Below are 56,985 nucleotides of genomic sequence, written 5' to 3'. Positions count from 1 at the left end.
CGTTGCCGCGCAACTGGAAAGCCTGACCGGGCGCGAGGTCGCCATCACCGGCCCGGCAAGTCTTTCCATGTTTCCCGCCATCATGGTGCGTATCGGCGGCGTCAGCATTGCCAATGCCGAGGGGATGGAGTCAGAGGCGTTCGTTGCCATGGACGAGCTCAACGCCAGTGTGCGGGTCATGCCGCTGTTGCGCGGCCAAGTCGAGATCGAGCGCTTCGTGCTGGTGCGGCCGCGTTTCAATTTCATCGTCAACGCGACCGGCCGGCCGAACTGGCGGCTGAGCAGCACCGCGCCGAAGACCGAGGAGATCGACGCCGCCGGCGCATTTTCACCCGCCGCCCGCTCGATACCGATCGGCACGTTCCTGGTCCTTGATGGCCAGATCAAGTACCGCAATCAGCGCTCCGGAGCGGCGATCGACACGAGCAGCATCAATGCGACGGTGTCCTGGCCGTCGCTGGCGAGCCCGATGACCGCCGCCGGCAACCTCGTCTGGCGCGGCGAGGTGCTGAACTTCAAGACCAGTTCCGACGACCCCATTGGTTTGGCCTCCGGCGGCACGACCCGGGCCGCGGTCATGGTCGACTCGAGCCGGTTCACGGTCGACGTCAAGGGGCAGTTCAGCACCAGCGTCGACTTCGCCATCGACGGTCAGATCAATCTGAGCGTGCCCTCGGTGCACGCCCTGGCGCGCTGGTTCGACACGGAGCTTCCCGAAAGCAGCGGGTTGAACAAACTGTCATTGGTGTCGAAAGTCCTCCTCGGCGGCACCAAGCTTGCCTTCTCCGAGGTCGCCTTGGTGCTCGACGGCAATAGCGCCGAAGGTGCCATCGTCGTCAAGCTCGAAGGCGAGCGCCCGCAGCTTCAGGCAACCCTGGCGACGCCGACGCTCAACCTCAACCCCTATCTGCCGGCGACGGCCGCGCCAAGCAAGGGTGAGGTGCCGAAGGCGCGCCCTGCCGGCTGGAGCACCGAGGCCATCGATCTGTCGGCGCTGCGGCTGATCAATGCCGATTTGCGGCTGTCGGCCGGCAAGATCACGGCGCGCGAATATGATCTCGGCAGCGGCGCCATCACGGCGGCGCTCACGGCCGGCCGGCTCACCGCCCAGGTCGCCGAGCTGAACGCTTATGGCGGTCAGATCAACGGCACGCTCATCATCGACGGCAGCGACGAGGCCCCGGAGGTGTCGACCAATTTCAGCGCCCAGGGCGTGGCCCTGTTGCGGCTGCTGACGGACATGGCGGGATTTTCCTATATCGACGGAAAGGGAGATATCAGCGGCAAGCTGCAGGCAAGCGGCCGCAGCCCGAGCGACCTGATCGCCGACCTGTCGGGAAAACTGACCCTGGCCGCCGCAAACGGCGCGATCAAAGGTATGGACGTGACCGGCTTGCTCGACACCCTGCGCGGCAGCCGCCTCGAGGGGTGGCAAACCACGGCCGGCACGGACACCAAGTTCGACCGCCTGCAGGCTGAGTTCCTTGTCGATCACGGTATCGCCGAGAACAAGGATCTTCTGCTCAAAGGCCCCGCCTTCGAGATCGGCGGAGACGGTTACGTCGATCTTCCCGCGCGATCGCTCGACTATCGGGTCTCCGCCAGCCTTATCCCGCAGCCGGGAACCGCTGCCGACCCGGTGCAAACGGCGGTTGCGCTGCCGCTCATCGTGCGCGGCGAGTGGGAAAGCCCGAATATCTATCTCGATCCGCTCAAGCTCAACAGCGTCGTGCCGCACGTCAAAGAAGCCATCCAGAAAGTCGAGGACGCAGGCAAGAAAGGGGAGCCGGGTCTGCTTGGGAGCGCCACCCGCCAAGGCGGCCTCGAAGCCGTCCTGGAAAGCCTGCCCGCCCCCAAGCCCCAATAACTTTACAAAGCATTCGTCACACGGGGACCGCATCTCGATCGGGCTTGGTCATCTTGGGCCATTAACGCTTCGGCCGGCCCGCGCCTCGCGCAACGGCCGGCGGCCTGGTATTACCTGATATTGGAGCGATGCTTTGGCCGCCATGTCGATCGGTATAGGATAGGCTGATTCCTCACGCTGGCGCGGGTAATGCCCTATAATCGGTTGAGGCGCTTGTGCGCTTTCCAAATCCAACGGAGGCAAGCCATGAAGGACACCACGATCTCAGGCCTGCGGGCCGTCGTCGTCGCCATCGCGCCGGCGGTGATGCTGGCCGGCTTGGTTTACCACCCGTTCATCGCCAACCTGACCGACACCGCAGCGGTCGCCGCAGCAGCCGGCGAGGACACCTTCCGCTGGGCGGTCGCCCATCTGCTGGTCGGCGTAGGCTCGGGACTACTCGCCCTCGCCTTCCTCGCCGTCCGCGCCTGGTTGCGGGAGGCGGGCGAGGAACGCTTCAGCGCCGTGGCGATCCCCTTCGTCATCATGGGCGCCACGCTTTACGCCATCCTGCCCGGGATGGAGTTCACCGTACTCGCCGCCGTCGAGATCGGCGCCGACGTCGCCGCCGCGCAGGCCGCGATCGACGCCTGGTTCCTGCCGCTGCTGCTCTCGGCCGCAGTGATCTTCGCCGTCGGCATCCTCGGTTTTGCCATGGCGATCGCACGCAGCGGCGTCCTGACGCCACCGCTGACGGCTCTCGTCGCCGGAGCGCTGGTCGTCATGGCCGTCGCGCACTTCGTACCGCTCGGGCTGTTCCAGTTCTACGTCAACGGCCTTGCCGGCATCCTGGCGCTGTGGCCGCTGGCCTACGCGATCCGGACGCGCGCGGCGACCGCCGCGCAACCCCGCGCGATGCAGGCTGACTGACGGAGCTTCGCCCGCAGCCCGCACCTGCGACCGGGAATCGCTCTAATTGCGGGGGCAGGCTGTCGGAGACGCGAGATGGTGCTGCGCTTCATATCGACCTTGGTCAAGATCACGCTGGCCTCGCTGCTGGTCGGCGTGGCGCTCGCCTTTCTCGACATCAGGCCGGAGGACGTGCTGAGGGATGTCGGCCTGACGCCCGATGAACTTCTCTCCTATCTCGGCGGCAGCGTGCGCTGGGCCACCCCGCACGTGATCCTCGGCGCCGTGGTGACGGTGCCGGTATGGATCGTCATCTACCTGTTCCGCCCGCCGCGCGGGTGAGGGGCCACGGCCTCGGGGCGTAGGCCCGCGTATGCGCAAACCGCCTCGCCGAAAGCCCGAAACAGGGCCCGCGACAGAGCATCCTCCGCAAAGCGCCATTCCGGGTGCCACTGCACGCCGATCGCAAAACCGGTCGCGTCGGCAACGCTGGCCGCCTCGATCATGCCGTCCGCGGCCCAGCCTTCGGCGATGAGCCGCTCGGCCAGCCGGTCGATGCCCTGTTCGTGCACGGAATTGACCTTTGCCGTGGCGCCGCCGGCAAGCCGCGCGAATATGCCGTTCTCGGCGAACCGGACCGAGTGAGCCGGCGCATATTTGACCTCATGCGGCGCAGTTGAATCTGCCAGGTGCTGCATCGTTTCCGGCACCGCGTGAAGCTCTTGGTGCAGCGTGCCGCCGAGCGCGACATTGAGCTCCTGAAGGCCGCGGCAGACGCAAAAGAGCGGCAGCCCGCGCTCAATGGCGGCAGGGATAAGCGTGAGGCTTGTCTCATCGCGCTGCGGGTCGCGCTGGGAACTGTCGCTGGGGTCGAATACGCCGCCATAGCGACGCGGCTCGACGTTCGAGGCGCTGCCCGGAAGGAACAGGCCATCGATGCGTTCGAGCGCCTCGTCGGCGCCATAAAAACATCCGGCCTCTTCCTCGGCACGGATTCCCGAGATCGGCGGCAGGATCACAGGCAGGACGCCTGCGCCATGGGCGAGCGCCGCCATATACTTCTCGCCAGCCAAATGGTAGGAATGGCCGTCGATGGCCCGTATGTCGGAGACAACGCCGACCAACGGACGGCGCGGTTGCGCATCAGCCATGGTCTTGCTCGGTCCTCGCGCCCATCGGCCCGCCGCCACGGACCGGCGCCCGGTTTGCAGCACAATGCGTCATGGGCCACGGCTCCAACTTTCGGCATCGCCGACCGGCCGTGAAACGCTCTAGCGTACCCGGCGCGTTTCGTCGAGGCCGTCGATGCGGCAGGCGGTACGACACGAGAAACTGCGGGTTGCGACCATGAAGACCGAACGGATCGAATTTCAGTCTGCCGCCACACGCGGCGTTGCCGACATCGACGCGGCACGGGAATGGATGACCGAGCGGCGCATCGACGAGATTGAATGCATCGTGCCGGACCAATCCGGCGTGGCATGCGGCAAGATGATGCCGGCGCAGAAATTCTTCGCCGGGCGCGTGATGAGCATGCCGCAATCGATCTTCTACCAGACGATTTCCGGCGAATATCCGGAAATCGAGGATGTCGAGGTCATGGATCCGGCCGACGGCGATTTCGTTTTCGCTCCCGATTTTTCGACCCTGTGCGTGGTGCCGTGGGAAAAGGACCCGACGGCGCAGATCATCCACGACGCCTACCACCGCGACAACCGGCCGGTCGAGGTCGCGCCGCGGCACGTGCTGCGCCGGGTCTTGAAGCTGTTCGAGAAGCGCGGCTGGAAATCAATCATCGCGCCGGAAATCGAGTTCTATCTGGTCAAGCCGAACACCGATCCGGACTATCCGCTGGAGCCGCCGGTCGGCCGCTCCGGGCGGCCGGAAAGCGGCCGGAAATCCTTCTCCATCGGCGCCATCAACGAGTTCGATCCCCTGTTCGACGACATTTACGACTATTCCGAGGCCCAGGGCCTGGAGATCGACACCCTGATCCATGAGGAGGGCGCAGCGCAGATGGAGATCAATCTGCGCCACGGCGATCCGGTGGACCTGGCGGACCAGGTGTTCATGTTCAAGCGCACCATTCGCGAGGCGGCGATGGCGCATGACATCTACGCCACCTTCATGGCCAAGCCGATCGCCGCCGAGCCGGGGAGCGCCATGCACATCCATCAGTCGCTGGTCGACGAGGAAACGGGCCGCAACGTCTTTTCCACCACGGAAGGCGAGCCGACGCGCGAGTTTTATGCCTTCATCGCCGGCCAGCAGCGCTACATGCCGGCGGCGATGTGCATGTTGGCGCCCTACGTCAATTCCTACCGGCGGCTGACCAAGGACCAGAAATCGGCCATCAACGTCCAGTGGGGGCACGACAACCGCACCACCGGCATTCGTATTCCGCCGTCAAGGCCTGAGGCACGGCGGGTGGAGAACCGCGTTCCGTCTTCCGATGCCAACCCCTATCTCGCCATCGCCGCGTCGCTCGCCTGCGGCTATCTCGGCATCACCCAGGAGCTGACCCCGACCAAGCCGATCAGCGGCAGCGCGCACGGCCTGCCCTACGATCTGCCGCGCGGCCTGTTGGAAGCGGTCGCCGAATTCGAGGCCTGCGACGAATTGCGGGAGATCCTGGGCAGTGCCTTCGTGTCCGTCTATAGCGCCATCAAACGCGAGGAGTTCGAAACCTTCATGGGGGTAATCAGCCCCTGGGAGCGCGAATTTCTGCTGCTGACGGTGTAAGACGCCGCCGCTTGCGATGGGCACCGAGCATCCGTCTTCCTATTTCGCGGCGACGGCCCAAGGGCTCGTCGCGTACCCGGCGCTAGAAGGGGCCCATAGCTGCGATGTGGCCATTATCGGTGGCGGCTATACCGGGCTTTCCGCGGCGCTGCACCTCGCGGAGCGGGGTTTCAAGGTCGTTCTCATCGAGGCGCGGCGCCTCGGGTGGGGCGCATCGGGGCGCAATGGCGGCCAGCTCCATTCCGGCCAGCGCCGCGACCAGACGACGCTCGCGGCGATGGTCGGCAAGGACGATGCGCGAAAACTGTGGCGCATCGGCGAAGAGGCGAAGGCCCTGGTCGTCGACCTGGTCCGCCGCCACGGGATTGACTGCGATCTGAAATTCGGCCTTCTTCACGCCGACCATAAACGCCGCTTCGTCGCCCATTCGCGCGCCTATGTCGACACGCTTCGCCGCGACCATGCTTATGAAAAGGCGGAGTTTGTCTCCGGCGAGGAGATGCGCGCCATGGTCGCAAGCCAAGCCTATCACGGCGGCTGGCTCGACCGCGGGGGCGCCCACCTGCATCCCCTCAACTTCGCCCTCGGCATTGCCCGCGCCGCCGCCTCCGCCGGCGCCAAGCTCTACGAGAAATCTCCTGCGATACGCATCGTTGAGGGCGATCCGGTGCGCGTCGAAATCGCCGCCGGCACGGTTTCCGCGCAATTCCTGCTTCTTGCCTGCAACGGCTATTTCGAGGGGCTGGCGCCGCGGGTCGAGCGGCGGGTCATGCCGATCAACAATTTTCTCATCGCCACCGAGCCGCTCGGCGAGGTGGCCGCCCTGGCGCTGATCCGCGACGATGTGGCGGTCGCGGATTCCCGCTTCGTCGTCAACTATTTCCGCCTCTCCGCCGACCGCCGGCTCCTGTTCGGCGGCGGCGAGACCTATTCGTCGCGCTTTCCCAAGGACATTGCCGGCCTCGTGCGCCGGCGGATGCTGACGATATTTCCGCAGCTTGCCGGCGTGCGGATCGACTATGCCTGGGGTGGCACGCTCGCCGTCACGCCGCGCCGGCTGCCCTATTTCGCCAGGCTTTCGCCGAATGTGCTGGTCGCCGCCGGTTACAGCGGCCAAGGCGTCGGCATGGCGGTCCTCGGCGGTCAGGTGCTTGCCGAAGCCGTCGACGGGACGCTCGGCCGTTTCGATGTTCTGGCGCGGCTTCCGGTGCCGGTCTTTCCCGGCGGCAGGCTCCTGCGCTGGCCGACCCTGGTCGCGGCGATGACCTGGTTTTCCCTGCGCGACCGGCTGCTATAGGCGCTCTCCGGCCAGGACGGGGATGGTGAATGAATGTGTTTCGGCCCTTAGAGTGGGTCCGGCTATAGTGGAATCATGTCATGACGGCTCTAAGACGCATCCTTATCCTCGGCGGGGCCCGTTCGGGCAAGAGCGCCTACGGGGAAAGCCTGATGCCGGCGCGCGGACCCAAGGTCTATGTCGCAACCGGCGAACCCGGCGATGAGGAAATGGCAGCCCGTATCGCCGCTCACCGCGCCCGCCGCGGCCACGGCTGGACGACGGTGGAGGCGCCGCTCGACCTTGCCGCCGCGATCCGGGCGCATTGCGCCGCTGACGCCCATGTGATGGTCGATTGCGTTACGCTGTGGCTGTCGAACGTGCTGCTTGCCGAGCGCGACGTGGCGGCGTGCGTCGACGAGCTCATCGACGCGGTAAGCGGGGCGGCCGGGACCTTGATCCTGGTCTCAAACGAGGTCGGCTCGGGCATCGTTCCCGACAACCCCCTGGCGCGGCGGTTCCGCGACGCCGCCGGGTGGGCCAATCAGCGCCTCGCCGCGGTTGCCGACGAGGTCGTGTTCATGGCCGCCGGCCTTCCGCTCGTCCTCAAGCAACCAAGATAGCAAGAACCGCCAGAGCAAGGGTCACGCCCGCCAGGATATCGAGCGCCCGGCGGTAAAGGGCGAGCGCTTTGCCTATGTCCTCCGGGTCCAGATCGCTGCGGCCCGCGCCCATCGCGGGGTGGTCGACCAAGCGCCCCTCGTAGCTGCGCGGTCCGCCGAGGCGAAAGCCGAGCGCGCCGGCAAGGGCGGCCTCCGGCCATCCGGCATTGGGCGAAGCGTGGCGCGGCGCATCGCGGCGCATGGCGGCAAGCGCAGCCTTGCCGCTACCGCCGCCGAGCGCCGCCGCGGCGGCGAAGAGCAGGCCGGTCAGCCGCGCGGCCGGCCAGTTGACGAGATCGTCGAGCCGGGCCGCCGCCCAGCCGAAGCGGCGGTATTTCTCGCTCCTGTAGCCGATCATGCTGTCGGCGGTGTTGATCGCCTTATGGAGCGCCGCCCCCGGCAGGCCGGCGAGGAAAAGCCAGAACAACGGCGCGACGATGCCGTCGGAGGTGTTCTCGGCCAGGCTCTCGACGGCGGCCCTCGCAATGCCGGCCTCGTCGAGCGCGCCGGTGTCGCGCCCGACGATGTGGCCGACCGCGTCGCGGCCAGGCTGCAATCCCTGTCCGAGCGCCGCGGCGACATCGGCGACGCGGTGGCCGAGGTCCTTTTGCGCGAGAAGGCTTGCCGCCATAACGCCTTCGGCGAGGACGCCGAACGGCAGGCTGCGGAACAACAGAACCAGCGGTACCGTGACCGCCGCGGTGATCGCGAGCAGAAGGAAGACGGCCGTCACCCCACGCAGCCGGGCGACGCGGCTGCCGGGTCGGTTCAACTGCCGGTCCAGCGCGGCGATCACGGCCCCTGTCCACATGACAGGATGACGGACCGCGCGAAACAGGTCTTGCGGATAGCCGAAGAAGCGCTCGACCATGAGGGCGATCAAAGCGACGAGCGCCGATCCGGCAAAAAAGTCGAGACCGCTCACGAGAAACCGCCGTCTTGGTCGAGGAGAGCGGCTTGCAGCCGTTGGAAGGCCCGTGGCCCCTCGGGCAGGCCGAAGCGCAGCCGGTTCGACCTTTCGCCGAAGCAGCGCACATAGATGCGGGCCCTGAGCAGGCGGAAAAAGATTGCCTCCGCCGCCTCGTGCGCGGCAAGCCGGAACAGCGGCGTGCCGCCGACAATCTCGAATCCCGCCCGCGTCAAGAGCCGGTCGAGCGCGGTGGCGTCACGGCTGAACCGTTCGCGGCTTGCCGCCTGCCATTTCCGATCGCCAAGGGCGCGCGTGGCGATGGCGATGGCCGGGCCCGAAACCGGCCAGGGGCCGAGGCGCATGCGCAATTTCGCGGCCAAGGCCGGCGGCGCCACGGCAAAGCCCAATCTGAGGCCGGCGAGCCCGAAAAATTTGCCGAAAGAGCGCAGCACGACGACGTTTTGGCCTGCGGCAAGGCCAACCGCGCTGCAGGCCGGCACCGCATCGGCGAATGCCTCATCGATGACGAGCCAGCCGCCGCGCTCGGTCGCCGCGTTGGCCATTCGGGCAAGCGTTTCGGGCGAAACCAAGCGCCCATCCGGATTGTTGGGATTGACGAGGACAACGAGGTCACCTGTCTTCGTCGCTTCGGCCTCATCGACCATGCGCACTTCGCCGCGCCGCGCCCAGGCGCGCGCATGCTCGCCATAGGTCGGCCCGACAATGACGGCCCGGCCCGCCGGAAGAATGTCGGGCAGGATGCGGATCAGCGCTTCGGAACCCGGCGCCGGGACGATGTCCGCGCCTTCCGGTGCGCCGTAATAGGCCCGTCCGGTTTCGATCAGCGCCTCGAGATCGCGGCGTGCCGGCAACCGGCTCCAAAGCTCCGGATCGAGTGCGGGCAGGGGATAGGGCCTCGGATTGATGCCGGTGGAAAGGTCGATCCAGCTTGCTTCCGCGCCGGCGTCCTCTCCCAGCAGCGCCTCCGCCTCGCCGAGGTCGCCGCCATGGGCGGGGGCATCGCCGCTGCTCATTCCGTCAGCTCCCGGTCCTCGCCCGCGCCTCGCCGCCGGCGATCTGGAGCAGCAGGCCGAGATCGACATGCTGTTCGAGATGGTCTGCGAGCGCATCAAGCGTCTCTTCGATCAGCGTCTCATAGGCGGTTTCGGAGCCCGTTGCGCCAAGGGCCATTAAATAGGCGTGGCGGAACGCATCGGAGGCGAAGAGGCCATGCAGATAGGTGCCGGCGATGCGCCCGTTTGCCGACGTTGCGCCTTCCTCATGGCCGGCGACGACGGCGAAGGGCCGGGCGCGGTCGTTTCCCTCGGTCCGCCCCAGATGCATCTCGTAGCCAGCGAGCGCTTCGCCGGTCTCCCGATGGACGCCGTTCACGGTTGCGAGCCGCTTCGCCGGCTCCAGGACCGTCTCCACATCCAGCAGGCCCAAGCCCTCGACGCTGTCGGCCTCGCCCTCGATGCCGTCCGGGTCGTGCACCGCGCAGCCAAGCATCTGATAGCCGCCGCAAAGCCCGAGCACGGCGCCTCCGCGGCGCGCATGGGCGAGGATGTCGATGTCCCAGCCCTGCTCGCGCAGATATCTCAGATCGCCGAGGGTCGATTTCGAGCCCGGCAGCAGGACGAGATCGGCATCGGCCGGAATGGGCGCGCCCGGCTGGACGATCGTGAGCCGCACCCCCGGTTCGAGCCGCAGCGGGTCGAGATCGTCGAAATTGGCGATGCGGGATAAGCGCGGCACGGCGATGTGGAAGGCGCCATTGCCGTCGCCGCCGGCGTCTTCGAGCGCGACCGCGTCTTCCGCCGGCAGCTGCCGGGCGGCCGGAAAATGGGGGACCACACCGGCGCAGGGACAGCCGGTCCGCTCGACGAGAAAATCGATGCCCTCGGCAAACAATGCCGGATCGCCGTGAAAGTTATTGACGAGGAAGGCGGCGATCCGCATGCGGTCGTCGGGCGACAGCACCTCGAAGGTTCCGACGATCGAGGCGATGACGCCGCCGCGATGAATGTCGGCAATCAACACGACGGGCACGCCGGCTGCGGCTGCAAAGCCCATATTGGCGATGTCGCGTGAGCGCAGATTGATCTCCGCCGGGCTTCCGGCGCCTTCCACGATGATCAGGTCGGCCTTGGCGCTGAGCGCCGCGAAGCTGTTCAGCACGGCAGGCAGGAATTCCAGACGCTCGGCCATGTAGCGCCGCGCTTGAAGGGTCGCAACGCGCTCGCCGCGAACGATCACCTGGGCGCCGCGGTCGGTCTCCGGCTTGAGCAGCACCGGGTTCATGTCGACGCTTGGCGCAACCCGGCAGGCCCGCGCCTGCAGCGCCTGGGCGCGGCCGATCTCGCCGCCCTCGACGGTGACAGCAGCATTGTTGGACATGTTCTGCGGCTTGAACGGGCGCACGGCCAGACCCCGCCGCGTATAGGCGCGGCACAGGCCGGCGGCGATCAGCGACTTGCCGACGTGCGACCCGGTCCCCTGCAGCATCAGAGCAAGCGTCATGCCGTCTCCTCCGCGGCGTCGATGATATGGGCATAGGACCCCATGACCCTGCCGCGCTTCAGCCCGAGCGTGCCGATCTGGCGGCCGGCGGAGTCGCGGGCGGAGAATAGCGGCTCGGCTGCCTCTTCGCGGGCAATGGTCGAATAGTGGAACTCATGGCCGGCAAGCCGTCGCGGCCAGAGAAGCGCGCCGTCATGCTCCAGATGCCGGTAGCCGAGATGCAGCTTGCGCCTGGCAAAGCTCGTCTCGATGGGCAACAGCCCGGCCATGGCGTGGGCGGCGCCTTCCGCGTCGACCAGCGCCTCGCCAAGCACCATGAAGCCGCCGCACTCGCCATAGATCAGCGCGCCGCGCTCGGCTGCCTTGCGTAGGCCGCCGAGAAAGGTCTTGTTCTGGGCGATGCGTCCTGCATGCAGCTCCGGATAGCCGCCGGGAAGGAACACCGCGTCGGCATCCGCGTCCGGCGCCTCGTCGGCGAGCGGCGAGAAGGCTCGAAGTTCCGCGCCCGCCGCATTCCAGCCATCGAGCAGATGCGGATAGGCAAAGCCAAAGGCGCGGTCGGACGCAATCGCGATGCGCCCGCCAAGAGGCGCAAGCCGTTCAACGGGCTTTTGCGTCAGTCGAAGCGGCGCGGCGAGGGCGGCGAAGCGGTCAAGATCGATGCCTTCGGTCGCGCTGGCTGCAGCGCGGCCAAGGAGCGCGCCCAGATTCCCGTGCTCCTCGGCTTGAACGAGGCCGAGATGCCGCGACGGCATCACCATCCCGGCGTCCTCCATGAGGGCGCCGACGACGGGAACGCCGATCAGGTCGAGGGCGGTTTCCAATATGGCGCGATGACGGACGCTGGCGACGCGATTGAGGATGACGCCCGCGACGCGGCAATCGGCGCGAAATTCGGCAAAGCCCTTGACCAGGGCGGCGACCGAGTGCGCCTGGCGCCTGGCATCGACGGTAAGGAGCACGGGAAGGCCGAGCAGGCAGGCGAGGTCGGCCGTCGAGCCGGACCCATCCTCGGCGCCGTCGAAGAGACCCATCACCCCCTCGACGACCAAGAGATCGGCGGCGGTGGCGGCGTTCAGGGCAAGCGCCCGGACGAGCCCCGGCCGCATCGCCCAAGGGTCGAGATTGACGCAATCCCGACCCGTGGCCGCGGCGTGAAAGCGCGGATCGATATAGTCCGGCCCGACCTTGGCCGAGGCAACCCGGTGGCCGCCCGCGCGCAGAGCGCCGATAAGGGCAAGGGTCACCAGGGTCTTTCCCGCGCCGGAGGCGGGCGCTGCGATGATCACCCCCCGCGGCTCAGCCAAGGTTGTTCTCCCGCAGCGCGGCGGCGTACCAATCGAGCGTGTTCCGCAAGCTCACGACCCGGCCGACGACGACAAGGGCCGGCGTCGGCAGGTCCGCCACCTCGGACCCCTCGCCGATGGCGCCGAGCGTGGTTTCCAACACCGATTGGTGCGGCAGCGTGGCATTGGATACGATGGCGACGGGATCGGACCGCGCGCGGCCAAAGCCGATCAGACGTTCGGCGATGGCGGCGATGTTCCTGACCGCCATGTACATGACGATGACGGGGGCGGCGGTGGCCACGGCCCGCCAGTCGACCCGGCTCGGCATGGCGCCTGCCTGGTCGTGCCCGGTCAGGAACAGGACGCTCTGGTTGACTTCGCGGTGGGTCAGGGGGACGCCGGCATAGCCCAGCCCGCCGATGCCCGCGGTGATGCCCGGAACGATGCGGAACGGCACGCCGGCTTGGCTGAGCATCTGGCACTCCTCGCCGCCGCGGCCGAAGATCAGCGGGTCCCCGCCTTTCAGCCTAACCACGCGGCAGCCGTCCTGGGCGAGCTCGATCAGGCGCAAGGAGATGTCTCGCTGTTTCGCCGATGGCCGGCCGCCGCGTTTGCCGGCATATTCGATTTTCGCCTCTGGCTGCGCCCAATTCAGGATCGCATCGTTCACCAGGGCGTCGTAAACGACGGCGTCGGCGCGTTGCAGCGCGTAATAGCCGAGCAGGGTCATCAGCGCGGGAGCGCCCGGTCCCGCGCCGACGAGCCACACTGAGCCCGGCGTAAATTCGGGGAATCCGGCCGCATCGAGACGGGCAAAACCGTGCGCCGGCGCATCTTTCTCGGCTTTGCGCTTGGGTTTTTTCGCGGCCATGCTCCTGCACGCTTTCTGTTGCCGTCCCCGTGGCCGATGTATAGAGGCCGATTATGGGGACCGCCAGAGACGAGAGCACGAATAATCTGCGCCGCGGCTGGACCACCGGCGCGTGCGCCACGGCTGCCGCCAAGGCCGCCTTCACGGCGCTTATCACCGGCAGTTTCCCGGACCCGGTGCAAATTCGTCTGCCAAAGGGCGAAATGCCGGCCTTCGCGCTGGCCTGTGAGGAGCGCGGCGAAGGCTTTGCCCGCGCCGGCATCGTCAAGGACGCCGGCGACGACCCGGACGTCACCCATGGCGCGCTGATCGTCGCATTGGTGCGGCGCGGCCCGCCGGGCTCGGGCATCACCTTTCGCGCCGGAGAGGGCGTCGGAACCGTGACCAAGCCGGGTCTGCCGGTGCCGCCGGGGGAGCCTGCGATCAACCCGGTGCCGCGGCGGATGATGCGCGAAGTCATCGCCAATGTCGCGGCGGCGCACGGGGCGGGCTTGGATGTCGAGATCGAGATTTCCGTTCCCGATGGCGCCCGCATCGCCGAAAAGACCTGGAACCCGCGCCTCGGCATCGTCGGCGGCATCTCGATCCTCGGCACCACCGGCGTCGTCCATCCCTATTCCTGTTCGGCCTGGATCCACGCCATCCGCAATGGCATCGACGTGGCCCGCGCCTGCGGCGTGACCCATATCGCGGGGGCCACCGGGTCGACCTCGGAGGCCGCGGTGCGACGGCTTTACCATCTCGACGACACGGCCCTGATCGACATGGGCGATTTCGTCGGCGGCATGTTGAAATATGTCCGCGCCCATCCCGTGGCCCGCGTCACCGTCGCTGGAGGCTTTGCCAAGATGAGCAAGCTCGGCCAGGGTCTGCTCGATCTGCATTCGCGCCGCGGCGAAGTGTCTTTCGATTGGCTGGCGAATCGCGTCGCGGACGGCGGTGGTTCAGGTGAGCTGGTGGGCGCGGTTCGCGGGGCAAATAGCGCAGCCGAGACCCTGTCCCTTGCTGCGACAGCCAATATCGACCTTGCCGGCCGGGTCGCGGCGCGCGCCCTTGCGACAGCAAAAAAGGCGCTCGGCAATGCGCCGGTTGCCGTCGATATCCTCGTGGTCGACCGGGAGGGAACGATCATTGGCCGGGCCGGATAGGAAGATTCTGATCCTCGGCGGCACCGGCGAGGGGCGGCTGCTCGCCGGGCTGCTGCATGTCGAGAAGAACCTGAAGGTCATCACGTCGCTTGCCGGCCGCACCAGCGCGCCCGAGCTGCCGGCGGGCGAGTGGCGCAGCGGCGGCTTCGGCGGCGCTGAGGGGCTTGCCACCTATCTCATGGCCGAAGCGATCAGCCTTGTCGCCGACGCAACCCATCCCTTCGCCGCCACCATGTCGCGCAACGCTGCGGAAGCCTGCCGGCAGGTGGGCATTGCCTATGTGCGCCTGGAACGCCCGGCCTGGCGGCGTGCCCGTGGCGACCGCTGGCGGCCGGTCGAATCCGTTGCCGCGGCCGCCGCCGCCATTCCTGCCCGCGCGCGGGCACTGGTGACCGTCGGGCAGCGGGACATTGCGGCCTTCTTTGCGCGCGCCGATACGCGCATCCTCGCCCGCATGATCGAGCCTCCGCAGATACCCCTCCCGCCCCATGTGGATCTTCTCTTGGCCCGGCCGCCCTTCAGCCTCGATGCGGAGCTGGCGCTATTTCGAGAGCACGGCACAAATGTGCTGGTGTGCAGGAACTCCGGCGGCGACGCGACCAAAGCCAAGCTCGCCGCCACGCGCGAATTGCACCTGCCGGTGATCATGATCGAGCGGCCGGAAAAGCCCGCCGCGCCCTCGGCCGCAACGCCGGAAGGGCTACGCAGTCTGATCTTGGAGTTGGCTTAGGCGGACAGGGCCCTACTCCGCCAGCACGCGCTGGGAGGGAAAGGTGATTTCGGTCAGCGTGCCTTCGCCGATGGCGCTCTCGATGCGGAAACGCGCGCGGTTGACCTCCGCCAGTGCCTTGGTCAGCGGCAGGCCGAGCCCGGTTCCGGCCTTGCGCGGATCGGCCGGGGGGGCGACTTGGCGAAACGGCTCCAGGGCCAGCGCGATATCCTTTTCTTCCATACCCACGCCGGTGTCGCGAACCCGGATCTGCACCTCGCCCTCATTACTGAGCGAGGTCGACAGCACCACCTGGCCGCCGGGAAGGGTGAACTTGACGGCGTTCGACAGCAGGTTGAGGAGGATCTGGCGCAGGCTGCGGTGGTCGGCGACCACCGCCGGCAGACTACGGGCCAGACTCGAGCGCACGATGACCCGGCCCTGGTTCGCCTCCGGCAGCATGAGCCGCACGCATTGCAGCGCCAACTCGTTGACGTCAAGCCGGGTGAAGTTCAGCTCGAGCTTGCCGGCCTCGACCTTGGAAAGGTCCAGAAGATCGTTGACGAGCCCGAGCAGATAGGTGCCGCTGGTATGGATGTCGCGCACATAGTCGCGATAGCGGGCGCTGCCCATATTGTCGAGCCGGCCTTCCAACATGACCTCGGAGAAACCGATGATAGAGTTGAGTGGCGTGCGCATTTCGTGGCTGATGCGGGCGAGCAGGTCGGATTTGTGGGCCGTTGCCGTTTCCGCCGCGATGCGGGCGCGAACAAGCTCGGTTTCCGCGCGCGTCCATTGGCTGAGGTCGCGCAGCAGCGCACAGAAGCGGCGCGCGCCGTCCGCGCCCAACTCGCCCATGGTCAGATAAAGCGGCAACTCGGCACCATTCGGAAGCTTGGCCTGCACCTTGCGGCCGTCGCCGAGTACGCCGGCAATGCCGTGATATCTCAAGCCGTCGAGATAGTCGGCAACGACGGTGCGGCTGTCGCCGGTGAACAAGCTGTCGAAGGGCCTGCCCACGACGTCCAGGGCACGCCCGCGCAGCAGCGCGCCGGCCCGGTCACTGAGAGCGGCGATGCAGCCATCCTCGCCGATGATGACGATACCATCGCTCGATAGATTGACGATGTTTGCAAGCTCCAAAGGCGTGAACAGGCCTTCCGCCGGCGCCGGAAGCGCCGGCTGCGACTCGTCTGCCGCTTGCGCCGGCCGGACGCTCAGCAGGATCGCCGGCTCGCCGGCCCAACGCACCGCCTGCAATCGAGCCATCACCGCGATCGCGTGCCCCGCGCGGTCATAGGCAACCAGCGTCGTCAGGGGCTGTTCGCCGTCACCGTCGGGGCGCAATTCGGTGCCGCCGGGCTCGCTCTTGATCTTGGGCAGCAAGTCCATGACATCGCCCAGATTTTCCAGCTCGGCGAAATTGGCGCAGCCGAACAGGTTGAGAAAGGCGCGGTTGGCGTAAAGCGGCACGGCGTGGCGATAGATGAGAAGCCCGACCGGCAGGTGCGCGAGCACGGCTTCGACTTCCTGCTCGCCGAACGAGGCCGGCGGGCGATCGGAAACGGTGTCGGGATCGGAGCCGACCGACGTGGCAGACGAGCCGGTGGCGGAAGCCGGCGCGAGATTGGGCTCGGCTTCATTCTCTTCCTCGCCCTCCATGCGCGCGCCGAGCGCCCTTGCAAGGGCCTTGAAGGCGTCGCGTTCATGGATTTCCAGCCCCGACCTTTGCGCCGGGTTCGGCGGCGACATGCCGAGCGAAAACGCCATGTGGAACGGCAGAATATTGTCCTGTTTATCAAGGCTTTCGACGGCCTTCTCGCTTGCCGCTATTGCAGGACCGGAGGCTTTCTCCCGAGCCGGCGAATGCTGGTCCCAGTCCGGTTTGAAGATGACCTCGGTAAAGGCGGCCTCGTCGCCCGGCTCGTCGGCCGCCGGCCGCGGCGCGGGGCCCGAACCCCGGCTCCGGGCCGGATCAGGCTCGGCATCGGCTGCCGCGTCGCGTTCGTCCGCTTCCGCCGGATCGCGCGGTTGCACCGCGACAAAAGGCGCGCCGAATCCCTCCGGGTCGACCCGCACCGCGGTGACGGTTACCCCCGTGTCGCCATGATCGACCCGGCCGCGACATCGGCCCTCGGCCAAGGCGTGTTGCGCGAGCTCGGCCAGGCCGGACGGAACCGCGGCCTCCTCGCCGTCCCCGTCGTTCTTGAAGAACATGTCTCCGGCCGTCGAATTGGCGAACAGGACCTTGCCGTCTTCGCCAAGCGCGAATGCCGGAGCGTCAAGCCCGGCAAGCAGGCGCCGCGGCAGATCGCTCGGATCGTCCTCCTGCGGCGGTGCCGCCGCCGCGGCCCGGTCGAGCACGGTCACCGAAAGATAATCCGCCGGACCAGCCCGCAGCCATGCGCAGCCGCAGGTCAGATTCACGGATTGGCCGGTCTCATACAGCCTGATTCGCTCCACCCGGCGGCTTGCGAAAGCCAGGCTTTGGGCGGTCTTGCAAAGTTGGGAAAGACCCGGTTGCCGGGCCGGATCGGCGCGTTCCACGAATTCAGCGAAATCCTGCGCCCGCCACAATCGAAGTGCCGCGCCGTTCGCCCACACCGGGCGTCCACTTGCCGGGTCCCACAACCATAGCGGGGTCGCAGAAAAGCGTCCTTTCCCCAGCTCCGGGCCCGTCACGAGATCGAATAGTGCCTTGCGATTGCCCGTCATGCGCGCCAGGTCCGGATACGCTGCCAAAAGCCAGTCGACATTCAAATCGCGTTCACGAACCAAATGTCGGTTGCCCCCGAGTTACCCTGATTCACCCCGGCACCGCGGCGCCATACGAACCGGCCGCTCTCACCGTGGAACGCTATGATCTACCATGGATTGACATACAGGCAATCGTCGGCAACGTCCAGAAACCGAGGGTCGGCACAAACTTCATTTCCGCGCCCCTAATCGGTCGCGTTGCGAACGCCCGTGAGGGATTCCTAATGTAACATGTGCGGCGCACAAAATTTTGCATTGCACAATGAATCATCCTATATACCGAACGGGGGATTAACGTAGCGTCGTCGCGAGGATGAACGGGGCATTCGGTGCCCGTTCGCATAATGAAGGAGAATTGCGAAATGTCAGACGTGCAAATCGAGACAGAGGAAGCCGCTGCCGAGCCAAGGCCCGTTGAAAAGCGTGCTGAAAGGCAGCCGAAGGTGGCGGCACGCGCCGCGGATGCCGGCGCCATGGTGCCCGAATCCGTGCGCGAGGCGGTGGAAACGGGCGTGACTCAGGCCAAGCAGAGCTACGACCGTGTCAAGGCCAGCGCCGAGGAGGCCACCGAAGCGCTTGAAGAGACGTTCGCGGCGGCTATGCGAGGCGCCAGCGATTTCAACGAGCAGGTCATGGCGGCGTTCAAGGCCGATACGCGCGCCCAGTTCGACCTGGTGCGCGATCTTGCCCGGATCGAAACGCCGGCCCAGGCCTTCGAACTTCAGGGCAAGTTCCTGAACGCGCGCATCGAGGCGGCGCAAGCGCGCAGTGCGGCTCTAGCCAAGCTCGTCAACCGCGTCGCCGGGGAAACGACGGAGCCGGTGCGCGAGAGTGTGCTCAGAACGATCCGGGCGTTGACGCCGGCAGCCTGAAGCACGCCGTATTTTCTCGGTTCAGACTGTAGCCATCGTCAAGTTGCGTGCCGTTGCTCGGCCCGGCCATTGGCCGGGCCGTCATGCGTTCGCCCCCCCTTCCGCCCTTGCCAACCAACAGGTGAGCGCATAGGTTGCCGGCACCTTGTGCCGCGGCCCATGTGCAGCTGTAGCTCAGTTGGTTAGAGCGCCTGACTGTGGATCAGGAGGTCGCTGGTTCGAATCCAGCCAGCTGTACCAATCCTCATACCAAATCAAATCGGAGTCTCGCGCCGCCCGCGCCCTCCTGCCTTGCTTCGACCCGCCCAATCTGACGCGGCGACCGCGCACGTCAACGCGCACGGCAAATTGCATCGCAATGCAAAATGCTGTTTAAGTGATCGATCGGGCTTGAGAGATAAGAAACCCCGTTCTCGAGCGCATTTCCTAAAGGGAGGAAAGCATGACACGCATCATTGCCACATTGCTGGCATTCGTCCTGGCGGCCGCCGCCCCGGCGTATGCGCAGACCTACAACCTGACCCTGTCCGGCGCCAGTCCGGGCGGCCTGTGGTCGCTGCTCGGTGCTGGCGTCGACGGTGCCGTTCGCGCCGCCTATCCGGGCTCCGTCGTGACCTATCAGACGTCGGGCGGCGGCATCGCCAACATCGTCATCGTCGACCGTGGCGAAGCGCAGATGGGCCTCGCCCACGCCCAGGAGCTGAAGATGGCGCTCGACGGCGTCGAGCCGTTCAAGGCGCCGGTGAAGAGCATGCGGGCGATCGCCTACCTTTACACCTGGGCGCCCATGCACCTCATCGTTACGAAGGACTTCGCCGATAAATATGGCCTGAAGTCGCTGGCCGACATCAAGGCCAAGAAGGCGCCGGCGCGCATCGCCATCAACAAGCGCGGCAATATCGCCGGCGACGTCTCCGTTGCCATGTTGGAGGCGGCCGGCATCACCGAGCAGGACCTCGAATCCTGGGGCGGCAAGATCGTCTATGCGGCCTCGGGCGAACAGTCCGATCTGCTGCTCAACCGGCGCATCGACATGGTCGACAATTCGCTGTTCGTCGGCCACAGCTCGGTGCGCAAGATCGACGAGAGCCTCGACGTCGTCATGCTCAGCGTGCCGAAGGACATCGCCGACGCCGTCAACGCCAAGATGAGCACCGAGCCGTTCACCATCCCCGCGGACTCCTACAAGAATCAGAAGGAGCCGGTCGAGACGATCACACTGAGCGCCGGTCTCGTCGTCAACGAGAATATGAGCGATGACGATGCATACACTCTGAGCAAGGCGCTCTACGAGAATATCGACAAGATCCAGGCCGTGCATGGGTCGATGAAGGCCCTGAACAAGGAGCTGATGGCCTCGATGACCGTGGTGCCCTATCATCCGGGCGCCGTCCGCTACCTCAAGGAGGCGGGCCTGCTGAAGACGAACTAGCCTTTGACGCTGCCATTGCGGGCGGGTCCGGACCGTGCGTCCGGACCCGCCCGCGGCACCTTATTCCGCATGGCGGCACGCAACGGCCAGGCCCATGTCGATCATCCATCTCCTGTTCGATACAGGAACCATACGCTCCCTTGACGGGTTCTATGGCTGGCTCGTCAAGATCATCGGCGCCGGCCTGTCGCTGGCGGTGATCTGGGTCAATCTGATCGTTCTGGTCGACATGTATGTCGCCACGATCATCCTGCTCTCCGTCGTGCTCGGCCTGGTGTTTCTGCTGGTGGCGCCGACCGCGCGGGCCGATGCCGGCCCTCCCGGACCCATAGACCTCGTTCTTTCCGGCCTCGGCTTTGCCTGCGGCCTTTACTTTTCCTTCACAGCCGACACGATCATGATCCGGATCTCCCTGTTCGATCCGTTGACGCTGTGGCAGCAGGTGTTCGGTATCCTTCTCGTCGTTTTGACGTTCGAAGCGACGCGGCGCACCGTCGGCCTCGGCCTCACCGCGATCGTCGGCCTGTTCGTCCTCTACAACCTGTTTGGAGACCTGCTGCCGGGCGTGCTCGGCCATGGCCGCATCACCATACAGCACGCCCTCGACATGATGTTTTACACCACCGACGGCATCTTCGGCGTGCCGGTGCGGGTGGCGCTGACCTATGCCTATCTGTTCGTTCTGTTCGGAACGGTGCTGAACGCCGTCGGCGGCGGAGATTTCTTTCTCGCCCTGGCCTCGGCCGCGACCGGCCGCAGCCCCGGCGGGCCGGCCAAGGTCGCGGTGGTCTCCTCCGGCCTTTACGGCATGTTTTCCGGCAGCCCGACCTCCGACGTCGTGACCACGGGCAGCATGACCATCCCGATGATGAAGCGGATCGGCATCTCGGCCAAACGCGCGGCGGCGATCGAAGTGACGGCTTCGACCGGCGGTAGCCTGATGCCCCCGGTCATGGGCTCCGCCGCCTTCATCATGGCCGAGTTCACCGGCATCGAATATCGCGAGATCGTCATCGCCGCGATCATCCCGGCTCTGCTTTACTATCTCGGGGTTTACACCCAGGTGCACGCCCTGGCGCGCCGGGGAAATCTCGGCGCCGGAGAGGTGCCGTTCGAATCCCTGGGCGAAGCCATGCGGCTGGGATGGATATTCATCATCCCGCTCGCCATCATCCTGGTCACCCTGTGGATGGGCTATGGGCCCTCATTCGTCGCCGGATACGGGACCGGAGCGGTCTTTGTCGTCGCCCTGTTCACGGAGCGCACGCGCCGCGGGCTGGTCAAGAGTATCAAGGTGCTGGTGAGAACCGGGGATGTCAGGGAGCTGGCCAGACTGGTAATGGAAGGGCTGGTCAAGAGCATCGAGATGCTGGCGGAAACGGCGCGCCGGACGATTCCCGTCGTTGCCGCCTGTGCCGCGGCGGGCCTGGTGATCGGCGGCTTGAGCATGACCGGACTGTCGATGAAGCTGTCCAATCTGATATTGCTCATCGCCGGCGACAGCGCCCTGTTGACGCTGATCCTGGCGGCCTGCGTGACCATCATTCTCGGCATGGGAATGCCGACGCCCAGCGCTTATATCCTAGCCGCGATCCTTGTCGCCCCGGCGCTGCTGAAAATGGACTTCGGGCTGCTCGAAGCGCACATGTTCCTCTTGTACTTTGCCGTGCTTTCGGCCATCACCCCGCCGGTTGCCGTCGCCGCCTACGCGGCGGCCGCCATCGCCGGCGGAAATCCCGTGGCCATCGCCGCCACGGCGGTGCGCTTCGGGATTGCGGCCTTTGTCGTCCCCTTTGGCTTCGTCTATGCGCCGACCCTGCTGATGCAGGGCACGGCTACCGACGTCCTGCCCAATGCGCTGGCGTCCTGCCTCGGCGTGCTGGCGCTGGCCGCGTCGTTCGAGGGATTCCTGTTCGCGCCGCTATCCAATCTCCAGCGCCTGATCGGCGTCCTGCTGGGCACCGCGGTAGTCGTGACCCCGGGCAGCCAGTTGGAGGTGTTCGCCGCGCTAACCGTCGCTCTGGCGGTGTGGATCGCCTTTACCTGGCAGCGCAGCCGATTGAAATACTCGACCTAACGCCGAATTGCGCCGGCGCGGGCGGGTGGACCAACGGGCGTTCGGCAATGGAGCATGGGCCGGTCGAATGGTTCCAAAGGACCCGATAATGCTCTAGAACTCTGCCTCGAAACCGGCTGCCCAGGACGGCTTGGAGCCGCCGACGCGCCGAACGGCGGCAAAGCAAGGGGATCTGCCATGGCGACAGTTGAGCCGTTGACGAACATCGACAACGCCCTCAAGGCCAGCCTCGACGGGCTGGCGCAGGCCTGTCGGGTCCTCGAAATGGAAGGCCATTCGGACATGACGCTGGGGCACATGTCGCTGCGCGACCCGGCCGGACGCGGCGTCTGGCTGAAGCGCGCCGGCATCAGCCTCGGCGAGGTCACCGGCGCGGACGATTTCACGCTGATCGATTTCGACGGCCACAAGCTCGCCGGCTCGGGGCGCGTCCACAAGGAATGGCCGATCCACACCGAGATCCTGGAAGCCCGGCCCGACATGAACGTCGTCGGCCATACCCATCCGCTGCATGCCTGCGCCTTCTCCGCAACCAACGAGGAGCTCAAGGCGGTCACCCACGAGGCGACCTATCTCGGCGGGCCGCCGAGCCGCTATGACGGCACCACGGGACTCATCGATACCCCGCGGCTCGGGCAGGATCTCGCCGAGGCGCTTGGCGGGGCCTCGACGGTTCTGATGCGCAACCACGGCGTCGCCTTTGTCGGCGCGTCGATCCCGGTCGCCGCCATGATGGGCATCTTCATCGAGAAGGCATGCCGGGTGCAGCTGATGCTGATGGCCGCCGGTGTGCCCTATACCGCGACCTCGTCGGAAGAACTCGCCGCCAAGCGCGCCCAGGTCTTCGACGTGCCGCTCATCGAAAGCCACTGGAGCTATTTCCTGCGCCGGCTGGCGGCCAGAGGCTGAGGATCGCGGACCGGCACCAGCGGCGCGCTCCCCGGGTCTCGCCTTTGGCGAGCCCGAGGACAGGCTTGCCGGAGACGATCATCCGTGACCATTGAAGCGTTCATGCCCGAAGGCCTGTCGGCCACGGTCGGGCTGGCGCTCGTCGCGGTCAGCCTCGTGACCTCGTTCATTTCCGCCGCCCTCGGCCTCGGCGGCGGGGTTGCACTGTTGGCGTTCATGGCGGTGCTGCTGCCACCCGCAGCACTTATTCCCGTTCACGGCGCGGTTCAGGTCGGATCGAACGCCGGCCGCGTCGTCGTCAACCTGACGCATGTCGCCGCCGCAGCCGTCATACCGTTTTCCCTCGGCAGCCTCCTCGGTGCGCCGCTGGGCGGTCTCATCGTCATCCGCTTTCCGCCGCAAGCCGTCGAGCTTGCCGTCGGCCTGTTCATCCTCTGGTCGGTGTTCGGGCGCGTCCCCACCTTTGGCCGTCATGCCGTATTCACCGGCGGCATCGTTTCCAGCTTCCTCACCATGTTCTTCGGTGCAACCGGCCCCTTCGTCGTCACCATCGCCAAGTCTCTGGGCCTTGAGCCGCTGGGGGTGGTCGCGACCCACGCCGCCTTCATGAGCATGCAGCACGTCATCAAGATCGCCGTGTTCGGGCTGCTCGGCTTTGCGTTTGCGCCCTATCTGCCGCTGATCCTGGGCATGATCGTCAGCGGGCTGATCGGAACGGTACTCGGCAAGCAGGTGCTGACCCGCTTCGGGCACTATTATTTCCGGGTCGGGCTCGACATCATCCTGTGCCTGGCGGCGCTGCGCCTGATCTGGAGCGGAGCGGCGACGCTTCTCGGATTTTGAGGCTAGAGCGGTTCATGGTTATAGGGAACCGTTTGACCGGGATGATTTTGCGCCTGCCCGGATGAACCGATTTGGCCCATCGAATCGATCCCCTATAACCATGAACCGCTCTAGACGTCGCGGCGCGGCGGCATGGTGAGAAAGCCGTGCGCCACGTGCCAGAAGCGGTGCCGGTTGATGCCCAGCGGCGCCACATGGGCCTGGCCGGTGAGGATCGAGAAATGCTTGTCCTTGTTGGGCAGGCGTTTCCAGAATTCGATCAGATCCTCCTCGGTGGCGATGCCGTCGAACTCGCCGCGGACGATCAGCACCGGGCAGGCGATCCTCTCCGGGTCGACCACCGGCAGGTTGGCGCACATGTCGAGATAGGTGCCGGTCGGAATCGTGTCGCCCATGGCAAGCTCCAGGTCGGCGAGCCTGTCGGCGACCATCGTCTCGGACAATCCCGGCTTGTCGCGGTTGAAGATCGAGTGGAAGAAGGCGCGGTCGGACGGCCGCGTGTTGGAGGCGCGGAACTGGGGCAGGTTCTCCCGCCGTTTGGCGAGCGTCGGCGAGCCCTTGCCGGTCCACACGAAGGCGTCGAGCACCAGCCGCTCGACCCAGCGCGGATATTTTTGCGCAAACAGTGCCGCGCGCAGGGCGCCCGACGACTGTCCGTAAAACGCAGAGCGCTGTTGCCCAGTCTCCCGCTGGACCACCTTCATGCCGGCGTCGAGGTCTTCGGCGCCCGAAGCGATATCGGAGTTCGAATCGGTGCGCGTCGAGCGGCCATAGCCCTCATGATCGAGCGTCCAGACGTCGAAACCGAGCTCGGCGAACTTGTCCATGAGGGAATAGTCGCGACCCGCAATCTGCATGTCGAAGCCGGACGGGCCGGAAAAGGAGGAGCCGTGGACGAGGAAGAAGACCGGGCGCTCTTTGCCCGAGGCCGGATCGTCCAGTCTCTTGCGCCACATAAACAGGTCGACGTCGCCCTTCTTCGCCCAATATTCGCCGCTCCACATCCGCAAGGCCCCCCTTTTCGCTCCGGCCCTATCTTAGAGGCCGAGGCGGCTCATCTGTTTTTCCGGGTAGCGGGTACCGACGACAGCGCCGGGCGCGAAGGTCGACGACAGGCGCTCAAGCTCGTCGGCGGAAAGTTTCAGTTCGAGGGCGGAAAGAGTGTCGCGCAAGCTTACGCGGCGCGAGCATCCTGGTATGGGCACGATGTCGTCACCCTGTGCGAGCACCCACGCCAGGGCAACCACCGAGGCCGAGACGCCGTGCGCCTCGGCAATCTCTGTGATCGTGTCGACGAGTGCCAGATTGTGGGCGAGATTGTCGCCCTGGAAGCGCGGCATCGCGCGGCGGCGGTCATTCTCCGTCAGTGCGTCGAGGGAGCGGAACTTTCCGGTAAGAAGGCCGCGCCCGAGCGGGCAATAGGCGACGAATCCGATGCCGAGCCCCCGGCATTTGGGCAGGATTGCCTGCTCCACGTCCCGCGTGGCAAGCGAATATTCGGTCTGCAGCGCGGTCAGGGGATGGGTCGCATGGGCGCGCGCGATCGTCTCCACGCCGGCTTCCGAAAGGCCGATCCAGCGTACCTTGCCGGCCTCGACGAGCTTGGCCATGGCGCCGACCGTCTCCTCGATCGGCACGGTCGGATCGATCCGGTGCACGTAGAAAAGGTCGATGGTCTCGACGCCAAGACGTTTCAGCGAGGCCTCGCAGGCCTCGGCCACATATTCGGCCTTGCCGTTGATCGAGGCGGTGCCGTCGGGATTGCGGATATTGCCGAACTTGGTCGCCAGCACGATCTTGTCGCGGCGGCCGGCGATGGCGCGGCCGACCAGCTCCTCGTTTTTGCCGCCGGCATACATGTCGGCGGTGTCGAGCAGCGTCACGCCGGCGTCGATCGCTTCATGGACCGTGCGCACCGCCTCCTCCGGGTCGGGCTTGCCATAAAGTGGGGTCATGCCCATGCAGCCGAGCCCGATGGCCGAGACGGTGGGGCCGTTGGCGGTCAGATTTCGGTGTTGCATGGTCTCCTCTCTCACTTTCGGTCCTGAAATTCCAGAATGTCGAAGCCGCGGTTGCGGTCGATGAGATAGACAAGCCCGCGCCCGTCGACATCGACGTCGTTGCTCTGCGGGCTCGGATTGCCGCCGACGGGCTCGGGAATGTAGTGACCGACCTCGGTCGGCAACACGGGATCGGAAATGTCGACGACCCGCAGACCGCCGCCGAACCAGGCGCAGAACAACAGGTCGCCCTCGATATGCTCCTGGAACTGATGCATGCCGAACCGCCCCGGCGCGCGGCTGAAGGGCGAATCCATTTCGCTCACATGAAAGGTCGACAACGGCTCGATGTTTTCGAGGTCCGTCACGTCGAACAGCCACAGTCCGGCATGCGGCTGGCCGTGTACATGTTCATGCTCCTCGTCGGCGACGGCGGCGATGCGCCGGCCGCCGCACCGCTTTTGCGCCGGCAGCACCGTGTGCGTCGGTTCCTTCACCCAGGGATGATAGGTGTGGGCGGCGACCGTTTTCGGCGCCGTCATGTCCTTGATATCGACGACCCGGAAGCCGGCGTGCCACACCGAGGCCCACAGCTCGTCGCCGACCCGCATGGCGTGGTGCAGGCGGATGCCGTAGCCCTCCCAGGTCGGCGTCTCGCCGCCGGCGATGTGCTGGCCCGGCATCCACCAGCGCGAGACCTCGCGCGGGCGCGCCGGGTCGGCGAGATCGTAGATGACCAGGATGTTGCCGACGTACCCCTCCATCTCGGTGGAGATGAAGGCATGGCCGGTGTCCATGTCGAAGCGGTGCACGCCGAAGCCGAAGGTGCGCTCGGTATGCAGCAGTTTCGGCGCTGCCGGGCGGCTCACGTCCCAGATCCGAAATCCGCCCTCGCGGTAGCCGCGGGCGCGGGCCGCCTCGAGATCGGCGATTTCGGAGGCACTAACGGCGAGCCCTCCGGCAAGCTCCTCGTCGCTTGCCGGCCGGCCCAGTTCGGCGGCGAGCTTTTGTCGCAGTTGCGGCAGCTTTTCTCCCTTGCGCAGGAAATGACGGCGGTCCTGCTCCACATTGGTGATCATGATGTCGCCGGCAACCCGCACCTTGTGGGTGTGCGAATAGGCGGTTTCCGGCTCGATCTGGGCTGTCAGGCGCGGCCTGGCGGGATCGGAAACATCGATGATCGAGGTGCCGTGCGGCGGCTTCATGTGGCCGACGAAGGCGTGGCCATTGCTGACCACCACCTGACCGCCGCCGGGGATATCGAGATGGCCGATGCGCTTCATGCGGTGAGCAAGCTTGCCGGTTTCCACATAGCCCATGATCAACTTCCTTCGGTCAATGCCGGCGTCGCCTCTTCCTCCAGGTGCTCCCCGCGGATGCCGCGCCGCTTGCGCCGCCAATCCATGTAATAGGGCAGGGCGATCGTGATCGCCAGCAGCACCCACAGCACATTGCCGATGGTGGAGGAGAACAGCACCATCAGGTCGCCCTGGGCGATCCTGACCGCCCTGAGGAAATACATTTCCAGGAGGGGCCCGAGGATGACGCCGATCAGGATGGCGGCGACGTGATAGCCGGTCTTGCGGGCGACATAGCCGATGACGCCGAAGGCGAGGCCGACATACATGTCGAACATGTATGCGCGCGGCACGAAGGAGCCGACCAAAGTGAAGGCGATGACCAGGGGCGCCATGTAGCTGGTGGAGACCATCGTCACCTTCGACATGTAGCGGCTGAGCGGCAGGATGGTGAAGATCATGAACAGATAGGTGACGAACATCGCCATCAGCATGCCGTAGGCGAGCTCCGCCTGCACCATGAACAGCCGCGGGCCCATCTGCACGCCGTGGAACTGCATGACGACGATCATGATCGCCGCGGTGGCGCCGCCGGGGATGCCGAGCACGAGCAACGGGATGAGCGTGCCGGCGGTGACGCCGTTGTTGGCGCTTTCCGGCGCGATCAGCCCTTCCGGATGGCCGGTGCCGTAAAGCTCCGGGGTTTTCGAGAAGGTTTTCGACTGCTGATAGGCGACGAAGGAGGCGATCGACGCGCCGGCACCGGGGATGACGCCGATCGCCAGCCCGATGAGCGCCGTCCAGGTGACGTGCCACCAGCGCTGGAATGTCATGCGCACGCCTTCCACCGTTGCGCTCCAGTCGGCGGTCTTCATCAACTGCCGGCCGCGGCTTGTCAGAATCGATTCTGCCTCGATGAAGATGAACGCCTCGGAGACGGCGAACAGGCCGACCAGGGCCGGGATCAGCGGGACGCCGTCGAAAAGCTCAAGGAATCCGAAGGTGCCGCGCGGCGTCGCATAGACATGGTCGGCGCCGATGGCGCCCACCATCAGGCCGAAAAAGCCGGCGATCAGGCCCTTGAGCGGATCGCTGGAGGCGATTGAGGCGATCAGCGAGATGCCGAACAGCATCACCACGATCATCTCCACCGAATGCATGACATAGCCGACCCGCGCCAGATAGGGCAGCGCCAGAAGCGAAATGGCCGTCGTCAGCAACCCGCCCAGCGTGGACGCGGTGAAGGACATGGCGAGCGCTTGCGGCGCCCGGCCGGCCTTGGCCATCGGATAGCCGTCAAGCGGCGTCGCGGCCGCCCCCGCCGTGCCGGGAATGTTGACCAGAATGGCCGGCGCCCCGGCGCCCATGCGCGAGGAGGCATAGAGCGCGACCATGAAGACAATGCCGGTCTTGACATCGACGGCGAGCGTCAGCGGCAAAAGGATGATGATGGTGTTGGCGGCGGAGAAGCCGGGTATGGCGCCGACGATGAGGCCCAGGAAAATGGCCGGTATGATCACCCACCACATCGACAGCATGTCGACGAACAGCGGCCAGAACAGGCTCCAGTCGAAAACCATCTCAGAAGATCCCCCGCATCAGCTCCTCGAATGGCCCGCGCGGGAAGCGCGTCTCGAACGCCACGATAAAGAGCAGATAACCCAAAAGCGAAATGACCGCCGACAGGACGATGGCGAAAAGCAGCCGCTTCTTCTGCTGCAGCAAAAACATGGCGGACGCCATGAACACGAAGGTCGTGATGGTGAAACCGAGATAGGGGATCAGCAGCACATAGCCGAGCGTCAGCCCGAACAGGGCCAGCCGCTTGAGATTGATCCTGAGCGGCGCAACCAGCGGTTTTAGATCGAACCGCGCCTCGCCGCGGGCTAGCGCCAATCCGGTCTTGACCAGGAAGATGAAGATCAACGCGATCAGGATCGAACCGACGAAGAAGGCGGCGACCTGCGCCTCCCAAGGCGAGTCGAGGATGGTCGAGAAATAGTAGAGGGTGAAAATGAGACCGGCGACGGGGAGGATCAGCTCGCCGCCGATGACGGTGCGGCCGCCTTCGCTCCTAGGACGCTTGGACATTCGTCAATCCCAATTTTCACAATTTGAGGCGCCCAGCCGCCAACCGGCGGCTGGGCGACCCATATGGGAGGTACGGCCAGCCGGGCTCTCTCACTTGCCGGACAAGAGGCCCTTATACCGCTTCGCAAGCTCGGTCATGCCGCCGGCCATCTTGGCGCAGGCTTCCCGATCGCCGTAGCTCAGCAACTCCAGCGGCTGGCCGGCCTGCTTGGCGGCGTCCGGCCAGGCTGCATCGTCAAACGCCGTCTTGGAGGTGCTGTTCAGAATCTCGAATCGGTCGGGATAGGCCTCGATCGCCTTGGTGTGAATGGCGAAAGCGCGGGCCGACACCAACTCCGGGAAGCTCGTACCGAAATGCGCGTTCACAGTCGGTGCGTTGTTGAGCTGGTCCGGGATTGGGTTCTTGTCGCCCCAGACCGCCAGCGACCGAACCGCCTCGCCGGCCCCGGCCGTGGAGCCCGACGGCAGTACGCCGAGATCCGTCTCGCCGGTCACCACGCCGGCAATCGTGTTGCGGCCGCCCGACAGCGGGATCAGATTGACCTGGGCGCCAGTGTGCTCGGCGAGCAGCAGCATGCCGATGGAGGCCGGGTGCGGCAACCGGCTGGTGGCCACCGACAGGGTGCGTTTCTTGCCCTCGGCGATCACGTCGTCGGCCGTCTTGAAGGGGCTGTCCGCCCTGACGAACAGGACGCTCGGATCGACGTCCAGCCGACAGAAATACTGGAAGTCCTCGGGGAAGCCGTACGGCGTGTCCTGCACCACCATCACCGCCAGCTCCGGCCCCATATTGCCGAATAACAGATTGTGCGCGTCCGGGTCGCGCTTGCTGACATAGGTGTCGTATCCGGCCCGTCCCGACGCGCCGGGGAAGAAGCCCACCTCGAAGTCGGTCTTCAGATAATTCTTCCAGATGCTGGTGAAGGAACGGTAGAGCCGGTCCGCGCCGCCGCCTTCCCGGGTGGGGATGACGACGTCGATATTGCGTGACGGAAAGGACTGGGCGAATGCGGGCAGTCCTCTGCCGGCCAGCATGGCCGCGCCGGAGATGGCGGCGGTGCCGGCCAGAAAGTGGCGTCGTGTGGTCTTGAAGCCGGTCATAAATCTCTCCCTTGAACGAATTATGGTTTGCCCGGCCCGGACGCGGACCTTCGAGCAGTTGAGCATCTTGGCGCGCTTTGTAACCAATGCTGTACCAATCATGCATTGGTTTCAACCCGGTTGATGATCACGATCAGGTTTACCGACCTGTTGCGGGCCATCGCCCATTGCCGCGCTTGCGCGGCGGCGGCGGCGACCCGATGTGAGGGAGGGCCGATCCTATCGCGGCTGGAGGAGCAAGATGTCCGAGCCGACAAGGCCGATGGAGCCGCAGCCACCGGCCGCCCTCAGGCGCAGCATCACGCTCATTCCGCTGGCGCTTTACGGCGTCGGCGTGACCGTCGGCGCCGGCATCTATGTGCTGGTCGGCGAGGCCGCGCGGGTGGCGGGTGCCGCCGCGCCGCTCTCCTTCATCCTCGCCGCGCTCGTCGTCGCGCCGACGGCGTTCAGTTTCGGCGAACTTTCATCGCGCCTGCCCAGGAGCGCCGGCGAGGCGGTCTACGTCGGGGAAGCCTTCCGCTCCGTAAATCTCGCCCGGCTGATCGGTCTGTTCGTGGCCGCCGTGGGGATCGTATCGGCGGCTGCGGTGGCCATCGGGGCGGCCGGCTACTTGCGCGAATTCGTCGCCGTGCCGCGCGCCGCGACAGCCTTCGCGCTGATCGTCGTTCTTGGCGCCGTCGCCGCCTGGGGCGTGGTGCAATCGATGGCGGTTGCCGTGGCCATCAGCCTGTTCGAGGTCGGGGCGCTGATCTGGATCGTCATCGTCGGCGCCCCCGCCGTTTCCGATCCCCTCGCTCACATTGTGGCGATCTGGCCGCAGGGTGGAGCGGTGCAATGGGTCGGCGTCGGATCCGCCATGCTGTTTGCCGTCTTCGCCTTTGTCGGCTTCGAGGACATCGTCAACATGGCCGAGGAGGTGAAGGCGCCGGAGCGCACCATGCCGAGGGCCATCGCGCTCACTTTGTTCATGACCACCGGGCTATATCTTTCCGTCATCTTCGTCGCCGTCGCGGTCGTGGCTCCCGCGGAGCTTGCCGGACAGGAAGCACCGCTCGCCCGCGTCTATGCCGTGGCGACCGGCCGCGACCCGGCGCCGATCAGCGCCATCGCCGTCGGCGCGACCCTGAACACGGTGCTGATCCAAATGCTGATGGCCTCACGGGTTCTCTATGGGCTGGCGCGCGAGAAGGCGCTACCGGCCTGGCTCGGCACCGTCAGCCCGGTGACCCGCACGCCTTTGCCGGCCACCTTCCTGGTGGTCGCCATCGTCGCCTTGCTTGCCGTCCTGTTGCCGATCGGCGACCTTGCCCGGGCCACCTCGGCGGTTATTCTGCTGATCTTCACCATCGTCAATCTGGCCCTGATCCGCATCAAGCTGCGGGCAGACGTGCCGCCCCCCTTTGCGGTTCCCCTGTGGGTGCCGGTCGCGGGCGCGGCCCTCAGCAGCCTGGTTTTCCTGTTCGAGGCAGCCCGGCTGCTCGTCTGAGCGTGGGTGCGACGCCATAGACAGGGTCGCTGGTCTTGATGGCGCGAAGAGCGAAACTACATGAACTTCAGTTGCGGTTTTTGCCGCAGTCACGTGCGATGAGAGGAGAAGGACAATGGGTACTATTATTCCCTCGTTTGGATCGCGCGAAATGGCAAGAAGCGATCCATTTTCACAATTGCAGCGCGAGGTCGACCGCCTGTTTGGCGAGTTTTCGCGCGGCATGCCCGCATTGGGCTGGCCGTTTGCAGGCGAGGGTGCGCTTACGCCGAGCATCGACGTCAGCGAGACCGATCAGTCACTGGAGTTGACCGCGGAGCTTCCGGGCGTCGAGGAAAAGGACATCGACGTCACGCTGAGCAACAACCTCCTGACCATCAAGGCCGAAAAGAAGGCGGAAAAGGAGAGCAAGGACAAAACCTACCATCTGGTCGAGCGCAGCTACGGCGCCGTTCGGCGCACGATCTCCGTGCCCTTCGACGCCGACCCGGACAAGGTCGAGGCGCGTTTCGACAAGGGCGTGCTCAAGGTCACCCTGCCGAAGCCGCCCGGCGCGGCCAAGAAGGAGCGCAGCATCAAGATCAAGGCCGCTTAGACCAGACCAAAAGACGGCGGCGTCTCCGGCGCCGGGCAATCTGCGCTAAGGGGTTAGGATGAGTGTCGCATATGCGCTGGCGATGAGATCGTTGTTCTGTTAATTGATCGCCGCCATGTCCCTCCAAATCCCCGCTGCAACGGCGCCGCGCAGGCCGGGCCTGTTCGTTCTTGTTGCGGCCACGGCGCTGGCGCCGGTGGCGCTTAACGTTTTCGTTCCTTCGCTGCCCGGCCTGCGGGCCTCGCTCAATATCGACTATGCGACGGCGCAGCTGACGCTGAGCATCTATCTCGCAGCCTTCGCCGTTGCCCAGCTCATCATAGGCCCATTGTCCGACCGGTACGGACGCCGGCCGGTTCTCCTGTCGGGCACGGCGCTGTTCGTGCTGGCCAGCCTCGGCTGTGCGCTCGCCACCTCATTCGAGCAGCTGATCGCCATGCGCATCCTGCAGGCCGCCGGCGGCTGCTCCGGCGTCGCGCTCGCCCGTGCCGTCGTCCGCGACATGTATGACCGCGACGAGGCGGCGAGCAAGCTCGGATATGTGACCATGGCCATGGTCGTCGCCCCGATGGTGGCGCCGGGAATCGGCGGCTTTCTCGACCAGCTCGGCGGCTGGCGCGCCGGCTTTGTATTCGTGGCCGCCTTCGGCGCGCTCGTCTACGTCCTGTCGCTGGCGCAGATGCACGAGACCCACCACGAGCGCGACGGGTCCGCGGGCTTTGCCAAGCTGGCGCACAACAGCATCTTCCTTTTGCGGAAGCCGGCGTTCATCGGCTACTCCCTCAATGTCGCCTTTTCGACGGCCACCTATCTTGCCTTTCTTGCCGGCGCGCCTTTCATCGTCACCGACATCATCGGCGGGACGCCGGTCGACTACGGGCTTTATTTCGTCTTTATCTCGATCGGCTACATGGCGGGGAATTTCCTCACCGGCCGGCTCACCATGCGCTACGGCGCCAACCGGATCAATATTGCCGGCAACCTCGTCTCGCTGATCGCGCTGGGCTCGCTGGTCGGCGTGATCATGCTCGATCAGCTCCATCTCCTGACGCTGTTCCTGCCGATGGCGCTCACCTCCGTGGGCGGCGGGCTGATCGTGCCGAGCGGCACCACGAGCGCCATCAATGTGCGTCCGGACATTGCCGGCGCCGGCGCCGGGCTGACCGGCTTCCTGCAGGTCGGCGCCGGCACGCTTGCGACTGTCGCCGTCAGCGCGCTGCATGACGGCACGGCCTTCGCGACCGTCGCCGTCATGGTCGGATGCGGCGCGACCTCGGCTTCGTTCCTGGTCCTTGGCATTTGGTCCGCCGGCAGGGATAATCGGCGATAGGCCGACGGCGGATGGAAGCTTGGCTACGTTTTTTTACGCGCACCCCTATTTCTTTGCCGACCTGCTCGGGCTGGCGGTGGTGCTGGCGGGCTTCATCGTCGCCGGGAATCAGAGGCAGGCCATGGTCATCGGCGGTCTGGGCCTGGTTCCCCTCACGCCGCTGGCGGTGTTGCACCAGGAGGCCTACTGGTCGCCCGTGCGCTTGACCGCCCTGCCGGTGGGCATCGAAGATGTCATGTTCCTTTTCCAGACCGGTGCCATGGCCTGGCTCATGTCGGTGTGGGTCTTTCGCCGCAAGCTCAGGCTGAACCCGCGGACCCTGCCGTTCCTTCGCCGCTATGCGGCGCTGGCCGGCGTGGCGGTGGCGCTGGTGCTTGTCTTTTGGATCCTCGGGATCGAAATCATGACGGCGAGCTTGGCGGCGCTGATCATCATATCGCTGGCCGCCTTGGCCTTGCGCCCCTCGCTGTGGCCGCTGGCCGCCGCCGGGGCGGTATGTCACACGGCGTTCTACTTCGCATTGGTGCGATTCTGCTTCTGGGTGTGGCCCGATTTCGTCTCCTATTGGAACCCGGCGCATCCCTGGTTTCGCCTCGTCCTCGGCGTTCCGGTCGGCGAACTGGCATTTACGCTCGTCGTGGGCGGCGCCTATCCCTTATGCGTTGGCTATGAGCTGGAGGCGGTGCTCGACAAGCGATCGTCAGCCGAACGGCGCGCCGCCGCGCGGAACGAGCCGAATTGATCCGCGCGTGGTGCTGTTGACCGCGTAACGCTCTATGGGGCGCTGTCGAGGCGCTGCGCCTTGCGCCCGCCCCGCACCGTGCGCTCCGGCGTGCCCGCCCCCTCCAGGAGATCGCCGGCAAGCTCGACCGCACGGGCGGCGAGGCCGCGGGCGCCGTCATGCAACTGCTTGCTCGCAAACACCTGAGTCACATTGTTGTGCATGTCCTCCGCCGACCAGCCGCGCGAATGGGCGATGAAGGGAAACTGGGGGAAGCAGAACCCGAGCTCCGAAAAGAACACCATCAGCTGTCCCGCGACGGCCTGGATATTGTCCTGGCCGCCGGTGATGATGAAGCCGGCGACCTTGTTCCGGATCAGCACCCGGTTGGCGATGGTGATCTGGTTCTGCACGCAGTTGAGCCGCTCGGCCATCTTGAAATAGAGCGCGCTCGCGGCGCCCCAGCGGATCGGGGTCGCCACCAGCACCGCGTCGGCCCAGTGCACCAGCGCCTCATAGACCTCCGTCATCTCGTCCTTGGCGTCCATCTCGGTAATCGAGCAAGGCCAGGTGCAGGCGTGCGCGCTCTTCGAGTAGAAACCTTCGCAGGCGCGGAATTTCAATTGTGCGAGGCGGATCAAGCGGGTTTCCGCTCCGAGGCTCTCGCCGGCATGTTCGAGCGCCGTGTCGAGCAGTTCCTCCGAGGTCGATCTGCGCGGATGGGCCGGGTCCATGATGGTCGTCGAGATGCCGGCGACGCGGATCGGCCCCTCGGGCCGCGACTCGCGCCGGGCGAGCGGATGCGGCGCATGCGGCACCCGGTTGCGCTTGGTCGCGGGTTCCGGGTCGACCAAGAGGCGGCCATTCTCCTCCTTGACCGCGTGGCGCGGCACCTTGTCCTCCTCGAAGCCCGGCTCGCCCTCGCCGGTGAGGCGGTGGAACTTCCAGTAATGCCACGGGCAGACCACATAGTCGCCGTCGAGCCGGCCTTGTCCGAGCGGTCCGGCGACATGGTTGCATACACCCGAGATGGCGCCGAACCGACCGTCCTTCCAGGTGATCGCGATGCGGGTGCGGCCGATGCGCACCTCGTGCACCGGCGCCGTCTTGAACTCCTCGGTCGGGCCGAGGTCGTGCCAATTCTCGCTCATCTTGCCTCCCCATGATCCGACGGCGTCCGGCGCTCCGCGCTGCGCGTCGGCAACCAACCGTGCCACGAATTTGCGCCGGCATCCATTGGCCATTGCCCTTGCCGGCGGCACGGGCCGGTGCCAACATCGGCCGCGGATCCGCGCCAGTGCGGCAGTCGACCGGAGGAAAGACGATGCGCGCGTTTGTTCGGTTGTTCGGCGTCATGCTGTGCGCGTTGCCGCTTGCCGCCTGTTTGCTCGAGACAAAGAACACCATCATCGACAATCCGCTGCCGATCGACGAAAGCATCACCGGCACTTGGGCGCGCGCGGAGGACGGCTCTGTCTGGTTGCTGACGATCCGGCCCGACGACGGCGATCCGACGCTCGGCAAGATTGCATATATCTATGTCGAGCCGGGGAATGACGACATCGACGTGGGCCGCACGCTGTTCGATGTGCGCCTGACCGAGATCGGCGCCGCCATCTATTTCGAGGCGGCGCCGCGGGGCCCGGACCCATTTCCCGACGCGTCCAATCCGATCGACCGCTTCATCGGACGGATGGCGCTCGAGGATCCCGACACGCTCAGGATCGATATTCCCGAGACGGCATTCGTGCGGGAGGCGATCGAGGCGGGCCGATTGGAGGGAGAGATCAAGGACGGCGATCCGGATGCGACCGTCACCCTCACCGGCACGACCTCGCAGATACGGGCATTCCTTTCCGCGTCCGTTCCCGCCGACCCCTATGGGTCCAGCGTCTATCACCGCCTCAAGTGAGCAAACATTCCAGCTTCAGGGCCGGGCAGGTTCGCCTCGGCAGATGGCGCGCCGCCCGAGCCGAAGGCATGTGGACCGCCCCTGAAGACAGCCTGGACGAGTTGTGGACAAGCTGGTGACTATCGCCATCGAATTTCATTCCGGAAACGAAATGCATGGCCGGGAACAATTGCCGTGCCACGGCCGGGCCTGGATTGCACGGCCGGTACATCCTATTGTCCGCATCAGTGGACGAGGCACCAGGGAGCGCGCATATGGCCCTTGAGGAGATCGAAGCGGAAATTTCGCTTCTGCTGAAGCAGATGGAGAACCAGCCGGAGGACAAGCACGAGCTTTACCTGCAATTGCGCGAAAAGCTCGGCGAGATGCGCGCCTTCGGCATGCCGGTGCCGGACGATTTCAAGCGGCTGCTGGCGGATCTGGAAGCCGAGTTCGCCGCTGCCCGGAAAGGCGGCCCGGCGGCCTAGAGCGGTTCATGGTTATAGGGAATCGATTCGATGGGCCAAATCGGTTCATCCGAGCAGACGCGGCTCGCCGGGCGATGCGGTGCATCGGCCAACAGCCGCAACACCGCCACGGCGCAAAATCATCCCTGTCATATGGTTTCGTATAACCATGAACCGCTCTAGCCGTCTATCCGACGATGATGATGTGCAGATTGCCGGGGCCGTGGGCGCCGAGCAGGAGCGCCTGGCCGATATCGGCCGAGCGCGACGGGCCCGTGACCCAGACAAGCGCGCGCGGCATGCTGCCGGCGCCACGCTCGGCGCGCAGTCTGTCCCACACGCTCTCATAGTCGCCGGCGATGTCCTTGGCCTCGAGGAGCACGATTTCGGTGAACGGCAGGAAGTTGAGCGTCGTCGGGTTCTCCGGTCCGGACATCATCACCAGCGTGCCGGTCTCGGCGACGCCGGCAAACGCCTTCGCGAACGACACCGCATCCTCCGGACGAGGCGCGCCACGGCGCGCTTTGATCTCCCTGTGGGCGCGCCAGTCAAGGCTTCCGATGTAAGGATCGCCGCCATGCACGAGATCGCCCGGCAGGTCGCGGCTCAGCAGGAATTCGCCGATGGCGGCGACCACCCCGCTCTTGTCCTCGACCCGCGCGGTTGTGGCGTCGGCGGCTTCCGCCATGGCGATGAACAGCTCGACCCGCTTGAAGGGGGCAAGCCGCGCGCGCTTCGGGATGGTGCCGCGCGGATGGTTCTCGATCCGCCCCTTGACGATGGCCCGGCGCGCATTTTCATCGCCGCGCACGCCGAGCGCACGGCGCAAGCCGTCGAGCACCGCCTGGCGCCGCTTTTCCGCGTTCATGACCGGCCCGCCTTTCTCTTGCGCCACAATTGCTGAAAGGTGCTCCCCTCGGGCGCCGGCAGGTCGCGGTGCCGGGTCCAGCCGCCGGCAAGCGGCAGTCTCTTGAGGCGCCCCCGGCGGCCGGCGAGCATGGCCAGCAAAGGCACGGCGATGTTGACCGCGGCGCGGTAGAGCCGCGGCCTTGTCGCGGCGAATTCCCACAGGCCCAAGCCCCAGCGCGCGCTTTTCGGCGAGAGATGCCGCTCGAATTCGCGCTCGCGCCAATGGCGCATCAGGTTCGGCAGCGGAATGCGCATCGGGCAGACGGATTCGCAGCGCCCGCAGAAGCTCGACGCATTGGGCAGGTGGCCTGCCCGATCGATGCCGATAAGTTGCGGCGTCAGCACCGCCCCCATGGGTCCCGGATAGACCCAGCCATAGGCGTGTCCGCCGACCGCCTGATAGACCGGGCAATGGTCCATGCAGGCGCCGCAGCGGATGCAGCGCAGCATGTCCTGAAACTTCGTCCCGATCATCGGCGTGCGGCCATTGTCGAGCACCACGACGTGATATTCCGCCGGCCCGTCCGGGTCGTCGGCGCGGCGCGCGCCGGTGGAAAAAGTGGTATAGACCGACAGCTCCTGGCCGGTCGCAGACCGCGCCAGCACCCGCAGGATGACGGTTGCGTCCTCGAGCGTCGGCACCATCTTCTCCAGGCTCGCCACGACGATGTGCACGCGCGGCAGAGACTGGGTGAGATCGCCGTTTCCCTCGTTGGTGACGATGACTGAGCTGCCGGTTTCGGCGATCAGCATGTTGGCGCCGGTGATGCCGACATCGGCGGCGAGAAATTTTTCGCGCAACACCGCTCGCGCCTCGCGCACCAGGGTTTCCGGCGCCTTGAGGTCGCGGTCGGCCGGCAGCCACGCATGCGCCCGCCGGAAGTCCGCTTCCACCTGTTCCTTGGTGACGTGAATGGCCGGCGCGATGATGTGGCTCGGGCTCTCGCCGCGGATCTGGATGATATATTCGCCGAGATCGGTCTCCACCGCCTCGATGCCATTGGCCTCAAGGTGCGCGTTGAGGCCGATCTCCTCGGCGATCATTGACTTGGCCTTGGTGACGGTCCGCGCCTTCGCCTGGCGGCAGATGTCGAGGACGATATCGCGCGCGTCCTCGGCCGTCGGCGCGAAATGCACTTGGCCGCCATTGGCCCGCACCTTCTCCTCGAAGCGCTCGTAATAAAGGTCGAGATAGTCGAGCGTGTGGTTCTTGATGTCGCGCGCCTCGTCGCGCAGCGTGTCGAACTCGGGCAGTTTGGCGACCGCCTTGCGGCGGCGCTCGACGAAGCCGCCGCCGCCGACGCGCAAGGCTCGCTGAAGCTCAGCGTCGGCGAGGGCGGCGCGGGCGTTGTCCTTGAAGGCGGCCGAGCGCGGCTGCATGGGCTGATCCGTCAGCGCCGCTCGGCGCCGATGGGCGGGGTATCGGTCATGCCGGCCAGCACCTCGGCGACGTGCCGCGCCTCGGCCACGCCTGCCTCGCGCTTCAGCTTGCCGGCGATGTTCAACAGGCAGCCGAGATCGCCGGCAAGCACCAGATCGGCGCCGGTCGCCGCGATGTCGGCGGTCTTGCGTGCGACCATGGCGTTGGAAATGTCGGAATATTTGACGCAGAAGGTGCCGCCGAAGCCGCAACAGGCTTCGCGCTCGGCAAGCTCGACAAGCTTCAGCCCCTTGACCTTGCGCAAGAGGGCCCGCGGCTGCTCGGAAATGCCGAGCTCGCGCAGCCCCGAGCAGGAATCGTGATAGGTGACGGTGCCGTTGTGGCTTGCCGCGACCTTCTTCAGGCCGCGCACGTCGACGAGAAACGAGACCAGCTCGTGGACCTTCTCGGCCAGCGCCGCGGCCTTGTCGCGCATCGCCGGGTCGTCGTCGAAAAGCCGCGGATAGTGCACCTTGAGCATGCCGGCGCAGGAACCCGACGGCGCAACCACGTAATCGAAGCCTGAAAACGCCTCGATCGTCTGCCGGGCCAGGCGCTCGGCGCCCCCGCGGTCGCCGGAATTGTAGGCCGGCTGGCCGCAACAGGTCTGCAGCCGGGGCACCTCGACCGTGCAGCCCGCCGCCTGCAGCAACTTGACCGCGGCGAAGCCGACGCTCGGCCGCATCAGATCGACGAGACAGGTGACGAACAGACCGACGCGCGGCCGGGATTGCGGCATGACAAACACCTGGACCCATGCGAGAAAGCGCGCGCCATCCGACCACCTCTGGCATATCCGGTCAACCGCAGATATGGTCGCCGCCGCCGCGCCGCTCATCCGGCGCCCGCGGCCCCACCCGCGATCCGCGATCATGGCAAGAAAGACCCGAACCTCAGACGAGAAACCCGCGACGGGCCTGTGGCGCGGCGTCGCCGACCATCCGCTGCGCGCGCAGCTCATCGGCGAGGTGCATGCGCGGCCCTTCTTCGGCATTGCGACCCCGCGGCGCATCGTCCACTACGCCTTCGTGACCGACGAGCGGCAGGGCGCCGAGGACCGCAAGCAGATCGCCGAACTCGCCCGCGGCCGCGGCCTCGACGAGCCCCGCCAGGCCAAGTTTGTGTGCCTTGAGCTGGGTCCGGTGCGGCTGCGCTGGGAGCAGCATACCGAGTTTACCAGCTACACCTTCGACACCGGCGTCAATGCCGGCGCGCCGTTTGGCCGCGCCGATTTCGCCGACGTTCTGCCCGGCGTCGCGCTTGCCGCGCCGGGGCCGTTGATCGCGGCGACCCAGGTCGCCCTTGTTGCCGCCGGCGGGGAGGACGGACTCGTCGGGCGGCTGTTCGATCCGGCGAGCCTATGCGTCGTCGACATCGATCGGGGGACGGCCCGCATCGCCACCGATTTCAGCGCCGGCCCCGGCGGCATGACGCGCATCCTGATCGAGGATGGCGGCCTCGGGGCGCAACGCTCAGGCGTTCTGGTGCAGCGCCTGATCGAGCTTGAGACCTACCGGCTGCTGGCGCTGATGGCGCTTCCGGAGGCGAACAGGCTGCAGCCGGTCGTGCGCCGGGTGGAAGCCGACCTTGCCGACATCATGGCGCGCATGCGCGATGCCGGCGGCTTCGAGGACAACCGGCTCCTGCTCGACCGCATCACCATGCTGGCGTCCGATCTGGAGGCGCAGGCGGCGGCAACCTCGCACCGCTTCGGTGCGAGTCGCGCCTATGGCGACATCGCCGACCAGCGCATCCGGGCGATCGGCGCCGAGCCGGTCAGCGGCCATCGCAGCTGGGAATCGTTCCTGCGCCGGCGCATGGGCCCGGCATTGCAGACCTGCCGCTTCGTCGAGGAGCGGCTCGCCACGCTGTCGCTGCGGCTGTCGCGCGCCGCCAATCTGCTGCGTACCCGGGTCGACATCGAGCTCGAGCAGCAGAACCGCAGCCTGCTCGAATCGATGAACCGCCGCGCCAAGCTGCAGCTGCGCCTGCAGCGCACGGTGGAGGGACTGTCGGTGGCCGCCGTCAGCGATTACGTGGTCGGGCTGATCGGCTATCTGATCGGCGGCATCAAGAGCGCCGGCATTTCCGTGCCCGAAGGCCTGATCGAGGCGCTCTCCGTGCCGGTGGTGGTGCTGGCCGTGTGGTGGGTGGTGCGGCGCGTGCGGCGGAGCTATGGCCAGCGCTCCTGAGCCTCATCCGCTCACGCAGGACAGGCGCGGCAGGCCGAGGCCGGCGTCCCAATAGGGCTCCGGCCCATAAATTCCGGCCAGATAGTCGATGAACACCCTGACCTTCAACGGCAGGAAACGGCGGCTCGGATAGACCGCGAACAGCGCCACCCGGCGCGACGAGCGGTATTGCGGCAAAATGACCTTGAGCTTTCCCGCCTTGAGCGCCGGACCGACGTCCCATGTCGAGCGCAGCGCGATGCCGACGCCGGTCAGCACCGCTTCGCGCACCACCTCGCTCGAATTGGTGTGAATGTTGCCGGAGACCCGCACATTGATCGGCCCCTCCGGCCCTTCCAGGCGCCACAGATCCTGGTTTATGGCGGCCAGGCAATTGTGCCGCGGCAGATCGGCAAGCGTGGTCGGCGCGCCGTGTTGCTGCAGGTAACCCGGCGCGGCGCAGATGACCCTGTTGTTCGGCGCAAGGCGCCTTGCGACCAGGCTCGAATCCTCCAATTCGCCGATCCGGATCGCCACGTCGAATCCCTCGCCGACGAGGTCGACGAGCTGGTCGGAAAGATCGAGACTGAGCTGCAGCTCGGGATTGGCGGCGAGAAACTCGCCGATATAGGGCGCGATATGCATGCGCCCGAACGAGGTCGGCGCGGTCACCTTCAGCATCCCCTTGGGGGCGGCGTTGCGCCGGGCGATGAAATTTTCCGCCTCCTCGACGCTTGCGAGAATGGCAACCACCCTTTCATAATAGCCCTGGCCGGTCTCGGTCGTCGCCAGACGCCGGGTGGTGCGCTGCAACAGCCGCGAGCCGAGCCGCTCTTCCATGCGACGGATGCGCTTGGAAACGACGGCGGGCGAGATGCCGAGTTCGCGGCTCGCCGCCGTCATGCTCCCGGCGGTCACGACCCGGGCGAAAATCTCCATATCCTGGATCGGAGTCATATTCTTTCTACGCCGGAAACAAAGATTATGTTATTGCCCAGTTTATCAAATATGCGCGTGTTTGCCACAGTTTCGACATATCTCTCCGCGTCAGGTTGCCGCTGATGTCCCGTCTCAGCATGCCCGCTCCCGACACGGGCGTTCTCGCCCGCCGCGACGAGATCGTGCGCCGGCTCAGCGCCATCGTTCCCGGCGAGGGGGTCATCGCGTCGGAAAACGAGATGCGGGTCTATGAATCCGACGGGCTCACCGCCTACCGGCAGCTTCCCTTCATCGTCGTGCTGCCTGAGACCACACGTCAGGTCTCCGAAATTCTCGGCTACTGCCATACCGAAGGCATCAAGGTCGTGCCGCGGGGCGCCGGGACCTCGCTTTCCGGCGGCGCCCTGCCGCTCGCCGACGGGGTGCTGCTCGGCCTTGGCAAGTTCAACCGCATCCTGGATGTGGATTTCGCCAATCGCTGCGTCACCGCCCAGCCGGGCGTGACCAACCTGGCGGTGACCGGCGCGGTGGCGCACCAAGGCTTCTATTACGCGCCGGACCCGTCGAGCCAGATCGCCTGCACCATCGGCGGCAACGTGGCGGAGAATTCCGGCGGCGTGCACTGCCTCAAATACGGGCTCACCGCCAACAATGTGCTGGGGCTCGAAATGGTGCTGATGACCGGCGAGATCGTGCGCCTCGGCGGCAAGCATCTCGACAGCGACGGCTACGATCTGCTCGGCCTGATGACGGGCTCGGAGGGCCTGCTCGGCGTCATCACCGAGGTCACGGTGCGCATCCTGAAAGCGCCCGAGACGGCACGCGCGCTGCTCATCGGCTTTGCGACCAGCGAGGACGCGGGGAACTGCGTCGCCGAGGTGATCGGCGCGGGCATCATCGCCGCCGGCATGGAGATGATGGACCGCCCGGCGATCCACGCCGCCGAGGAATTCGTCAATGCCGGCTATCCGCTCGACGTCGAGGCGCTGCTGATCGTCGAGCTCGACGGCCCGGAGGCCGAGGTCGACCATCTCATCAGCCGCGTCGAGGAAATCACCAAGCGCAACAAGGCGAGTTCTCTGCGGGCCTCGACCAGCGAGGAGCAGCGGCTCAAATTCTGGGCCGGACGCAAGGCGGCCTTTCCCGCCGTCGGCCGCATCTCGCCCGACTATTACTGCATGGACGGCACCAGCCCGCGCCACCGGCTCCCCGAGGTGCTGTCGGCGATGCGTGGCATGTCGGAGAAATACGACCTCCGCGTCGCCAACGTGTTTCATGCCGGCGACGGCAATCTGCATCCGCTCATCCTCTACGACGCCAACAAGCCGGGCGAGCTGGAACGCGCCGAGGCCTTCGGCGCCGACATTCTGAAGCTCTGCGTCAAGGTCGGCGGCGTCCTGACCGGCGAGCATGGGGTGGGCGTGGAAAAGCGCGACCTGATGGGCGAGATGTTCTCCGAGGACGATCTCAAACAGCAGCAGCGTGTCAAATGCGCCTTCGACGACAAGCAGCTCCTGAACCCCGGCAAGATGTTCCCGACGCTGCACCGCTGCGCCGAACTCGGCCGCATGCACGTCTCCGGCGGCAAGCTGCCCTTTCCCGACATTCCGAGATTCTGAGGCGGGCGATGGCCGACCGGCTCAAGCCCCGCGACGCCAGGCAAGTCGAGCAGGCGGTGGCCTGGGCGGCGGCCGAGAAGCGCCCGCTCGCCGTACTCGCCGGAGGAAGCAAGCGGGCGATTGGCCGTCCCGAACAGGCCGAGATCACGCTCGACGTCTCCGGCCTGACCGGCATCACCCTGTACGAGCCGGAGGAGCTGGTACTCTCGGCGCGCGCCGGAACGCCGCTTGCCGAGATCGAGGCGGCAATCGGGGAGAAGGGCCAGGAGCTCGCCTTCGAGCCGGGCGATCTCGGGCCGCTGTTCGGCGGCGAGCCGGGCAAGGCGACCATCGGCGGCGTCATCGCCGCCAACCTCTCCGGCCCGCGGCGCATCAAGGCGGGCGCCGCGCGCGACCATTTCCTTGGGCTTACCGCGGTCTCCGGGCGCGGTGAGACGTTCAAGTCCGGCGGCCGGGTGGTCAAGAACGTCACCGGCTACGATCTCGCCAAGGGGCTCGCCGGCTCCTGGGGCACGCTCGCGGTGATGACCGATGTCACGCTCAAGGTGCTGCCGGCGGCGGAGACGGCGGCAGGCGTCGTCCTTACCGGTCTTGGCGCCGACGCGGCGGCAAAGGCGATGAGCGCGGCCATGGGGTCGGCCTGCGACGTGTCGGGCGCGGCGCACCTGCCGGCCGAGGTCGCCGCCCGCTCGGCGGTCGAGACCGTCCGCGGCGGCGGCCGATCCCTCACAATCCTGCGCCTGGAAGGCTTCGGCCCGTCCGTCGCCTCGCGGGTCGAGAAGCTGAAGCAACTGCTCAGGCCGTTCGGCGCGGCCGGGCAGCTCGGGGCCGACGATACGCGGCGGCTGTGGCGCGAGGTGCGCGACGTGAATTACTTCACCGCCGATCCCAAGCGTCCGCTGTGGCGGCTTTCGGTGCCGCCGCTCGAAGGCGGAAAGGTCGCGGCGCGCATCCTCGAACAGGCCGAAGGCCAGTGCCTGTTCGACTGGGCCGGCGGTCTCGTCTGGCTCGAGCTTGCGCCCAGCGCGGATGCCTGCGAGCCGGTCGTGCGCGGCGCGCTCTCCGAGACCACCGGCCATGCAACCCTGATCCGCGCCGAACCTGCCGTGCGCGCCGCCGTGCCGGTGTTCCAACCGCAGCCAGCGTCCCTCGCGGCGCTCACCCGGCGGCTCAAGGAAAGCTTCGATCCGGCCGGCATCCTCAATCCCGGCCGCATGTATGCCGGCGTGTGAGGGCCCATGCAGACGCTTTTCACCGACGAGCAGCTCCAGGACCCCGGCATCGCCGAGGCCGACGGAATCCTGCGCAAATGCGTCCATTGCGGCTTCTGCACGGCGACCTGCCCGACCTATGTGCTGCTCGGCGACGAGCTCGATAGCCCGCGCGGGCGCATCTACCTCATCAAGGACATGCTGGAGAAAGGCCGGCCGGCCGATGCGGGCTTGGTCAAGCATATCGACCGCTGCCTGTCCTGCCTTGCCTGCGTGACCACCTGTCCCGCCAGCGTCGACTACATGCATCTCGTCGACCACGCCCGCGCCCATATCGAAAAGACCTATCGCCGGCCGCTCTTCGACCGTTTCATCCGCGCCTTCCTGGCGCGCGTGCTGCCCGACCCCAAGCTGTTCGGCTGGGTGACGAAGGCGGGCAGCCTCGCGCGGCCGCTGCGCTTTATCTTCGCGCCGATACCGGGGCTGAAGCGCATCGCCGCCATGCTGGAGATTGCGCCCAAGCGCCTGCCGGCCGCCGCCGCCGCGCTGCCGGCCCTATCGCCCGCCGAAGGCAAGGCCAAAGCCCGCGTCGCCCTGCTGTCGGGCTGCGTCCATCCGGTGCTGCGGCCCGACCTCAACGAGGCGACCATCCGCCTGCTCAATCGCCACGGCGCGGACGTGGTCGTTCCCGACGGCGAGGGCTGCTGCGGCGCGGTGGTCCATCACATGGGCCGGGAGGACGAAGCCCTCGCGCTTGCCCGGCGCAATGTCGATGCCTGGATAAGGGAGATCGAAGGCCAGGGCCTCGACGCCATCATCGTCAACGTTTCCGGCTGCGGCACCACGGTGAAGGATTACGGCCACATGCTGCGCCTCGATCCGGCCTATGCCGAGAAGGCGGCGAAGGTCTCGGCGCTGGCCAGGGACATCACCGAATTCATCGGCGAAATAGGCCTTCTCGCCCCGGTGCGACATTCCGAACTGACCGTCGCCTATCACTCCGCCTGCTCGATGCAGCACGGCCAGAAGATCACCACCCTGCCGAAACGGCTTCTCGTTGAGGCCGGCTTTCGCGTCCGCGACGTGCCGGAAGGGCATCTGTGCTGCGGCTCGGCCGGCACCTACAACATGCTGCAGCCCGAAATCGCGCGCCGGCTTCGCGACCGCAAGGTGAGGAACATCGAGGCGGTCACCCCGGACCTGATCGCCACCGGCAATATCGGCTGCATGACCCAACTCGGGCCCGCGACCGCCATCCCCATCGTCCATACGCTGGAGCTTCTCGACTGGGCGACCGGCGGGCCGCGGCCGGCGGCGCTCGGATTGACGGGATGAGCGGCAGTTCGTTCCAGTATTTGAAAACAAAAACTCCTTTCCTCTTTGCGCCGCCCGCATTGCCCTAGACTACACGCGCATCGTGACCGTTTCGCTCTAGCCACGGGGCCGGCTGGCGCCGAGGGGACGCAGGACCATGACCGCCGCCACATCGGGGCGCGACCGCCGCGAAATCGTCCCGGGCGTTTCGATCACCGCGGCGCCGGGGTCGCGCCATGACGAGATCCTGACGCCCGAGGCCCTTGGCTTCGTCGCCGAGCTGCAGCGCAGGTTCGAGGCGCAGCGGCGACGGGGGAAATCTCGCGCGCCCAGATCTGGCAGTGGCTGCACCACAAGGCCAAGACCGCGGGCGGCGAGCGCGTGACCGAGGCCTGGGTCGAAAAGCTGATCGAAGACGAGATGAAGAAGCTGCGCCAGATGCTCGGCGCCGAGGCTTTCGAAAGCGGCCATTTCGCCGACGCCATCGAGATCTTCGAGCAGGTCTCCTTCGGCCCCGAGTTCATCGACTTCCTGACCCTGCCGGCCTACCGCAGAATCGTCTGCAACCCTCCTTGCCGGTCAAAGAGCGCGCTTTTCTGTTGCCGCGATTCCTTTTCTTAGGCGTCGCTTCCGGGCTTCACCCGGCATCGGATTTTCTTAAGTCCCGGTCGCGTCCTGCGGTAGCGTCGGATCACTTCAACTTTCCTGGGCGGCAACGCTCTCGGCCCATGTAGCCCGGATGGAGCGGCAGCGTAATCCGGGACCGGTCTCGTTGTCGCGCCGGTTGCCCTGGATTTCGCTAATGCTCCATCCAGGCTACGCTTGCTGTGATTGGATGAACCCCAAAACCGCGCGCACTCGCAAGACCGAAGACGATGTCTGCTGACCCATGGTTTCATTTGACTGTTGGTTCATTCAAGTCACGCTAATGCGCTTCTTCCCAGTTCGCCGCCGCGTGGGCATCGACGATGAGGGGGACGGAGAGTTTTATCGCCGGCTCCGGCGCCTCCTCCATGATCTTCTTGGCGAGGTCGATGGTCTTTTCGACCTCGTCCTCCGGCGCCTCGAACACCAGCTCGTCGTGGACCTGCATCAGCATCCGCGCCTTCAGCTTCGCCTTCTCGAGCGCCGCCGGCATGCGGATCATGGCGCGGCGGATGATGTCGGCGGCGGACCCCTGCAAGGGCGCGTTGATCGCCGCCCGTTCCATGAAGGCGCGCATCTGCGGGTTCTTGGTGTTGATCTCCGGATAGTGCGCCTTGCGGCCGAACAGCGTCGCGACGAAGCCGTGCTTGCGGCAGAAGGCCTTGGTCTCCTCGACATAGTCGCGGATGCCGGGAAAGCGCTCGAAATAGGTCTTGATGTATTCGGCCGCCTCGCCGCGCGGGATGCCGAGCTGGGCGGCGAGCCCGAATGCGGAGATGCCGTAGATGATGCCGAAATTGATCGCCTTGGCGCGCCGGCGCACCTGCGGGTCCATGCCCTCGACGGGAACGCCGAACATCTCGCTCGCCGTCATGGCGTGGATGTCGAGCCCATCCGCGAAGGCTTTCTTCAGCGCCGCGATGTCGGCCCAGTGGGCGAGCACGCGCAGCTCGATCTGGCTGTAGTCGGCGCTGATGAGCTTGTGGCCCTTCTCGGCGACGAAGGCGGAGCGGATGCGCCGTCCTTCCTCGGTGCGCGCCGGGATGTTCTGCAGGTTGGGATCGGAGGACGACAGCCTGCCGGTGGTCGTCGAGGCGAGCGCGTAGGAGGTGTGCACGCGCCCGGTCTCAGGGTCGATATGGGCCGGCAGCGTGTCGGTATAGGTCGATTTGAGCTTGGAGAGCTGGCGCCAGTCGAGAAGCCGCTGCGGCAGCGGGTGGCCCTGGGCGGCGAGATCCTCCAAGACGCCGGCGCCGGTCGCCCAGGCGCCGGTCTTCGTCTTCTTGGCCCCTTCAAGACCCATCTTGCCGAACAGGATGTCGCCGATCTGCTTCGGAGAGCCGGGGTTGAAGGGCTCGCCGGCGAGCTTCTCCAGTTCCGCCTCGATTGAGCTGAGCTTCTGCGCGAACTCGCCGGAAAGCCGCGCCAGCATCTGGCGCTCGATGCGCACGCCGTCGCGCTCCATGCGCGCCAGGGTCGCGACCATCGGCCGCTCAAGGGTCTCGTAGACCGTGGTCATGGACTCGGCGGCAAGGCGCGGCTTGAGCACCCGGTAAAGCCGCAAGGTGACGTCGGCGTCCTCGGCGGCGTAGGCGGTGGCGGCGTCGATGGCGACGAGGTCGAAGGTGACCCTCGCCTTGCCGGTGCCCGCCACGTCCTTGAAGGCGATCGGCGTGTGGCCGAGATGTATTTGCGACAGCTCGTCCATCCCGTGGCCGTTGCGGCCGGCGTCGAGCACATAGGAAAGAAGCATGGTGTCGTCGTAGGGCTTGATCTCGATGCCGTGGCGCGCAAGCACCAGCCAGTCATATTTCAGGTTCTGGCCGACCTTGAGAACGGCTTCGTTCTCCAACAGCGGCTTGAGCCTGGCGAGCGCCTCCTTCAGCGGGATCTGCTGCAGCGGCCCGCCGTCGCCGTCAAGATCGAGGCCGTCGCCCTTGCGGTGGCCGAGCGGCACGTAGCAGGCCCTGCCGGGGGCGAGCGCCAGCGACACGCCGACCAGGTCGGCCTGCATGGCGTCGAGCGAGGTGGTCTCGGTGTCGACGGCGATAAGGCCCGCCTCGAAACCTTCGGCGATCCAGGCATCGAGCTGCTCCACCGTCGCCACCGTTTCATAAGCGGTGTTGTCGACCGGCTGGCTCGCAGCCTCGGCGCGCCTGGTCGTGACCAGCGCCTGGGGCGTGTTCTCGACGCCTTTCCGCGCCGTCTTTGCGGCGGGTTTGGCCACGGGTTCGGGCGCCGCCGCGGCGACCGCAACCTTGGACGATTTGCTGCCGGCGGCAAGCTTGGCATCGGCCTCGATATCGGCAGGGTCGGCGCCGGTTGCTTCCGCGACCCGCCGGGTGAGCGTGTTGAACTCCATCGCCTTGCAGAAGGCGATCAGCCGCGCCGGATCGACGGTGCGCACGGCAAGCTCCGGCAGCGGCGTTTCGAGCGGCACGTCCTGCTTCAATTCCGCGAGTCTGCGCGAGACGCGCGCCTGCTCGGCAAATTCAATCAGGCTTTGGCGCCGCTTCGGCTGCTTGATCTCCCCGGCGCGGGCAAGCAGCGTCTCCAGATCGCCATATTCGGCGATGAGCTGGGCCGCGGTCTTGACGCCGATGCCGGGGACGCCGGGGATATTGTCGGTCGAATCGCCCGACAGCGCCTGCACCTCGACGACCTTTTCCGGCGGCACGCCGAAGCGCTCGGCAACCTCCGCCTCGCCGATCACCCGGCTCTTCATGGTGTCGAGCATGGAGACTTTCGGTCCCACCAATTGCATCAGATCCTTGTCGGAGGCGACGATGGTGACGTTGGCGCCCTTCTCGGCGGCCTCGCGGGCATAGGTGGCGATGAGGTCGTCGGCCTCGAAGCCCTCCTGCTCGACGCCGGCGACGTTGAACGCCTTGACCGCGTCGCGGATGAGGCCGAACTGCGGCACCAGATCCTCCGGCGGCTCGGGGCGGTGGGCCTTGTATTCGGGGTAGATGTCGTTGCGGAAGCTCCTGCCCGAATAATCGAAGACGACGGCGATGTGGGTTGGCTTTTCGCCGCCGTCGGCGTCGCGCAGCAGCTTCCACAGCATGTTGCAGAAGCCGGCGATGGCGCCGACCGGAAGCCCGTCGGAGGTCCGCGTCAGGGGCGGCAGGGCGTGATAGGCGCGGAAGATGTAGGAGGAGCCGTCGACCAGAATGACATGGTCGCCGGACTTGATCGGAACGGATGGGGCTTCGTCGCTCATGCAGGCGACTATGCCATGAGCGCCCCCGCTTTGTACCCCTTGTGTTGGCCCTTGGGGGGCGCGGTCAGGCGGCCGCGCGCAGCCTAAGCCCGCCCGCCTCCAGCCGCGCCCATTGCGGCCGGACGAAGAGGTAGCGCGCCGGCGTGCCCCGCACCATCAGATGCAGGATCAGCGGGCCGGTGACGCCGGCCGCCGTGACGGTCAACGAGATAAGGCCGAGATCGGAAATCACGCCGACCCTCAGAAGCACGATCCGCGTTGCCGCCATGAACAGTGAGAAGGCGAGATAGACGATGAGCGAATGCTCGCCGCAATAACGCAGCAGGTCGAACAGGCGCAGGCGCGCGAGAAGCGCCGAGGCAACGACCACCGCGGCGGCGCCGGCAAAGCCGAGCGCCAGGCTGACGAAGGGCAAAACGGCCCAGCCCGTCATGACGAACGTGGCGTTGACGAAGGCCCACAGGGCAAGCCCGCCAAGCGCCGGCGCCGGCCGTTTCTGCGCCCACCGGGCGAGGCGGAAGACGGTGGCGGCCATCGCATAGCCGATATAGAAGAAGACGAAGCGCTGCGCGAACTCGTCGATCACCGTCGATCCGGTCTCGACCGGCGCGATCTCGAGGCCGGCGAGGATGAGGAAGGCGACCCACCAGGGAACGCCGCGCACAAGCTTGGCGACGACGAAAAAGATCGGCAGAAGGTAGATGAACCACAGCGTGCCGAAGGGTTCGACATAGGCGAGAAGATAGGCGAGCGCCAGGCCGCCGAGCCCCCCGTCGGCGATCTGGCCCGGCGCCCGCAAGGCGAACTGGATCGTGACCCAGAGCGCGTAGAAATAGGCGAAGTGGGCGACCTTGCGGTCGAGATAGTCGCGCCGGTCGCGGTCGATGACCTGGGCGAGGAACAGGCCGGCGAGGAGGAAGAAGTCCGGCATGCGGAACGGCCGCGCGAACTCGACCAGGCCGTTCATCCAGCTCGCCTGGCCGGCCGCCGCCTCGACGCCCAGCGTCGAGTGCATCATCACCACCATGACGATGCAGAAACCCTTGGCGTAATCGACCCAGGCGACCCGTCCTGGCACAGTCGGTCCCGGCATGGCGCAGAATCCTTGATTCGACCTGTTCCGGCATCACATTGTGCAAGGGCCGGGCCGGACGCTTGCGCCGGCGCCGTTCACGCCGCATATGGCGGTGGAACGAAATCCACTCGAATCGAACCGGATTTCGCTCTTGTCTTTTTGTTTGAGCAAGTTCTGGTCGCAAAACCGGTTCCCACTCTTGCGGAACATGCTCTGGCGGATTGTCGCGCCGCGACCGATCGGTTATGGTCCCCCCTCTGCCACGCACCCGTAGCTCAGTTGGATAGAGCGCTGCCCTCCGAAGGCAGAGGTCACAGGTTCGAATCCTGTCGGGTGCGCCAAATTTTCCCTTAAAGACCAGATATTTACGAAGGTGCGCCGCACCGTTCCTGTTTCGTGCTTTACATATTGGGACAAATTTGGGACACTCGCTCTCGGTTTTTCGGAGCGGTCCCATGGCTACGATCAGCAAGCGCGCAGGCGGACAGTGGCAGGTGAAGGTTCGCCGCAAGGGCTGGCCGCCGCAATCGGCGACCTTCCCGACGAAGAAGAAGGCCCAGGACTGGGCGCACCGGATCGAAAGCGAAATGACGGCCGGTCATTTTGTGGACCGCTCCGCGGGGCAGCGCGCGACGCTCAAAGAGCTGATCGAGCTCTATCTGAAAGAAGTGACCGACAAGCGCCCCGGCGAATCCTCGCGTGTCGCCGAGCGCGCACGGCTTGAGCGCTTCCTGCGCGCAGAAACCGAACTCTGCGCCCATGCCGTCGCCAACCTCACCCCGGAGCATTTTGAAGGCTACCGCGACCGTCGCCTGGCCGGGCGCCTGAAGAGCGGCAAGACGATCGCGCCGGGGACGGTCAGGCGCGAGCTGACCATGCTCAAACGGGTCATCGACTACCGCAAGCGGCGGCTCGGGCTAATCGTGAACCCCGTCAACACCGAGGACGTGGCACGGCCCGCCGTCAACGACGAGCGCGACGTGCGGCTTTCGCAGGACGAGATCGCCCGCCTGCTGGACGCCTGTTCATCGGCGCGCGGCGCCTGGCTCCGGCCGTTTGTCGAACTCGGCTTCGAGACCGGCGCGCGCCGGGGCAGCCTCCTCGCCCTCAAATGGGAGGATGTCGATCTTTCCGGCCGGTCGGTCCTGCTGCGCGGCGTCAAGAACAGCCGCAGCCCGGAGAAGATCATCGATCACAGCGTCGCGCTGTCCCCGCGCGCTATCGAGATATTGAAGGCCCTGCCCCGCAGCCTTGACGGAAGGGTGTTCCCGATCACGGCCAACGCTTTCCGCCTCGCCTTCAACCGCGCGCGCAAGAAGGCCGGCCTTGAGCATTTCCGGTTCCATGACACACGGCACGAGCGGGTTTCGACGCTGGTCGAGGCGGGCTGGTCCGACACGGCCGTCATGGCGCTGTCCGGCCACAAGGACCCGAAGTCGCTCAAGCGCTACGCCAATCTCAGAAGCGAGCACCTGGCCGACGAGCTCGCCAAGCTCTCAAAGCCGCGCGGCGGGAAAAACCGGAACACGCAGCGTGCTTGATCCCGCGCGCGCTATAGCGCTCTATAGCCCTTGGCGGTGCGCATCGACAAAGGCTTCCAGATCCTTGACCGCGAAGAAGGTGCGCCGGCCGATCTTCGTCACCACCGGCCCCCTGCCCTTATAGACGAGGTCCTGCAGCGCCCCCACGGTCATGGACAGCGCATAGGCCGCGCCCTCATAGTCGAGGAGCAGCCGCGCCTTCCCGCCTTCCCGGAAGTCTTTTGCCGTGTGCCGGGTCATGCCCTGAGCATAACGGCACCGTCCCGCAAACGGCAGACTATCGCCGCAAAGCGCCTTTCCCCGATCCTCCGGCCCCCACTCTCTCCGCGAACACAATGTTTGTCATAACGCTTTGGCCCCGCCACACGCTCTCCTTGCCAAGCCGTCTTCCGGTATTTCGGCGTGCACAGAAGCCGATGGGAGAGCGCTTATGGGAAGGGTCAGCCTGTCAGGGGCGGCGCTTTTTTCATAAGACTGGGTGGATCGGTTTTCATAAAGGCGCGGAACACGCCTTCCATGCAGAGGAAGCTCCATTGCCGGACGGAAAGGTGCTCTCCCTTTCCTCTGAATTCTTGAGTCCTGTAATTCTGTGACTCTTTTGACGCCCCTGGATTCCGCAGCTTGCAGGGCCATTGCTGTTGATGATGCCGGGCGAAGAGCGGCTGGCACAGCGCAATCAGCAGGCCGGTGCAGAGCCTTGAACGCGCGCCGCGCACCACTTGCGTATGGATATAGCCCTCGCGCTCCAGCAGGCGCAGATAGCGCTGGATCGTGCGGCGCGAGCGGCGCAGCGCGTTCATCAGGTAGGTGACGGTGATTTCGGTGAAGCGCCCCGCCCTGTTCTGCCGGTAGATGACTTCGGCGAGCTTGCGGGCAAGCCGCCGCGCCCCGTCGGTCAGGTTGCTGTCGTTCTCAAGCGTCGCCGAGAGCGCGGGCACATAGGCGCCCGTCTCTTCCGGCCGCGCATGGCGCGGACGCTCATCCAGGCTGTAGCGGTGGCAGGTTTGCAGCGAGCGCTCACGGCGCGCCGTTCTCTCCGGTGAAGGACCGGGTTGATCGGCCTGCGACCTGGTCGGCTCTGTTGCCGGACGCGGTGGCGGGCTTCCAGCGATCCGCTCCTTCAAGGCGCGGTGCGCCTGCACCATAAGCTCCGATTCGCTCGGAATGTGGGTATTCAGCATCGTTGTTTTCTCCTTTCGGTTGGAGAAAACCCGCGGAAAATCAGGCAATACAAAATCGTTGCAAGAAGTTCTTGCATTAACGATCTTTATTTGAGATATTCGGATTAGGAATTTTGTTTATTTTTGAATATCTCAGGATATTTTTAGCCCGCTTCGGCGGGTTTTCTTTTTGTCTATGTCATTAAATACACCAATTGATTAGATATAATTCGTCGCGATCTGAATAGATCATCTGAAATTGTGGGAAATATTGACTTCCAGATCAAGTCTGTTCTCCAAACTAAGGCCAGCCGCGCCGTATCGCGCAGACAGTTGCGCGGAGATATTGCGGTTGCTCGCCTTCCCCGGCGCGCTTGATTCGAATGTTGTGCTGGTTGTATCGGCCTAACGGCGTCCGGCGAGATCGCCTTCAAGCTCGGCCGTGCGCTGTTCGATAAAGTCTCTCACCTCGTCCACCATCTTACGGCGGGTCGAGGCGCAAGCCGCCTTGAAGCGTGTGTGGGCGCTTTCGGGCAGATCGATCGTCAGCCGCACGATCGCTTCCAGGGTCCGTGTTTCCGTGTCTGCGGCTTTGCTGGTTTCTGTGTTTCCGTGCTTCTGTGGCGCAGCAGAATCGTCTTTCCGCCGATCCGGGTTTCCGTGTTTCTGTGAAACTTGGTTTCCGCCATCACGGACTTCCGTGCTTTCGTGTTCACGGGATTCCGCCTTCCTGCTTTCACGCTTTTCCGCCTTTGCGGTGATCTTCCTTCGCCTTTCGAGTGCCCGGCCGGTGTCCTCGAACGCCGCGATCTCTTCAGGCGTCGGCTGCCGCGCGGGTTTTTTCGCGCCGGTGAATGTCTTCGTACTCATCGAACTTCAACAACTCCTTGCTCAGTTTTCTAATTTCCTTCGCGGCGGGGCCCACCGGCGCCCATTCGAAAATCGTTTGCCCGACCGTCAGCGCCTCGGCGAAGGCCACGCGGTTATGAATCTCTGTCTTCAGAATGGGAATGCCGGCGTCGGCGGCGTAGTCTTTCGCTTCGCGCCCGATCACCGTGTTTCTGTGTTTCCGGGAAACCAGAAAGGCGGCTTCCAGGTTTTCCTTGAGCGCGCGGCCGTTATGGATGCCTTCAAGCGTTTCCGCCGCAGCCCAGAGCGAGGCACCACCGGGCTCGATTGGCACGATCACCAGGTCGGACGCGATTACCACTGAATGCGCGATGTCCTGGCCGCGCGCGGGGCCGTCAATGATCGTGTGCGTGTAATCGGCGGCAAGCGCCATCGCATCGCGGGCCATGCGCGGGCGGGCGAGGGAGGCCACGGTGAACGGCGTGTCCTCGCGCAGCGTCGCCCATTGCGCCGCCGTTTGCTGCGGATCGGCGTCGATCAGCAAGACTTTCCTGCCCGCTGTCGCGAGCGCCGCTGCCGTATTGATCGCCAGCGTCGTCTTGCCCACACCACCTTTTTGATTGAGAAATGAAATAATCATACGCAGAGTATAAAAGAAACATTCTGCAATACAGAAACACAGAAATACTTTTATCCACAAATACAGCGCTTTCGTTCAGTATCATCGAGATTGCGATCTATCTGCGTGCCAAGCTCGAAGAGATGCGAGACTTGCAAAATTCTTATTGCAGGGCCTCGGTGGCGCGCGCCGTGGCGGTGAATCCGGCTATCTCATGGACCACCGGCAGCGCGAATTTCTCCCTTCGCGATCTTTTCCTGCATTGCCGCAACTGGTTGAGCGCGCCCCTCGCTCCGCTCCGGACCGGGCTCTCGTGAACCGAACCCCTGTGTCGCCTGCGGCACAGCAGCGTTTCGGCCGTTCGGCTTCGATCCCGCGCGCGAAAACGGGTACGCCCTGGGCGCATTGCTGAGCCGCATCCGTGCCGCTCGTGCAGTGGAATGATCACGGCTTTGGCCCTGCCATATCGAGCCGTCTCCGTTTCGCTGTTCCTCAGTCAACGACGCAAGCCTGGCCGGGCGCGGCGCGCGGTCAATGGCCGCCCGCACCATCCGCCTTCGCTGAAGCTCCGGCTGACCGTGTTGGCCATGAGCCCGTCGCTCCTTTGCGCCATTGTGCGAAGCGCAAAGGCGTTTCGCTCCGTGCTGACCGCCCGCCTTATCCGCCCGTCCGTCTTCTTTCGCGTCGTGAGGAACATCAGCGAAAGGAGACAGATCATGACGAATAACAAGTCAAAGCAGGACATCTATTCCCGCATCACCAACCAGATCGTTGCCGCGCTGGAGCAGGGCGTGAAACCCTGGACCCAGCCGTGGAACGCCGCCCATGCCGCAGGGCACGTGTCGCGCCCGCTGCGCCATAACGGCCAGCCCTATGCCGGCATCAATGTGCTCACCCTGTGGTGCTCGGCGATGGAACGGCACTATGCCGCGCCAATATGGATGACGTTCAAGCAGGCGCTTGAGCTCGGCGGTCATGTCCGCAAAGGCGAGAAGGGCAGCCCCGTCGTTTACGCCAACACCTTAGTGCGCACCGAGGAAGGCGATAACGGCGAAGACGAGGAGCGCGCGATCCCGTTCCTGAAAGCCTACACGGTCTTCAACATCGAGCAGATCGAAGACCTGCCCGCGCATTACTATGCGCCCGCGAACGCCGAGCCGAACCCCGATCAGCGCATCGCCCATGCGGAAGGCTTCTTCACAGCCACCGGCTTCGATATCCGGCATGGCGGCGATAGCGCATTTTACGTGCCGTCGCTGGATTACATTCAGATGCCGCCCTTCGAGGCATTCCGCGACGCGCAATCCTATTACTCGACCCTCAGCCATGAGGCCACGCATGCGACCCGACACGAAAGCCGGCTCGACCGCGACTTCGGGCGCAAGCGCTTCGGCGACGAAGGCTACGCGACAGAAGAACTGGTCGCCTTATCTTGACAGTCTGCACCGACTCTCAGCGTCCTGCTGACGTCGATGCGACAGGACTGACGGAGGCGCTATCCAGGCCGGCCGCAGCGCTCCCACATAGCTGGCGGAGGC

The 56,985-nt window shown here is 65.8% G+C and carries 50 protein-coding genes, 2 tRNA genes and 1 pseudogene (1 of these 53 only partly in view); 29 read left to right on the top strand and 24 right to left on the bottom strand.

What is annotated here, in order from left to right:
* The 3 genes from Q8P46_18555 to Q8P46_18545 form a co-directional block, all read left to right on the top strand.
* Positions 1–1,867: the 3' portion of an AsmA family protein gene (locus Q8P46_18555; protein ID MDP2622146.1), read on the top strand. The gene continues 101 nt to the left of window position 1, outside the view; 1,867 of the gene's 1,968 nt are visible here — the last part of the coding sequence; its start codon lies beyond the left edge, outside the window; its stop codon occupies positions 1,865–1,867.
* 246 nt (positions 1,868–2,113) lie between these two features.
* Positions 2,114–2,776: a hypothetical protein gene (locus Q8P46_18550; GenBank protein MDP2622145.1), complete on the top strand. Its 663-nt coding sequence runs from the start codon at positions 2,114–2,116 to the stop codon at positions 2,774–2,776.
* Positions 2,777–2,851: 75 nt separating this feature from the next.
* Positions 2,852–3,097, top strand: coding sequence for a DUF6460 domain-containing protein (locus Q8P46_18545; protein MDP2622144.1), 246 nt, complete (start codon positions 2,852–2,854; stop codon positions 3,095–3,097).
* On the opposite strand, the gene Q8P46_18540 is transcribed toward Q8P46_18545, so the two are convergent.
* A complete protein-coding gene (locus tag Q8P46_18540; protein ID MDP2622143.1) occupies positions 3,070–3,906 on the bottom strand; it encodes a gamma-glutamyl-gamma-aminobutyrate hydrolase family protein in 837 nt (278 codons plus the stop codon). The two genes, Q8P46_18545 and Q8P46_18540, sit on opposite strands and share 28 nt — an antisense overlap.
* 196 nt (positions 3,907–4,102) lie before the next feature.
* Here Q8P46_18540 and Q8P46_18535 point away from each other — a divergent pair, with 196 nt between their 5' ends.
* From Q8P46_18535 to cobU, 3 genes are all read left to right on the top strand, one after another.
* Positions 4,103–5,497 carry a glutamine synthetase family protein gene (locus Q8P46_18535; GenBank protein MDP2622142.1) on the top strand — a complete coding sequence of 465 codons (1,395 nt, stop codon included), beginning with the start codon at positions 4,103–4,105 and terminating at the stop codon, positions 5,495–5,497.
* Between the two features lie 16 nt (positions 5,498–5,513).
* The gene (locus tag Q8P46_18530) at positions 5,514–6,794 is read left to right on the top strand and encodes an FAD-binding oxidoreductase (protein ID MDP2622141.1); all 1,281 of its coding nucleotides are present in this window, start codon (positions 5,514–5,516) and stop codon (positions 6,792–6,794) included.
* 80 nt (positions 6,795–6,874) lie between these two features.
* Positions 6,875–7,396 carry a bifunctional adenosylcobinamide kinase/adenosylcobinamide-phosphate guanylyltransferase gene (cobU, locus tag Q8P46_18525; GenBank protein MDP2622140.1) on the top strand — a complete coding sequence of 174 codons (522 nt, stop codon included), beginning with the start codon at positions 6,875–6,877 and terminating at the stop codon, positions 7,394–7,396.
* Here the strand turns inward: cobU and cbiB are convergent.
* The 5 genes from cbiB to cobA are packed head-to-tail and all read right to left on the bottom strand — an operon-like array spanning position 7,380 to position 13,025.
* Positions 7,380–8,360 (bottom strand): adenosylcobinamide-phosphate synthase CbiB, encoded by a 981-nt coding sequence (gene cbiB, locus Q8P46_18520; GenBank protein MDP2622139.1) that lies wholly within the window; start codon positions 8,358–8,360, stop codon positions 7,380–7,382. The two genes, cobU and cbiB, sit on opposite strands and share 17 nt — an antisense overlap.
* Positions 8,357–9,379, bottom strand: a complete 1,023-nt coding sequence (cobD, locus tag Q8P46_18515; protein MDP2622138.1) for a threonine-phosphate decarboxylase CobD — start codon at positions 9,377–9,379, stop codon at positions 8,357–8,359. Before cobD ends, cbiB begins: the two co-directional genes overlap by 4 nt.
* A gap of 4 nt (positions 9,380–9,383) precedes the next feature.
* Complete coding sequence (locus Q8P46_18510; protein ID MDP2622137.1) at positions 9,384–10,865, bottom strand: cobyric acid synthase; 1,482 nt, start codon at positions 10,863–10,865, stop codon at positions 9,384–9,386.
* Positions 10,862–12,172 carry a cobyrinate a,c-diamide synthase gene (locus tag Q8P46_18505; protein MDP2622136.1) on the bottom strand — a complete coding sequence of 437 codons (1,311 nt, stop codon included), beginning with the start codon at positions 12,170–12,172 and terminating at the stop codon, positions 10,862–10,864. Before Q8P46_18505 ends, Q8P46_18510 begins: the two co-directional genes overlap by 4 nt.
* Complete coding sequence (cobA, locus tag Q8P46_18500) at positions 12,165–13,025, bottom strand: uroporphyrinogen-III C-methyltransferase (GenBank protein ID MDP2622135.1); 861 nt, start codon at positions 13,023–13,025, stop codon at positions 12,165–12,167. Before cobA ends, Q8P46_18505 begins: the two co-directional genes overlap by 8 nt.
* Positions 13,026–13,078: 53 nt before the next feature.
* Between cobA and Q8P46_18495 the strand changes: the two genes are divergently transcribed.
* Together Q8P46_18495 and Q8P46_18490 are read left to right on the top strand one after the other, a co-directional pair.
* Complete coding sequence (locus tag Q8P46_18495) at positions 13,079–14,173, top strand: cobalt-precorrin-5B (C(1))-methyltransferase (protein ID MDP2622134.1); 1,095 nt, start codon at positions 13,079–13,081, stop codon at positions 14,171–14,173.
* Positions 14,157–14,903: a cobalt-precorrin-6A reductase gene (locus tag Q8P46_18490; GenBank protein ID MDP2622133.1), complete on the top strand. Its 747-nt coding sequence runs from the start codon at positions 14,157–14,159 to the stop codon at positions 14,901–14,903. Before Q8P46_18495 ends, Q8P46_18490 begins: the two co-directional genes overlap by 17 nt.
* Positions 14,904–14,915: 12 nt before the next feature.
* Here Q8P46_18490 and Q8P46_18485 read toward each other — a convergent pair whose 3' ends face one another.
* Positions 14,916–17,252 carry an ATP-binding protein gene (locus Q8P46_18485; GenBank protein MDP2622132.1) on the bottom strand — a complete coding sequence of 779 codons (2,337 nt, stop codon included), beginning with the start codon at positions 17,250–17,252 and terminating at the stop codon, positions 14,916–14,918.
* 749 nt (positions 17,253–18,001) lie between these two features.
* Between Q8P46_18485 and Q8P46_18480 the strand changes: the two genes are divergently transcribed.
* The 6 genes from Q8P46_18480 to Q8P46_18455 all read left to right on the top strand — a co-directional run bounded on the left by Q8P46_18480 (position 18,002) and on the right by Q8P46_18455 (position 23,772).
* Positions 18,002–18,511 carry a phasin family protein gene (locus Q8P46_18480; protein MDP2622131.1) on the top strand — a complete coding sequence of 170 codons (510 nt, stop codon included), beginning with the start codon at positions 18,002–18,004 and terminating at the stop codon, positions 18,509–18,511.
* A gap of 163 nt (positions 18,512–18,674) precedes the next feature.
* Positions 18,675–18,751: transfer RNA gene (locus Q8P46_18475), tRNA-His, on the top strand.
* Between the two features lie 202 nt (positions 18,752–18,953).
* Entirely contained in the window at positions 18,954–19,943 is a 990-nt protein-coding gene (locus Q8P46_18470; protein ID MDP2622130.1) for a TAXI family TRAP transporter solute-binding subunit, read from the top strand.
* Between the two features lie 94 nt (positions 19,944–20,037).
* Positions 20,038–22,020 (top strand): TRAP transporter fused permease subunit, encoded by a 1,983-nt coding sequence (locus Q8P46_18465; GenBank protein MDP2622129.1) that lies wholly within the window; start codon positions 20,038–20,040, stop codon positions 22,018–22,020.
* Positions 22,021–22,197: 177 nt separating this feature from the next.
* The gene (locus Q8P46_18460; protein MDP2622128.1) at positions 22,198–22,929 is read left to right on the top strand and encodes a class II aldolase/adducin family protein; all 732 of its coding nucleotides are present in this window, start codon (positions 22,198–22,200) and stop codon (positions 22,927–22,929) included.
* Between the two features lie 84 nt (positions 22,930–23,013).
* Positions 23,014–23,772 (top strand): TSUP family transporter, encoded by a 759-nt coding sequence (locus tag Q8P46_18455; GenBank protein MDP2622127.1) that lies wholly within the window; start codon positions 23,014–23,016, stop codon positions 23,770–23,772.
* A gap of 110 nt (positions 23,773–23,882) precedes the next feature.
* On the opposite strand, the gene Q8P46_18450 is transcribed toward Q8P46_18455, so the two are convergent.
* The 6 genes from Q8P46_18450 to Q8P46_18425 form a co-directional block, all read right to left on the bottom strand.
* Positions 23,883–24,776, bottom strand: coding sequence for an alpha/beta fold hydrolase (locus tag Q8P46_18450; protein ID MDP2622126.1), 894 nt, complete (start codon positions 24,774–24,776; stop codon positions 23,883–23,885).
* Positions 24,777–24,809: 33 nt separating this feature from the next.
* On the bottom strand, positions 24,810–25,793 hold the full coding sequence (locus Q8P46_18445) for an aldo/keto reductase (protein ID MDP2622125.1): 984 nt from the start codon (positions 25,791–25,793) through the stop codon (positions 24,810–24,812).
* Between the two features lie 11 nt (positions 25,794–25,804).
* Positions 25,805–27,091: an RNA polymerase subunit sigma-70 gene (locus Q8P46_18440; GenBank protein MDP2622124.1), complete on the bottom strand. Its 1,287-nt coding sequence runs from the start codon at positions 27,089–27,091 to the stop codon at positions 25,805–25,807.
* Between the two features lie 2 nt (positions 27,092–27,093).
* Positions 27,094–28,650 (bottom strand): tripartite tricarboxylate transporter permease, encoded by a 1,557-nt coding sequence (locus Q8P46_18435; protein ID MDP2622123.1) that lies wholly within the window; start codon positions 28,648–28,650, stop codon positions 27,094–27,096.
* A 1-nt stretch (position 28,651) separates the two neighbouring features.
* On the bottom strand, positions 28,652–29,161 hold the full coding sequence (locus Q8P46_18430) for a tripartite tricarboxylate transporter TctB family protein (protein MDP2622122.1): 510 nt from the start codon (positions 29,159–29,161) through the stop codon (positions 28,652–28,654).
* Positions 29,162–29,251: 90 nt separating this feature from the next.
* Positions 29,252–30,262, bottom strand: a complete 1,011-nt coding sequence (locus tag Q8P46_18425) for a tripartite tricarboxylate transporter substrate-binding protein (protein ID MDP2622121.1) — start codon at positions 30,260–30,262, stop codon at positions 29,252–29,254.
* Positions 30,263–30,503: 241 nt separating this feature from the next.
* Between Q8P46_18425 and Q8P46_18420 the strand changes: the two genes are divergently transcribed.
* The 4 genes from Q8P46_18420 (at position 30,504) to Q8P46_18405 (ending at position 34,415) form a co-directional block, all read left to right on the top strand.
* A complete protein-coding gene (locus tag Q8P46_18420; protein ID MDP2622120.1) occupies positions 30,504–31,748 on the top strand; it encodes an APC family permease in 1,245 nt (414 codons plus the stop codon).
* Positions 31,749–31,863: 115 nt separating this feature from the next.
* On the top strand, positions 31,864–32,343 hold the full coding sequence (locus tag Q8P46_18415) for an Hsp20/alpha crystallin family protein (GenBank protein ID MDP2622119.1): 480 nt from the start codon (positions 31,864–31,866) through the stop codon (positions 32,341–32,343).
* 115 nt (positions 32,344–32,458) lie between these two features.
* The gene (locus Q8P46_18410) at positions 32,459–33,673 is read left to right on the top strand and encodes a multidrug effflux MFS transporter (protein ID MDP2622118.1); all 1,215 of its coding nucleotides are present in this window, start codon (positions 32,459–32,461) and stop codon (positions 33,671–33,673) included.
* A gap of 19 nt (positions 33,674–33,692) precedes the next feature.
* Positions 33,693–34,415, top strand: coding sequence for a hypothetical protein (locus Q8P46_18405; GenBank protein ID MDP2622117.1), 723 nt, complete (start codon positions 33,693–33,695; stop codon positions 34,413–34,415).
* Positions 34,416–34,447: 32 nt separating this feature from the next.
* On the opposite strand, the gene Q8P46_18400 is transcribed toward Q8P46_18405, so the two are convergent.
* Positions 34,448–35,545 (bottom strand): NAD(P)H-dependent oxidoreductase, encoded by a 1,098-nt coding sequence (locus Q8P46_18400; GenBank protein ID MDP2622116.1) that lies wholly within the window; start codon positions 35,543–35,545, stop codon positions 34,448–34,450.
* A 173-nt stretch (positions 35,546–35,718) separates the two neighbouring features.
* On the opposite strand from Q8P46_18400, the gene Q8P46_18395 reads away from it, so the two are divergent.
* Positions 35,719–36,306 carry a hypothetical protein gene (locus tag Q8P46_18395; protein ID MDP2622115.1) on the top strand — a complete coding sequence of 196 codons (588 nt, stop codon included), beginning with the start codon at positions 35,719–35,721 and terminating at the stop codon, positions 36,304–36,306.
* A 254-nt stretch (positions 36,307–36,560) separates the two neighbouring features.
* Positions 36,561–36,773 (top strand): hypothetical protein, encoded by a 213-nt coding sequence (locus Q8P46_18390; GenBank protein ID MDP2622114.1) that lies wholly within the window; start codon positions 36,561–36,563, stop codon positions 36,771–36,773.
* A gap of 166 nt (positions 36,774–36,939) precedes the next feature.
* On the opposite strand, the gene Q8P46_18385 is transcribed toward Q8P46_18390, so the two are convergent.
* Genes Q8P46_18385 through Q8P46_18375 form a run of 3 tightly spaced genes read right to left on the bottom strand, consistent with a single transcriptional unit; the run spans position 36,940 to position 39,820 of the window.
* Positions 36,940–37,620 (bottom strand): LUD domain-containing protein, encoded by a 681-nt coding sequence (locus Q8P46_18385; protein MDP2622113.1) that lies wholly within the window; start codon positions 37,618–37,620, stop codon positions 36,940–36,942.
* On the bottom strand, positions 37,617–39,041 hold the full coding sequence (locus tag Q8P46_18380; protein ID MDP2622112.1) for a LutB/LldF family L-lactate oxidation iron-sulfur protein: 1,425 nt from the start codon (positions 39,039–39,041) through the stop codon (positions 37,617–37,619). Before Q8P46_18380 ends, Q8P46_18385 begins: the two co-directional genes overlap by 4 nt.
* Positions 39,042–39,052: 11 nt before the next feature.
* Entirely contained in the window at positions 39,053–39,820 is a 768-nt protein-coding gene (locus tag Q8P46_18375; protein ID MDP2622111.1) for a (Fe-S)-binding protein, read from the bottom strand.
* Between the two features lie 133 nt (positions 39,821–39,953).
* Between Q8P46_18375 and Q8P46_18370 the strand changes: the two genes are divergently transcribed.
* Positions 39,954–41,273 (top strand): DUF3422 domain-containing protein, encoded by a 1,320-nt coding sequence (locus Q8P46_18370; protein ID MDP2622110.1) that lies wholly within the window; start codon positions 39,954–39,956, stop codon positions 41,271–41,273.
* A 3-nt stretch (positions 41,274–41,276) separates the two neighbouring features.
* Here Q8P46_18370 and Q8P46_18365 read toward each other — a convergent pair whose 3' ends face one another.
* Complete coding sequence (locus tag Q8P46_18365; GenBank protein MDP2622109.1) at positions 41,277–42,209, bottom strand: LysR family transcriptional regulator; 933 nt, start codon at positions 42,207–42,209, stop codon at positions 41,277–41,279.
* Positions 42,210–42,313: 104 nt separating this feature from the next.
* Between Q8P46_18365 and Q8P46_18360 the strand changes: the two genes are divergently transcribed.
* The 5 genes from Q8P46_18360 to Q8P46_18340 all read left to right on the top strand — a co-directional run bounded on the left by Q8P46_18360 (position 42,314) and on the right by Q8P46_18340 (position 46,956).
* The gene (locus Q8P46_18360) at positions 42,314–43,810 is read left to right on the top strand and encodes an FAD-linked oxidase C-terminal domain-containing protein (GenBank protein ID MDP2622108.1); all 1,497 of its coding nucleotides are present in this window, start codon (positions 42,314–42,316) and stop codon (positions 43,808–43,810) included.
* A gap of 8 nt (positions 43,811–43,818) precedes the next feature.
* Complete coding sequence (gene glcE, locus Q8P46_18355) at positions 43,819–45,042, top strand: glycolate oxidase subunit GlcE (protein MDP2622107.1); 1,224 nt, start codon at positions 43,819–43,821, stop codon at positions 45,040–45,042.
* A 6-nt stretch (positions 45,043–45,048) separates the two neighbouring features.
* Complete coding sequence (glcF, locus tag Q8P46_18350) at positions 45,049–46,356, top strand: glycolate oxidase subunit GlcF (GenBank protein MDP2622106.1); 1,308 nt, start codon at positions 45,049–45,051, stop codon at positions 46,354–46,356.
* A gap of 136 nt (positions 46,357–46,492) precedes the next feature.
* Positions 46,493–46,720 carry a hypothetical protein gene (locus tag Q8P46_18345; protein MDP2622105.1) on the top strand — a complete coding sequence of 76 codons (228 nt, stop codon included), beginning with the start codon at positions 46,493–46,495 and terminating at the stop codon, positions 46,718–46,720.
* A complete protein-coding gene (locus Q8P46_18340) occupies positions 46,681–46,956 on the top strand; it encodes a hypothetical protein (GenBank protein ID MDP2622104.1) in 276 nt (91 codons plus the stop codon). Before Q8P46_18345 ends, Q8P46_18340 begins: the two co-directional genes overlap by 40 nt.
* Before the next feature lie 304 nt (positions 46,957–47,260).
* Here the strand turns inward: Q8P46_18340 and polA are convergent, their stop codons facing one another.
* Positions 47,261–50,203, bottom strand: coding sequence for a DNA polymerase I (gene polA, locus Q8P46_18335; protein MDP2622103.1), 2,943 nt, complete (start codon positions 50,201–50,203; stop codon positions 47,261–47,263).
* A 64-nt stretch (positions 50,204–50,267) separates the two neighbouring features.
* A complete protein-coding gene (locus Q8P46_18330; protein ID MDP2622102.1) occupies positions 50,268–51,296 on the bottom strand; it encodes an acyltransferase family protein in 1,029 nt (342 codons plus the stop codon).
* A 246-nt stretch (positions 51,297–51,542) separates the two neighbouring features.
* On the opposite strand from Q8P46_18330, the gene Q8P46_18325 reads away from it, so the two are divergent.
* A tRNA-Arg gene (locus tag Q8P46_18325) sits at positions 51,543–51,619 on the top strand.
* Between the two features lie 114 nt (positions 51,620–51,733).
* Entirely contained in the window at positions 51,734–52,819 is a 1,086-nt protein-coding gene (locus Q8P46_18320) for a site-specific integrase (GenBank protein ID MDP2622101.1), read from the top strand.
* 21 nt (positions 52,820–52,840) lie between these two features.
* Here Q8P46_18320 and Q8P46_18315 read toward each other — a convergent pair whose 3' ends face one another.
* The 4 genes from Q8P46_18315 to parA form a co-directional block, all read right to left on the bottom strand.
* Positions 52,841–53,059 carry a hypothetical protein gene (locus tag Q8P46_18315; protein MDP2622100.1) on the bottom strand — a complete coding sequence of 73 codons (219 nt, stop codon included), beginning with the start codon at positions 53,057–53,059 and terminating at the stop codon, positions 52,841–52,843.
* Positions 53,060–53,259: 200 nt separating this feature from the next.
* The gene (locus Q8P46_18310; protein MDP2622099.1) at positions 53,260–54,000 is read right to left on the bottom strand and encodes an HTH domain-containing protein; all 741 of its coding nucleotides are present in this window, start codon (positions 53,998–54,000) and stop codon (positions 53,260–53,262) included.
* A 384-nt stretch (positions 54,001–54,384) separates the two neighbouring features.
* Positions 54,385–54,849: a hypothetical protein gene (locus tag Q8P46_18305; protein ID MDP2622098.1), complete on the bottom strand. Its 465-nt coding sequence runs from the start codon at positions 54,847–54,849 to the stop codon at positions 54,385–54,387.
* The gene (gene parA / locus Q8P46_18300; GenBank protein ID MDP2622097.1) at positions 54,794–55,468 is read right to left on the bottom strand and encodes a ParA family partition ATPase; all 675 of its coding nucleotides are present in this window, start codon (positions 55,466–55,468) and stop codon (positions 54,794–54,796) included. The genes Q8P46_18305 and parA overlap by 56 nt, the downstream gene beginning before the upstream one ends.
* Positions 55,469–56,163: 695 nt before the next feature.
* Between parA and Q8P46_18295 the strand changes: the two are divergent.
* Positions 56,164–56,874: pseudogene (locus tag Q8P46_18295) on the top strand (ArdC-like ssDNA-binding domain-containing protein).
* Positions 56,875–56,985: the final 111 nt, after the last annotated feature.

The sequence above is a fragment of the Hyphomicrobiales bacterium genome (assembly GCA_030688605.1).
Taxonomy (GTDB): domain Bacteria; phylum Pseudomonadota; class Alphaproteobacteria; order Rhizobiales; family NORP267; genus JAUYJB01.
This window is presented reverse-complemented; position numbering and strand designations above follow the sequence as displayed.

Coding starts and splice junctions, on each gene's coding strand:
- Q8P46_18550 (MDP2622145.1), top strand. CDS start 2,114: ATGAAGGACACCACGATCTCAGGCCTGCGGGCCGTCGTCGTCGCCATC.
- Q8P46_18545 (MDP2622144.1), top strand. CDS start 2,852: ATGGTGCTGCGCTTCATATCGACCTTGGTCAAGATCACGCTGGCCTCG.
- Q8P46_18540 (MDP2622143.1), bottom strand. CDS start 3,906: ATGGCTGATGCGCAACCGCGCCGTCCGTTGGTCGGCGTTGTCTCCGAC.
- Q8P46_18535 (MDP2622142.1), top strand. CDS start 4,103: ATGAAGACCGAACGGATCGAATTTCAGTCTGCCGCCACACGCGGCGTT.
- Q8P46_18530 (MDP2622141.1), top strand. CDS start 5,514: ATGGGCACCGAGCATCCGTCTTCCTATTTCGCGGCGACGGCCCAAGGG.
- cobU (MDP2622140.1), top strand. CDS start 6,875: ATGACGGCTCTAAGACGCATCCTTATCCTCGGCGGGGCCCGTTCGGGC.
- cobD (MDP2622138.1), bottom strand. CDS start 9,379: ATGAGCAGCGGCGATGCCCCCGCCCATGGCGGCGACCTCGGCGAGGCG.
- Q8P46_18510 (MDP2622137.1), bottom strand. CDS start 10,865: ATGACGCTTGCTCTGATGCTGCAGGGGACCGGGTCGCACGTCGGCAAG.
- cobA (MDP2622135.1), bottom strand. CDS start 13,025: ATGGCCGCGAAAAAACCCAAGCGCAAAGCCGAGAAAGATGCGCCGGCG.
- Q8P46_18495 (MDP2622134.1), top strand. CDS start 13,079: ATGGGGACCGCCAGAGACGAGAGCACGAATAATCTGCGCCGCGGCTGG.
- Q8P46_18480 (MDP2622131.1), top strand. CDS start 18,002: ATGTCAGACGTGCAAATCGAGACAGAGGAAGCCGCTGCCGAGCCAAGG.
- Q8P46_18470 (MDP2622130.1), top strand. CDS start 18,954: ATGACACGCATCATTGCCACATTGCTGGCATTCGTCCTGGCGGCCGCC.
- Q8P46_18465 (MDP2622129.1), top strand. CDS start 20,038: ATGTCGATCATCCATCTCCTGTTCGATACAGGAACCATACGCTCCCTT.
- Q8P46_18460 (MDP2622128.1), top strand. CDS start 22,198: ATGGCGACAGTTGAGCCGTTGACGAACATCGACAACGCCCTCAAGGCC.
- Q8P46_18450 (MDP2622126.1), bottom strand. CDS start 24,776: ATGTGGAGCGGCGAATATTGGGCGAAGAAGGGCGACGTCGACCTGTTT.
- Q8P46_18445 (MDP2622125.1), bottom strand. CDS start 25,793: ATGCAACACCGAAATCTGACCGCCAACGGCCCCACCGTCTCGGCCATC.
- Q8P46_18440 (MDP2622124.1), bottom strand. CDS start 27,091: ATGGGCTATGTGGAAACCGGCAAGCTTGCTCACCGCATGAAGCGCATC.
- Q8P46_18435 (MDP2622123.1), bottom strand. CDS start 28,650: ATGGTTTTCGACTGGAGCCTGTTCTGGCCGCTGTTCGTCGACATGCTG.
- Q8P46_18430 (MDP2622122.1), bottom strand. CDS start 29,161: ATGTCCAAGCGTCCTAGGAGCGAAGGCGGCCGCACCGTCATCGGCGGC.
- Q8P46_18425 (MDP2622121.1), bottom strand. CDS start 30,262: ATGACCGGCTTCAAGACCACACGACGCCACTTTCTGGCCGGCACCGCC.
- Q8P46_18420 (MDP2622120.1), top strand. CDS start 30,504: ATGTCCGAGCCGACAAGGCCGATGGAGCCGCAGCCACCGGCCGCCCTC.
- Q8P46_18415 (MDP2622119.1), top strand. CDS start 31,864: ATGGGTACTATTATTCCCTCGTTTGGATCGCGCGAAATGGCAAGAAGC.
- Q8P46_18410 (MDP2622118.1), top strand. CDS start 32,459: ATGTCCCTCCAAATCCCCGCTGCAACGGCGCCGCGCAGGCCGGGCCTG.
- Q8P46_18400 (MDP2622116.1), bottom strand. CDS start 35,545: ATGAGCGAGAATTGGCACGACCTCGGCCCGACCGAGGAGTTCAAGACG.
- Q8P46_18395 (MDP2622115.1), top strand. CDS start 35,719: ATGCGCGCGTTTGTTCGGTTGTTCGGCGTCATGCTGTGCGCGTTGCCG.
- Q8P46_18390 (MDP2622114.1), top strand. CDS start 36,561: ATGGCCCTTGAGGAGATCGAAGCGGAAATTTCGCTTCTGCTGAAGCAG.
- Q8P46_18385 (MDP2622113.1), bottom strand. CDS start 37,620: ATGAACGCGGAAAAGCGGCGCCAGGCGGTGCTCGACGGCTTGCGCCGT.
- Q8P46_18380 (MDP2622112.1), bottom strand. CDS start 39,041: ATGCAGCCGCGCTCGGCCGCCTTCAAGGACAACGCCCGCGCCGCCCTC.
- Q8P46_18375 (MDP2622111.1), bottom strand. CDS start 39,820: ATGCCGCAATCCCGGCCGCGCGTCGGTCTGTTCGTCACCTGTCTCGTC.
- Q8P46_18370 (MDP2622110.1), top strand. CDS start 39,954: ATGGCAAGAAAGACCCGAACCTCAGACGAGAAACCCGCGACGGGCCTG.
- Q8P46_18365 (MDP2622109.1), bottom strand. CDS start 42,209: ATGACTCCGATCCAGGATATGGAGATTTTCGCCCGGGTCGTGACCGCC.
- Q8P46_18360 (MDP2622108.1), top strand. CDS start 42,314: ATGTCCCGTCTCAGCATGCCCGCTCCCGACACGGGCGTTCTCGCCCGC.
- glcE (MDP2622107.1), top strand. CDS start 43,819: ATGGCCGACCGGCTCAAGCCCCGCGACGCCAGGCAAGTCGAGCAGGCG.
- glcF (MDP2622106.1), top strand. CDS start 45,049: ATGCAGACGCTTTTCACCGACGAGCAGCTCCAGGACCCCGGCATCGCC.
- Q8P46_18345 (MDP2622105.1), top strand. CDS start 46,493: ATGACCGCCGCCACATCGGGGCGCGACCGCCGCGAAATCGTCCCGGGC.
- polA (MDP2622103.1), bottom strand. CDS start 50,203: ATGAGCGACGAAGCCCCATCCGTTCCGATCAAGTCCGGCGACCATGTC.
- Q8P46_18330 (MDP2622102.1), bottom strand. CDS start 51,296: ATGCCGGGACCGACTGTGCCAGGACGGGTCGCCTGGGTCGATTACGCC.
- Q8P46_18320 (MDP2622101.1), top strand. CDS start 51,734: ATGGCTACGATCAGCAAGCGCGCAGGCGGACAGTGGCAGGTGAAGGTT.
- Q8P46_18315 (MDP2622100.1), bottom strand. CDS start 53,059: ATGACCCGGCACACGGCAAAAGACTTCCGGGAAGGCGGGAAGGCGCGG.
- Q8P46_18310 (MDP2622099.1), bottom strand. CDS start 54,000: ATGCTGAATACCCACATTCCGAGCGAATCGGAGCTTATGGTGCAGGCG.
- Q8P46_18305 (MDP2622098.1), bottom strand. CDS start 54,849: ATGAGTACGAAGACATTCACCGGCGCGAAAAAACCCGCGCGGCAGCCG.
- parA (MDP2622097.1), bottom strand. CDS start 55,468: ATGATTATTTCATTTCTCAATCAAAAAGGTGGTGTGGGCAAGACGACG.